This window comes from Caulobacter sp. FWC2 (assembly GCF_002742625.1).
Classification (GTDB): Bacteria; Pseudomonadota; Alphaproteobacteria; order Caulobacterales; family Caulobacteraceae; genus Caulobacter.
In genome coordinates, this window is sequence record NZ_PEBF01000001.1 from 5,167,663 (window position 1) to 5,222,896 (window position 55,234).

The following is a 55,234-nucleotide window of genomic DNA, read 5'->3' on the forward strand; positions in this document are numbered from 1 at the left end:
CGGTGTTTCCACGTGAAACACGGCGACCTCGTTCTGGTTCACGCGGCGGCCGGCGGCGTCGGCCAGATCCTGGTGCAGTGGTGCAAGGCCCTGGGCGCGACGGTGATCGCCACCGCCGGCGGCGAGGCCAAGCTCGCCCTCGCCCGCCAACTCGGCGCGGACCACGTGATCGACTACGGCCAAGAAGATGTCGCCGCTCGGGTCGCCGAGATCACCGGCGGCAAGGGCGTGGCCGTCGTCTATGACGGCGTCGGCAAGGACACCTGGGACGCCAGCTTCAAGAGCCTGGCCAAACGCGGGATGCTCGTGACCTTCGGCAACGCCTCGGGTCCCGCGCCCCCCTTCGCGCCGCTGGAGCTGTCGGGCAAGTCGCTGTTCGTGACCCGTCCCCGGCTGTTCGACTATATCGCCACGACCGAGGAACTGGATGAAAGCGCTCAGGCGCTGTTCGACATCATCGGTTCCGGCGCGGTGAAGATCGACATCGGCCAGACCTTCCCGCTGTCGGAAGCCAAGGCGGCGCACGAAGCCCTGGAGGGCCGCCGTACGACTGGCGCCACCCTGCTCATACCGTAGGGCCGACCCCGGCCCGACCAACCTAGTACGGCCAATAAAAAAGGCCCCGGGTAACACCGGGGCCTTTCTCGTATCTGTACTGAGTCTGTTTGGACTCAGGTGTTCATCGACTGGAAGAAGTCGCCATTGGTCTTCGACTGACGCAGCTTGTCGAGCAGGAACTCGATCGCGTCCGACGCGCCCATCGGGTTGAGGATCCGGCGCAGGACATAGGTCTTCTGCAGCTGGTCGCGCGGCGTGATGAGCTCTTCCTTGCGGGTGCCCGACTTGAGCACGTCGATGGCCGGGAAGATGCGCTTGTCGGCGACCTTGCGGTCCAGGACGATTTCCGAGTTACCGGTGCCCTTGAACTCTTCGAAGATCACTTCGTCCATGCGGCTGCCGGTGTCGATCAGGGCCGTGGCGATGATCGACAGCGAACCGCCCTCCTCCACGTTCCGCGCCGCGCCGAAGAAGCGCTTCGGGCGCTGCAGGGCGTTGGCGTCGACACCGCCGGTCAGCACCTTGCCCGACGACGGGACGGTGGTGTTGTAGGCGCGGCCCAGACGCGTGACCGAGTCCAGCAGGATAACGACGTCGCGCTTGTGCTCGACCAGGCGCTTGGCCTTTTCGATGACCATCTCGGCCACCTGCACGTGGCGGGTCGCCGGCTCGTCGAACGTCGAGGCGATGACCTCGCCCTTCACCGTACGCTGCATGTCGGTGACTTCTTCCGGGCGCTCGTCGATCAGCAGGACGATCAGGTAGCACTCGGGGTGGTTGGTCTCGATCGACTTGGCGATGTTCTGCAGCATGACCGTCTTACCCACGCGCGGCGGGGCGACGATCAGGCAGCGCTGGCCCTTGCCGAGCGGGGCGACGATGTCGATGACACGACCCGAGCGATCCTTGATGGTCGGATCGGGCAGTTCCATGTTCAGGCGCTCGTCGGGATAGAGCGGCGTCAGGTTGTCGAAGTGGATCTTGTGCTTGACGTTGTCAGGCGCTTCGAAATTGATCTTCGCCACGCTGGTCAGGGCGAAGTAACGCTCGCCTTCGCGCGGCGAGCGGATGGCGCCGTCGACGCTGTCGCCGGTACGCAGGCCATACTTCCGGATCTGCGAGGGCGAGACATAGATGTCGTCCGGACCCGGGAGGTAGTTGGCTTCCGGCGAGCGCAGGAAGCCGAAGCCGTCCTGCACCACTTCCATGGTGCCCGAGCCCGAGATCTCAACGCCTTCTTCGGCGAGGGTCTTCAGGATCGCGAACATCATGTCCTGCTTGCGCATGGAGTTGGCGTTCTCGACCTCGAAGGTCTCGGCGAACGCCAGCAGGTCGGCCGGGGATTTCTCCTTCAGCTCCTGCAAGGACATGGACTTCAGGCCCAGGGCGGCGACAGCGTCGGCGATGCCGGAGCCGTCGTCCTCGCCTTCGGCCTCGGATTCCGCATCGGCGGAGGCGGCCTCGACCGTCGTATCGATATCGACGGAAGACTCTTCAGAGGTCGCCTGATCGGCGGACTCGACGTCCGAGGCGTGCATTTCGTTTTCGGTTTCTTCGGTCATGACAAGACTCAAGAGTGGGCGCGGTCCCCAAGACGGAGTCCGGCCGGTAAGACTTCGATGGTCACACCGGTCCGCCCATGCGGAAGAACCAGGCGAGCGCGTCTGTTGACGATGACGCGGATCGTTCGGGGGACGAACCTTGGAGCGGAACCGCTCGCGGGGCGCGCCAGGACGGGCGCCGGTCCGTGAAGAAGGGTTCGGAATTTCCGAACTCAAGGGATGCAAACCACGCGGGGCGCGGCTGGTCAAGCGGCGGGCGTGAAACCGTCGTCCTTCGACCAGCTCAGGATGAGGGTTTGCAGGGTCAGGCGCTCGGCGCGATCCTCGCCCGGAACCGGTCGAACGGTCAGTGGTTCAGGAACTTCGTCGTCACCGAGATGACGATGATAATCGCCAGGACGAACGGGATCTCATTGACCATCCGCCAGAACTTTTCCGAACGGACGTTCTCGCCCCGCTCGAACTTCTTGCGCGACGCCGACAGGAAGCCGTGGAAGCCATAGAGGCCGACCAGGGCGACAAGCTTGGTCGCCATCCACGGCTCGGCCAGGAAGTTCCAGCCCCGGATCTGGGCGTCGGCCAGGATCAGTCCAACACCAAACAGCGCCGTGGCGATCGAGGCCGGATTGATGATGCCCCGCAGCAGCCGGCGCTCCATCACCTTGAAGGTCTCGTCCATCTGAGAGCCCAGCTCGGCCTGGGTGTGATAGACGAACAGGCGCGGCAGATAGAGCATCCCGGCCATGAAGGCGATGACCGACAGGATGTGAAGGCCCCGCACCGCATTGAAGTGGGCCACTAGGAAATCGGTCATGCCGAGGCCGCCTCTTTGCACGGACAGTTCGTTTCGCCACACCGCCAATCGCTACCCGGTATGACCCCGGTCTTGCCGAGCGCCTGGCGAACCATCCCGGCCAGGCCGGAGATGAACTCCGGCGCGACGCCTAGGGCCGGCACGCGGATGTAGGGAGCGACCCCGGCTTCCTGGGCCAGCTCGGCATATTCGTGGTCCAGTTCGACCAGGGTCTCGACATGCTCGGAGACGAAGGCGATCGGGGTGACGATCAAGCCCTTCCCTTCCGCGCCGGCGCGGCGGATCTCGTCGTCGGTCGAGGGGCCGATCCACTTCAGCGGTCCCACCCGGCTCTGATAGCAGACGGTCCAGTCCAGCTCGGCCGGAAGTCTGGCCGCCACCGCCGCGGCCGTGGCCTCGATCTGCTTCTGGTAGGGGTCGCCGCCCAGGATGACCTTCTCCGGCAGACCGTGGGCCGAGAACAGCAGGCGCGTATTCGCCGGCGAACCCGCCTTTTCCCAGGTGTCTCGGATCAGGCGGGCGTGCGCGTCCACGAGCTTGGCTTCGTTCGGATAGCAGCAGATCGTCGTCTGACGACCGCCGCCCGTATAGGTTTTCGTCCAGGCCTTCAGCGAGGAGCCGGTCGTGGTCTCCGAATAGTGCGGATAGAGCGGCAGCAGCACGATCTCGTCCGGCGCGAAGGCCTTGACCTGCTTGGCGGTCTCGCCGGTCAACGGGTGCCAGTAGCGCATGGCGATGAAGCACTTGGCCTCCACGCCCGGCAGGCTCGCAGCCAGTTCGGCCTCCAGAGCCTTGGCCTGCTTTTCCGTTTCCGGCAGCAAGGGCGAACCGCCGCCCATGATCGCGTAGTTGGCCTTGGCCATCTTCTCGCGCGTCGTCGAGATCAGGGCCGCCAGCGGATAGCGGATCAGGGCCGGGGCGCCGATGATCGCCGGATCGCGAAACAGGTTGAACAGGAACGGCCGCACCGCGCGCGGACCATCCGGCCCGCCGAGATTGAACAGGACGACGGCAAGCTTCTTGGTCATTGGCCCACCTTCTGGCCGGTCACCCGTTCCAGCACCAGCTCGACATTGGCGATCGGCGTGTCCGGCAGGATGCCATGGCCCAGGTTGAAGATGTAGGGACCCTGGTTCCACTGCTCCAGCAACTGGTCGACGCGACGCAGCAGCGCATCGCCGCCGGCCCGCAGCAACAACGGATCCAGCGCCCCCTGGATGGTCTTGGTCTTCTGGATCGACTGGCCCAGCTTGGCCGAAGCCGAGGTGTCCAGCGCCACGCCCTGCACAGGAACCTTGGCCGCGTAGTCCTCGACCAGGGTCCCGGCGCCGCGCGGGAAGCCAATGATCGGAACGGTCACGCCCCGCGCCCGCAGACCTTCGATGATCCGGATATGCGGCTGGGTGACCAGACGATCGAACAACGGCTCGGACAGGCCCTCGGCCCAGCTCTCGAACAGCTTCAGGGCCTGGGCCCCGGCGTCGACCTGCATGGCCAGGTAATCAACCGTCGAGTCGACCAGCACCTGGATCAGGGCGTCGAGCAACTCGGGGTTCTGGTAGGCGTAGGTCCGCGCGCCGCTGCGATCGCTGGAGCCCTTCTCGATCATGTAGGTCGCCACGGTCCAGGGCGCGCCGGCGAAGCCGATCAGGGCCTTGGACGGATCGAGCGCTGAGCGAACCCTCGTCAGCGTCTCCCCGACGAGCTTGAGGGCCTCGCCCGCAGTCCCGGCCCTTTCGGCCATGGACTCGATCGACGGCATGTCTCCCAGCTTCGGACCCTCGCCGGCCTCGAACCAGACCTTCTGGCCCAGAGCGCCCGGGATCAGCAGGATGTCGGCGAAGACGATCGAGGCGTCGTAGGGAAAACGGCGCATCGGCTGCAGGGTGACTTCGGCCGCCTTCTCCGGATCGAAGCAGAAGCTGATGAAGTCCGGAGCCGTGGCGCGAACGGCGCGATACTCGGGCAGATAGCGCCCCGCCTGGCGCATGAACCAGATCGGAGGGTTCGTGTGTTTCTCGCCGGACAGGGCGGAGAGAAATTTCGGGGTCGGAGCCTGAGACGTCATGGCTCGGGTTAAAGCCCGGCGCGCGTCCGGGCTCAAGCCCGTAAGGCCCTTAAGACCTTCCTCTCATATCTTAATAAGAATTTAAGATTGAAAGAGGGGGTTGGAGGGCAACTGCACAGTGGGGAAAACCCCTGACGGGCGAGTGACTCGCACAGCAGATTCCTCGTTACCCCCAGCCCTTCCCACATGGGGTTAAGGATCTGTTAATCATGTGGACAGACCGGCAAGCCCCTTGAAGGCCTTAACAAAATCTTAACGCGCGGAGGCGGACGAAAGTCCCTCAGCGAGACTCTGTCCCGAGCCTTGGACAGTCTGAATTCACCTATCGGGGGATGCGGGGCGAGCCTGGGGATGGTACGCGAGCAATGCGACCGTTGATCACAGCGGCGCCGTGTCACGACGGCTTGGAGGCCATTCGGCGCCCGGGCGTCCCCAGAGGCAGGCCAATTGGTTAAACAACCGTTAACGGATGATCCACAGGAGACTCTGGCTCAGGGGGAAGCGGAGAGGCTGCCGCCGCGCTTCGCCACCTACTTCCATATCCACCTGGTGTCCGACTCCACCGGCGAGACCCTCAACGCCATGGCGCGCGCGGTCTGCGCCCGGTTTACCGACATCCTGCCCATCGAACATATCTACGCGCTAGTTCGTTCGACCCGGCAGCTGGATCGGGCGCTCGAGGAGATCGGCGGAGCGCCCGGGGTGGTGATGCACACCATCGTCGATCCCGGCCTGCGCGCGGCTCTGGAAGAAGGCTGTCGCAAGCGGGAAATGCCCTGCATCGCCGCGCTGGATCCGGTGATCAGCGCCATGTCGCGCTATCTGGGCGCGCGGATCTCGACCCGGGTCGGCGCTCAGCATGCCCTGACCAACGACTATTTCGATCGCATCGAGGCGCTGGACTACGCCATCGCCCATGATGACGGCCAGGGCGGCCAGGACCTGACCCAGGCCGACGTGATCCTGGTCGGCGTGTCGCGGACCTCGAAGACCCCGACCTGCATCTATCTGGCCCACCGCGGCGTGCGGGCCGCCAATGTGCCTCTGGTTCCCGGCCGGCCACCGCCGCAGGATCTGTTCGAGCTGAAGAACACCCTGATCGTCGGCCTGATCACCTCGCCCGATCGGCTGATCCAGATCCGCCGCAACCGCCTGCTCTCTCTCAAGGAGAACAGGGAGAGCGACTATGTCGATGGCGACGCCGTTCGCCAGGAGATCATCGCCGCCCGCCGCCTGTTCGAGCGGATGAACTGGCCGGTGATCGACATCACCCGCCGCTCGGTCGAGGAGACGGCGGCGGCGGTGATCAACCTGCTGTCGGGCGGCCGCGGCAAGGTCGAGGTCCTGGGATGACCCCTATAACCCTCGCGTCCAAGAGTTCGGCGCGTCAGATGATCCTGAAGAACGCCGGCGTCGCCTTCGAGGCGGTCAGTCCCGGCGTCGACGAGGACGCGGCCAAGGCCGGCCTGCTGGCGGAGGAGGTCACCCCGCGCGACATCGCCGACGCCCTGGCCGAGATGAAGGCGGTCAAGGTCTCGGCCAGGCGCCCGGGCCTGGTGATCGGCGCGGATCAGACGCTCGATCTGAAGGGCAAGCTGTTCGACAAGGCCGAGACCCTGGCCCAGGCGCGTGATCATCTGCTGGAACTGCGCGGCCAGACCCACAAGCTTCACTCGGCCGTGGTCGTGGCGCGCGACGGCCAGCCGATCTGGCGGATCGTCGAGAGCGCCAAGCTGTCGGTGCGGCCGTTCAGCGAGGCCTGGCTCGACGCCTATATCGAGCGCCGGGGCGAGGCCCTGCTGTGGTCGGTCGGGTGCTACGAGCTGGAGAGCGAGGGCGTGCAACTGTTCGACGCCGTGGATGGCGACTATTTCACCATCCTGGGCCTGCCGCTGATCGGCCTGCTCGACTTCCTGCGTCTTCACGGAGCCCTTCCCGCATGACCTGGACGATCTCGGGAGCCGCCATCGTCGGCGGCGTCTGCGGCGCGCCGATCAAGCATTCGATGAGCCCGCTGATCCACAATGCCTGGATCCAGGCGGCGGGGCTCGACGCGGCCTATGTTCCGTTCGCGCCCGGCGTGGACAATTTCGAGGCCTTCGTGAACGGCTACCGGGGCGGCGCGATCCGGGGGCTGAACGTCACCATCCCCTTCAAGGAACGCGCCCTCGCGGTCGCCGATTACGCCAGCGACCTCGCCAGCATGGCCGGCGCGGCGAACCTGCTGATCTTCGAGGCGGACGGCTCGATCCATGCCGATAATACCGACGGGCCGGGCCTGTTGGGCGCCATTGCAGAACAGGCGTCTGGCTTCGACGTCTCGGCCGCGCCGGTCGTGATCCTCGGCGCCGGCGGCGCGGCGCGCGGCGCGACCGCCGCCCTGCTTCTGGCGGGCGCGCCCGTGGTCCGGATCGTCAATCGCACCGTCGGGAGGGCTCAAGAGCTGGCCGACGCCTTCGGCGACAAGGTCGTCGCGGCCGGCGAGCCGGACCTTCCGGCCCTGCTGGCCGATGCGGGCCTCGTCATCAACGCAACCTCGCTGGGCCTGGGCGGCGGCGAAGGCCCTGCGGCGGATCTGGCCCTGACGCCGGAGACGGCGGTGATCATGGACATGGTCTACAAACCGCTGCGCACCGAATTTCTCCGCCGCGCCCAGGCGGCTGGTCGTCGCACCGTCGATGGCCTGGAGATGCTGCTGCGCCAGGCTGTGCCGACCTTCGAGCGGATGTATGGCGTGGCGCCGCCGGCCGAAGTGGACGCGCGCGGCCTGTTGCTGCGCCTTCTTGGAGAGGCCTGACATGTTGATCCTGGGTCTCACCGGTTCCATCGGCATGGGCAAGTCAACGACTTCGACCCTGTTTCAGGCTGAGGGTGTGCCGGTGTACGACTCCGACGCCGCCGTCCATGCGCTCTATGCCAGCGGCGGCGCGGCGGTTGGGCCGGTCGAAGCGGCCTTCCCCGGCGTGGTCGTCAACGGCGCGATCGACCGGGCCAGGCTCAGCGCCCAGGTGGTCGGCGATCCGGAGGCCCTGGCCAAGCTGGAGACGATCGTTCACCCGCTGGTCGGCGCCCATCGGATCGGCTTCTTCGAGACCGCCCAGGCCGAGGGCCATGAGATCGTGGTGCTGGACATCCCGCTCCTGTTCGAGACCGGCGGCGAGAAGAAGGTCGACAAGGTGGTGGTGGTCTCGGCCCCGGCCGACGTCCAGCGCGCCCGCGTCCTGGCCCGACCCGAGATGACGCCGGAAAAGTTCGAGGCGATCCTGGCCCGCCAGACGCCCGACGCCGAAAAGCGCGCCCGCGCCGACTTCGTCATCGACACCAGCCAGGGCGTCGAGCACGCCCACGCCCAGGTCCGCGACCTTCTGACTCTGTTGAGAACTCCCGGCTCCGCTTGAAGCCCATCACGAACGGCGGCATTGAAGGGTCATGGCCCGGGAAATCATCCTCGACACCGAAACCACCGGCTTCGATCCGAAGACGGGCGACCGCCTGGTCGAAATCGGCTGCATCGAGGTCCTCGACTTCATGCCGACCGGCCGCTCGTTCCATGAATATTGCGACCCGCTGCGCGACATGCCGGCCGAGGCCGAGAAGGTCCACGGCCTGTCGTCGGCGTTCCTGACCGGCAAGCCGAAGTTCCACGAGATCGCCGACAAGTTCATCGACTTCGTCGGCGACAGCGTCGTGGTCGCCCACAACGCCGCCTTCGACCGCTCGTTCGTCAATTTCGAGCTGGAGAAGTGCGGCCGCGCGCCAATCCACGAGGAGCGCTGGATCGACACCCTGGCCATGGCCAAGAAGCGCTTTCCGGGCATGTACAACTCGCTCGACGCGCTGTGTAAGCGGTTCAAGATCAGCCTCGACAGTCGCGACAAGCACGGGGCGCTGATCGACTCGCACCTGCTGGCCGAGGTCTATCTGGAACTGCAGGGCGGCAAGGAACGCGCCCTGGAGCTGACCCACGTCGAGGCCCTGTCGGTCTCGGCCGCGATCCAGGGGTCATACGGCGCCCGGCCCCGTCCGCTGGCGCCGCGCTCGACCGACGCAGAGCGCGAGGTCCACGCCGCCTGGATCCGCAAGAACCTCAAGGACTCGGCGCTCTGGATCAAGCAGGGCTTCGTGGCGGCCGAGGGCTGAAGCCCGATCTCTTCTAACGCCCTAAGTGCCTCGGCTCGCTCGTGCAGGCGAGCGCCGGCCGGCTGCCTGTGGTCCTCAATCTCGCCGGGTGAGACGCGACCTCTGCATCTGAAGTCGATTACACAAGTAGGATCAGTCAAGATCAATAAATAACGAGGTTACGCCAATATCGGCAGGTCCTCGCAGGCATCTCTTCAGAGCAAACGGCTCCGATAGGTCATATTGTCGCGGATAGTGATGTATTAATCACGAATTCACCGGCAGAGACGATCCAATTCGCCCAACAATTCCAGTTTTCTCGCGAAACGGGGCGAACCTATATGCGAAAAATCTTCTCACTGACCCTGCTCGCGGCCTCGATGATGGCCAGCGTCGCCGCCGCGCAGGATGCGCCCAAGACCGACGTCACGCTCGATGAGCTCAAGGCGCAGATCCTGGTCATGCAGCAACGGCTTCAAAGCCTTGAGGCCAAGGCCAGCGCGCCGCCGGTCGCCGCGCCGGCGCCAGCCAAAACCCCGGCCCCGGCCACCACTCAGATCAAGTGGGAGAACTCCCCGCGCTTCACGGACTCCAGCGGCGCCACATTCAAGCTGCGGGGCCGCCTGTCGATCGACGGCGTCAACGTCAATGTCGATCGAAAGACCACCGCCTCCTACAAGTCCCGCCAGTTCAGGGCTCGGCAGCTGTTCCTTGGCGCCGAGGGTCAGGTCGGCGCGTGGGCCTATCGCATCGAGGGCGGCGCGGCGAACGGCTCCAGCTGGGGCTGGGACGACGCGGTCATCGAATACAAGACCAAGAGCGGCATGCTCTTGACCCTGGGCAACCAGAAGGTTGGCGGTCTGGAGAGCCTGACCTCGATCAAGACCATCACCTTCATGGAGCGTGGCCCGTTCGGCGACCTGACCGACACCGGCTTCGTCCTGGCGGCCCAGGCCACCAAGATCGGCGCCAACTGGTCGCTGCGCGGCGCTCTGCAAGGCGACTCGATCAACAAGGCCGACGTTTCGGCCGGCGCCTATGACGCCAACAACGCCAAGGAACGCTCGGGCTTCATGGTCCGTGGCACCTGGGCGCCGATCATGACGGCGACCGACACCGTCCACGTGGGCGCCTCGGCGCGCTATCGCAGCACGGGCGGCGAGACGGGCTTCACCTATTCGGCCGCGGCCAACACCGCCTATCGTCCTCAGACCTCAGCGGGCGGCGTGCTGCTGTCCAGCGGCGCCGTGGGTAAGAGCGATACGACCGTGGGCGTCGAAGGCGCCTGGACGCACAAGGCCGTCTCGCTGCAGGGCGAAGTCGCGCAGATCAAGGTCAACCGCGTCACGACGGCCCAGAGCGCGGCCAATGGCGGCAAAGACTTCAACATCGTCACCGGCTACGCCCTGGCCAGCTGGTTCCCCACCGGCGAGACCCGCCCGTACAACCCCGGCGGCCAGTTTGGTCGCATCAAGGTTCTGCATCCGATCGATAAGGGCGGCATGGGCGCCTATGAACTGGCGGCGCGCTACGACTATGCCGATCTCAGCAAGATGAGCCCGAACAGCGTGGCCACGCTGGCCAGCCAGACAGGCCTGGCGACGGCCGGGACCTACAAGGGCCTCACCGTCGGCGTGAACTGGTATCCCTACAGCAACGTCCGCCTGATGGCGAACCTCACGAAGGCGAAGATCAACAATCGCCTGATCGGCGCTGTTCAGAACGACGCCAATGTGACTGTTCTCCAAGCCCGCATGCAGATCGAATTCTAATTAGCTGCAAAACAAATCTTCCCGTCGGTCAGGAGTCGCCGGATGTCTTGCGTGAAGAACATCTCGATCCGTAAAAAAATCATGCTGTCGTTCGGCCTGCTGCTGGCTGCGGCCGTGGCGATGATCGTCAGCGTCTTCCTGCAGCTCACGAGCATGCAGGCGGCCATCCGACTGAACGATGAGAGCAAGTTGATCATCGAACAGACCCATACTGCCGAGAAGGGGGCCCTGCGCGTGAACTCCCAGATGCGCGGGATCCTGCTGACGGGCAGCGCCAAGTACATGAAGTCCTACGACGAGGGCCTGAAGGGCTTCGACGACGCGATCGCCAAGCTCGAGACCCTTAACCTGACAGATCAGGAAGCGGCTGACTTTAAGAAGGTGAAGGCTGACTGGCGGACCTGGATGGACACCTATGGCAAGCCGCTGACCCTCGCGGGCCTCGACCCCGCTCGCCAAGAAGAGGGTCGTCAGACCCTCATCATGGCCGGCGACAAGGCCCGGGTGACCCATATCATCAAGCGCATGGGCGAGATCCGCTCGGCCGAGCAGGCCCGGATGGCCGTGCGTGAAGCCGCCCAACACAAGGCGATCTTCTCGTCGGTCGCCATGCTGGTCGGCGGGGGCGTTGGCCTGCTGGTCATTGCTCTGGGCATGGGCTGGCAGCTGACGATCCTGGTCGCCGCACCCGTCGGCCGCATGACCGAGTCGATGATGCGCCTGGCCGATGGTGACTTCGAGGTGGAGACGCCCGACCGCGATCGGGCCGACGAGGTCGGTTCGCTGTCGCGCGCTTTCGAAACCTTCAAGGAAAATAGCCTCAAGGCCATCCGTCTTGAGCGCGAGACCAGCGCCATGCGCGAGGCGGGCGAGGCCGAGCGCGCCAAGGCCGAAGTCCAGAAGGCCCGCGAGGCCGCCGAGGACCGGGCGGTGATCGAGGCCCTTGGGCGGGGGCTGCATGCCCTGTCGACGGGCGACCTGACCCATCGCATCACCGATCACATGGCGCCGAAGTCCGAGCAGTTGAAGGAGGACTTCAACGCCTCCATCGCCAAGCTGGAGATGGTCATCACGGGGGTTCGCCATGCCGTCATGACCATCAGCGGCGGCTCCCGCGAAATCTGCGTGGCCTCCGACGACCTGGCCCGCCGCACCGAGCAACAGGCCGCCAGCCTGGAAGAGACCGCCGCGGCGCTTGAAGAGATCACCGCCACCGTCAACAAGACGGCGGAAGGCGCGGGTCACGCCCGCACCGCGGTCAGCGGCGCCAAGACCGACGCCGAGAACGGCGGTCAGATCGCCGGGCGCGCCGTTGTCGCCATGAACGAGATCGAGCAGAGCTCGCGCCAGATCACCCAGATCATCGGGGTGATCGACGAGATCGCCTTCCAGACCAATCTTCTGGCCCTGAACGCCGGCGTTGAGGCGGCGCGGGCCGGTGAGGCCGGTCGCGGCTTCGCGGTGGTCGCGCAGGAGGTTCGGGCCCTAGCCCAGCGCTCAGCTGACGCGGCCAAGGAGATCAAGTCCCTGATCAACCTGTCGACCAACCAGGTCACCGTCGGCGTCGACCTCGTTGGACAAACCGGCAAGGCGCTGGAGAGCATCGTCGCTCAGGTTCTCGATGTCAGCACCATCGTGCGCGAGATCGCCGCCTCGGCTCAGGAACAGGCTAGCGGGCTCCAAGAGGTTAATGTCGCCGTCAACATGATGGACCAGGTGACGCAGCAGAACGCGGCCATGGTCGAACAGTCCACCGCCGCCAGTCACGGACTGGCGACCGAGGCCGACGAGTTGGCGACTCTGATGAGCCAGTTCAAGGTCAGCGAGATGATGAACCGCAGCGTCCAGGCTCGGGCGGCTTAGAGCGATACGCTAGAGCTTCAAGTCCGCCGTTACCGGGGCGTGGTCGCTGGGACGTTCCCATTCCCGGACGGTGTCGTGGACGCGCGAGGAGACCTTGCCGTCCACGATCGCCGCGTCGCGCAGGCCGGGGCTCGCCAGGATATGGTCCAGGCGCAGGCCGCGGTTGGATTTACGGAAGTCGGCGGCGCGATAGCTCCACCAGGAAAACAGCTTTTCCGGCTCCGGCGTCGCCAGGCGCGGCAGGTCCAGCAGATTCATCGACTTCATCATCGCGTCGAAGGCCTCGAGCTCGGCCGGCGTGTGGCTGACGACCTTCAGCATCTGGCGGTGACTCCAGACGTCGTTTTCGCCCGGCGCGATATTGAGGTCGCCGGTGACGATCAGCGGGGCCTTGGGGTCGCGCTTCTTCAGGGCGGCGGTCAGGGTCTCGTAGAAGTCGAGCTTGTGGTCGAACTTCGGATTGCCGATGCGGTCGGGCGTGTCGCCGCCCGCCGGGATGTAGAAGTTCTGGATGTCGACCCCGGCCACCTTGACCGCGACGCAGCGCGCGTGGCCCTCGCGGCAGTTCATCAGGGTCGGGACATCCTCGAACGGCAGGCGCGAGGCGATGGCCACGCCGTGCCAGCCCTTCTGGCCGGCGATCTTCAGGTGCTTCAGGCCCATGGCCTCGAAGGCCTCGCGCGGGAACTCGCCCTCCTGGCACTTGATCTCCTGCATGCACAGGACATCCGGGGCCTGCTCGTCGACGAAGCGGGCGGCCTGTTCGGCGCGGAGGCGGACGGAATTGACGTTCCAGGTGGCGATACGGAGGCGCATGGCTTGCCTCTATCGCGGTTTAACGAGCCCGGAAAGAAAAACGCCCCAACGCAGGGGCGCCAGCCGGCCACCGGCCGGCATCCTTAAAGAAAAACGCCCCAACGCAGGGGCGTTGGGGCGAAAGTCTAGTCTCTCATGCCGCCGCCGGGAGGGGATAGGATCCGGCACGGTTTGCGAAGAGCGGGTCGGTCGCTCAGCGCCATGCGTGTTAAATATGCCACTTCGAAACTTTAAGTCAAGCCCGCAAGCGGTTGATTCTTGCATGTTGTCGTAATGTCACATTCAGGGCGCGCGAGCGTCCTGAACAAGAAAGGCTCTATTTGCCGACCTTGCGGCGGGGATCCGTCAAGACGAAGAGCTTGGGATCCAGGTCGGAGGTCTCAGCGAAATCGATCAGGCGCACCCGGATCTGGCCGCCCTTGATGTCCGTGACCGTCCAGCCCATCAGGCCGACGGGCGAATTGGAGAAGTCCATCGAGATGCGGCCCAGCGCCTGGCGCTTGGCGTCCTGGGCCACGATGGTGAAGCCGTCGGCCAGCGGCCGGACGTCGGTGATGGTCACGCCGCGATCCAGGCGGACCTCGCGCGCCAGCAGCAGGTTCAGCGGCGTCTTGCTGAGCGGATAGCTCTCATAGGTCTTCAGCCGGCTGTCGAAGATGTTGACGTTATTACCGTTGCTGACGACCAGAAGGCCCGCCGGCGGATCGTAGGCGAACCGCGCCTTGCCCGGGCGCTGCATGTAGAAGGCGCCTTGCGTCTGGGTCCCGCGCGCGTCGGTCTGCACGAAGCGGCCCTTGGCCGAGCCCAGGCCCTGGATATAGGCGGTGGCCTTGTCCAGCAGGGCCTTCTGCTCGGCGGTCAGGGCGGCCGGGACGGGCTTGGCGTCTTGCGCCAGCACCGGAGAAGCGATGGCGGCGGCCAGGCCGGCCGCCAGAAGAATACGGCGAGTGGTCATGCGATCTCCTTAGCCGCAACCTTGGCCTGCGCGAAGGCCGCCGCAAGGCCATTTTCCGGCGCTCCGATGAAGCGCCGTTCAGGTTGGGATGCTGGGAACGCGTCCAAACGGTCAAGGTTTCCCCTCATCCCGCTCTCTCCGGCGAAAGCCGGGACCCAGACTCATCCTGAGCGTCAGATATTAAGGCGCCCTCCGCCGAGGATCGACGAAGGACGCCCTGGGTTCGATCTGGACCCCGGCTTTCGCCGGGGAGAGCGGATCAGAAATTACATGGGCGGTGGCGGCGGGGCCAGGATCTCGCGCTTGCCGGCGTGGTTGGCGGCGCCGACGACGCCTTCCTTCTCCATCCGCTCCATCAGCGAGGCGGCGCGGTTGTAGCCGATCTGCAGGCGGCGCTGGATGTAGCTGGTCGAGGCCTTGCGGTCGCGGGTGACCACGGCCACGGCGTGGTCGTAGAGATCGTTGGACCCGCCCTCGCCTGCGAACGCGCCCTCGATGGCCTCTTCCTGCTCTTCGTCGCCGCCGGCGGTGACCTCTTCCAGGTACTGCGGGATGCCCTGGTCGCGCAGGAACTTGGCGACCTGCTCGACTTCGCCGTCGGAGACGAACGGACCATGCAGGCGGGTGATGCGGCCGCCGCCGGCCATGTAGAGCATGTCGCCCTGGCCCAGCAGCTGCTCGGCGCCCTGCTCGCCCAGGATGGTGCGGGCGTCGATCTTGCTGGTGACCTGGAAGCTGATCCGGGTCGGGAAGTTGGCCTTGATGGTGCCGGTGATGACGTCGACCGACGGTCGCTGGGTGGCCATGATCAGGTGGATGCCGGCGGCGCGGGCCATCTGGGCCAGACGCTGGACGGCGCCTTCGATGTCCTTGCCGGCCACCATCATCAGGTCGGCGACCTCGTCGATGACCACGACCAAGTAGGGCATGGCCTCGGGACGGATCTGTTCGGTCTCGTAGATCGGACGGCCGGCGTCGTCGAAGCCGGTCTGGACGGTGCGCTCGAAGTGCTCGCCCTTGTCCAGGGCCTCGTTGGCCTTCTCGTTATAGCCGCCGATGTTGCGCACGCCGATCTTCGACATGCGGCGATAGCGGTCCTCCATCTCGCGGACGGTCCACTTCAGGGCGACGACGGCCTTCTTCGGGTCGGTCACGACGGGCGCCAGCAGGTGCGGGATGCCGTCATAGACCGACAGTTCCAGCATCTTGGGGTCGATCATGATGAAGCGGCACTTCTCGGGCGGCAGCTTGTACAGGATCGACAGGATCATGGCGTTGACGCCGACCGACTTGCCCGAGCCGGTGGTGCCGGCGATCAGCAGGTGGGGCATCTTGGCCAGGTCGGCGATATAGGGCTCGCCACCGATGGTCTCGCCCAGCGCCATGGGCAGGATCTGGCTGGCCTTCTCGTAGTCGGCGCTGGACAGCAGGTCGCGCAGATAGACCGTCTCGCGCTTGGAGTTCGGCATTTCGATGCCGATGGCGTTACGGCCCTGGGCCACGGCCACGCGGCACGAGATCACGCTCATCGAGCGGGCGATGTCGTCGGCCAGGGCCACGACCCGCGCGGTCTTGACGCCCGGGGCCGGCACCAGCTCGTACATGGTGACCACGGGGCCGGGGCGGATCTGGTCGATCTGGCCCTTGACGCCAAACTCGGCCAGAACGCTTTCCAGCAGCCGGGCGTTCTGGCGCAGGGCGCCGGCGTCGACTTCCGACGAGCGTGGCTTGGCCTTGGCCAGCATGGCCAGTTCGGGCAGTTGGAAGCCGGCGTCCTCTTCGAAGGCGAAGGCCTTCTGCTGCTCGCGCGCTTCGCGGCCCGACTCCTTGGGCACGGTCTTGGGCTTGGCGATCGCCATCGGGCGGGCGTCCAGCGAGTCTTCGAAGTCGTCCTCGTCGTCCTGCGGCGGCGGGGTGTAGGCCCGCTCCTGTGCGCGCTGCGACACGGGGGTCGGCGCAGCGGCGACCACGGCCTCGTCGTCATCGGCGTCAATCGGCGGCAGGCGGCCCGGCCGTTCGCGCTTGGGCGCGGCCTCGGCCTTTTCCCGCTTGGCGCGGGCGGGCTTGGGGGCCGGTTCGGTCACGGGCTCGGGCTCGGCGCGGACGCGGGGCTGCAGGGCGTTGCTGACGGCGTTGTGGATGGCGTCGGGATCGACCTCGCGCACGCCGATGGCGAAGCCCAGGGCGACGAGGGCCGCGACCGCGAACAGGATGGCGGCGACGATCGTCGCGCCGGGAATGTGGGCGAAGCGCAGAACGCCGGCCACCATGTGCAGCAGGGCGTCGCCCCAGAAGCCGCCCAGGCCCTTTTCCAGCTGCCAGATCGCGGGCGGCGGAGGCGCGGCCAGGGTAGCGGAGAGCGCCAGCAGACCCAGGACGCCGACACCGGCGCGCTGGCGCAGGTCCTTGCGCTCGGCGTCCGGGTCGGCCTGGGCCACGCGGGTGACGCCGAAGACCAGCATGAACAGGGCCACGCCCCAGCCGGACAGGCCCAGAGACTGCATCAACAGGTCGGCGATCGCCGCACCGGGCGCGCCCAGGGCGTTGCGGGCCGGCTCGCCGGTGGCGGCGTTCAGGCTGGGATCGGTGGCGTTGTAGGTGGCGATGGCCAGCAGCAGCACGGCCCCGATCACGGTGATGATCCCGCCTCGGAACCGGGCGGTCCAGGGCTGGACCCAGCCGTAACGGATCGCATCCCACAGGAGCTCCGTCGTGGATCGCCGCGCGGCTCGCGCCATGAAAGTCTCCGAACTCAACTCGTCGCGTGGACCCGTGGAAGGGGTCGAACCGCGATGTTGTGCCCGAAGAGCGTTAAGAGGCGTTTACGGCGTTCGTCAGGAAATGATTCATGAGGGCGCGGATTAGTCGCGTTGAGAGTACCGGACCTTCGCTAGCCAGCGCCCGCCAAAATACGTCGCCCAGAAAAGCGCTGTACCGGCGATGAAAAACCAATTGGATTCGGAAAAGGCCGGCGGTGCGAAGAAGGTCGAGTAGACAATGAAGCCCGCCATGGCGACCCAGCAGACGACCGGGATACTTCTGATCCAGGCCCAGATCATGCTTGTTCGAACGTCACCGGCCCACCCCAGAACCCCTGCACCAGGCCGTTCTGCGGACCAGGCGTCCCCGTGGTCAGGAACGCTCGGCCACCACCAGTTCCGGTGACGTAGTCCGGATGGCGTTCCAGATAGAGCTCCAGCGCGTCGGCGGTGGCCTCGGGCTGCTGGATCAGCGGGGTGCCGGCCGGCAGGGCGGCGCGAAACAGGTCGGCGATGATCTCATAGTGGGTGCAGCCCAGCACCACGCGGTGCGGATAGCGGCCGATGCGGGTCTTCAGCGCTTCGACATGGCTCTCGACCGCCTTGGCCAGTTCGACCACCGAGGCGTCGCCTTCGATCAACGGCACCAGCTCCGGGCAGGCCTCGGAGAATACCGCCAGGTCCTGCTTCCGCTTGTCGATCTCGATCTCGTAGACGCGCGAGCGCACCGTGGCCTGGGTGGCGAACACGCCCAGAATGTCCAGCTGCTCGACCTTCTCGCCGCGCCGCTCGGCCTCGTGCTCCCACGGCAGGCCGGTGGCCTTCTCGATGGTCGGGACGATGATGCCCAGGATGTTGACCGGCCGGCCGATCTCCTTGCGGTAGCCCGGCAGCCAGGTCTGCTGCAGGCGGCGCAGGGCGATGGCCGAGGCGGTGTTGCAGGCCAGGACGACCAGGCTGGCGCCGCGGTCGAACAGGCGGATGCAGCCGGCCTTGGTCAGCTCGACGATCTCCTCGCCGGTGCGCACGCCGTAGGGCGCATGGGCCTGGTCGGCCAGATAGGTGAAGTCCGCCTGGGGCAGACGCTGCACGAGGGCGCGGTGGACCGTAAGCCCGCCCACGCCGGAGTCGAAGACGCCGATCATGGGGCAAGCTGTAGCCGCCAAAGCCGGCCTCGTCCACGGACTGGGCGCGGATCCGAAAAAGGTTACGCGGCTGTCATGTGACACGCCCCGGAACCTTGTTAGGGTCCCTGCCAAATCTTCACCGGAGACACTCCGTGCAACGTCGTACATTCCTGGCCTCGGCCGCCGCCACCGGCGCGGTCGCCGCCCTCAATCCGAGTTTATCCATGGCCCAAGCCAATACGTCTTCGGGAAGTAATCCGATGACCCAGAAATGGGTCGGCCCCTATGGCGGCGTGCCGGCCTTCGACCAGGTCAAGGTCGCCGACTTCAAGCCGGCCCTGGAAACGGCCATGGCCAGGAACCTGGCCGAGATCGACGCGATCACCGCCAACAAGGCCGCGCCGACCTTCGACAACACCATCGGCGCGCTGGAAGACGCCGGCCGGATGCTGAACGATGTCTCGACCTATTATGGCATCTGGGGCTCGACCATGAGCACGCCGGAGTTCCAGAAGGTCGAGGAGGAGATGGATCCGAAGCTCTCGGCCCATGGCGACAAGGTCAACCAGAACGCCGCCCTCTTCGCCCGCATCGAGGCCGTCTATACTTCGCCGGACAAGGCCAAGCTGACGCCGGAGCAGCGACGCGTCCTCTGGATCTACTATACCAACTTCGTGCGTTCGGGCGCCAAGCTGAGCCCCGAGGCCAAGGCCCGGGTCGGCGCGATCAACACCGAGCTGGCCGGCCTCTACACCAAGTTCAGCCAGAACCTGCTGGCCGATGAAAGCACCTGGATCGAGCTTTCCGACGCCGACCTCGCCGGTCTGCCCCAGGGCCTGAAGGACGCCGCCGCCTCGAACGCCGCCGCGCGCAAGCTCCCGGGCAAGTTCGTCGTCGTCAACACCCGCTCCAGCGTCGACCCGTTCCTGGCCGCCTCGCCGGTCCGCTCGGCCCGCGAGAAGGTCTGGCGTGCTTTCGTCAACCGCGGCGACAACGGCGGCGCGACCGACAACAACGCCATCATCGCCAAGATCCTGAAGCTGCGCGTCGAGCGCGCCAAGCTGCTGGGCTACAAGACCCACGCCCACTGGCGCCTCGAGAATTCGATGGCCAAGACGCCCGAGAACGCCATGGCGCTGATGGAGGCGGTGTGGACCCCGGCCATCGCCCAGGTCGCCATCGACGTCGCCGACATGCAGGCGATCATCGATAAGGAGGGCGGCGGCTTCAAGCTGGAGCCGTGGGACTACCGCTTCTACGCCGAGAAGGTCCGCCTGGCGAAGTACGCCCTCGATATGAACGAGGTGAAGCCATACCTGCAGCTGGACAAGCTGCGCGAGGGCATGTTCTGGGCCTCGGGCCAGCTGTACGGCTTTGAATTCAAGAAGCTTTCCGGCATCCCCGTCTATCACGAGGACATCACCGTCTATGAGGTGACCCGCGCCGGCAAGCATGTCGGCCTGTGGTACTTCGACCCCTATGCCCGTCAGGGCAAGCGCTCGGGCGCCTGGATGAACGCCTACCGCACGCAAGAGCGGTTCAAGGGCGAGATCACCACGATCGTCTCCAACAACTCCAACTTCATCAAGGGCAAGCCGGGCGAGCCGCTGCTGATCTCGTGGGACGACGCTGTCACCCTGTTCCACGAGTTCGGCCACGCCCTGCACGGCCTGAACGCCAACGCGACCTATCCGTCGGTGTCGGGCACCAACGTGGCGCGCGACTATGTCGAGTTCCCCAGCCAGCTGAACGAGCACTGGCTGCCGACGCCGCAGGTGCTGAACCAGTTCGCCCTGCATTATCAGACCGGCAAGCCGATCCCGCAGGCCCTGGTCGACAAGATCGAGGCCGCCGGCAAGTTCGGCGAGGGCTTCGGCACGACCGAATATCTGTCCAGCGCCCTGATCGACATGAAGCTGCACCTGGCCGGCGACGTCGACATCGATCCGGACAAGTTCGAGCGCGAGGAGCTGGCCAAGCTGAACATGCCGCACGAGATCGTCATGCGTCACCGCACCCCGCAGTTCGGCCACGTGTTCTCGGGCGACGGCTATTCGGCTGGCTATTACAGCTATCTGTGGGCCGACACCCTGACCGCCGACGTCGCCGAGGCCTTCCAGGAGGCGCCGGGCGGCTTCTACGACAAGCCGACCGCCAAGCGCCTGTATGAGACGATCATGTCGAAGGGCAACGCGGTCGACCCCGTCGACCAGTTCCGCGCCTTCCGCGGCCGTGACGTGAAGATCGGAGCCCTGATGCGCAAGCGCGGCTTCCCGGTTCCGCCGGGGGCTTAGGCGTCGGGTTTCCCTCTCCCCTTGCGGGAGAGGGTGGCCCGCGTAGCGGGTCGGGTGAGGGGTTGAAGAAAGAGACCGCCGCGACAGCCTCACCGCCGTCGCGGCGTTTCTGTTTGTGCGACCCCTCATCCGTCAGCTGCGCTGACACCTTCTCCCGCAGGGGGAGAAGGGCTAAATGGGCTTCGGGGCCTAAGGAGTATTCATGGCTGCGCCCAAGCTCGTGCCTCTGGCCCTCTGTCTGGCTTTCGCCACCCCTGCCCTCGCCCAGACCGCGCCTCCCCCGCCTTCCACGGTCGAGCTCGGCCAGGCCCCGGCCCAGGACGAGAGCGCGGTGGTCGCCGAGTTGACCGTGGTGGCCAAGCCCAGGGGCCCGGCGATCTGGCTGGTCGAGAAGGATGGGGCCAAGCTCTACATCCTTGGCTCGGCCGCCCCCCTGCCCCACCAGCTGAAATGGGAAAGCCCCCGCCTGAACAAGGCCTTGGACAAGGCCAGCCTGGTGCTGGTCCCACCGCAGGCGGCGGTCGGCGTCACCCAGGCGGCGGGCTTCCTGCTCAGCTTCGGCGGCGGCCTGCGCCAGCCGATGGGCAAGGCGCTGGAGGATCAGCTGCCGCCCGACCTCAAGGCGCGCTTCGTCGAATCCCGCAACCAGGCGCGCAAGGGGGCCGGCGAGTACAAGAACTGGAAGCCGGGCGTGGCGGGCTTCCTGCTGCTGTCGGATTTCCGTCAGGCGGCCGGCCTCTCCGAAGCCAAGCCGGTCAGCACGGTCGAGCGGATGGCCAAGGCCCGCAAGCTCAAGGTCAAGGCGGTCGGCCAGTACCGGATGAGCGCGGTGACCTCGATCGTGTCGAAGCTCTCGCCAGAGGATCAACTGTACTGTCTGCGCGTGGCTCTGGACGAGATCGCCTATGACGGCGCCCATTCGACCACGATCGGCCAGGATTGGGCGGAGGGCGACCTGGGCTCGGTCCGCGCCCGCTACCGCGCCAGCGGCGCCCAGCGCTGCCTGCTGCGCGCGCCGGGCGGGCCGGCCCTGCTGGAGAAGGGCGTCGACCAGACGACGCAGGCCATGACGGACGCGCTGAAGCGTCCTGGCGTCACCGTGGCGGTGGTCGATCTAGGCTTCCTGCTGCCGGCCAACGGCGTGCTGGATCGGCTGAAGGCGGGCGGCGCGACGGTCAGTTCGCCGGTCGAGTAGCCGGCGTTGACGCCTGCCCACCCTGCCCTCAACCTCGGTCAGGGAGGGACCTCACATGAAGACGATGATCGCCGCCGCTGCCCTGGCGCTGCTGGCCGCCGGCGCCGCGCGCGCCGAAGTGGCGGACGCCCAGCCCAACGACTTCGAGGTCCGCCATCAGGTGGTGATCGCCGCACCCGCCAGCGCCGTCTGGGCGACGCTGGTGCAGCCGTCGAAATGGTGGGCCTCGGCCCACACTTGGTCGGGCTCGGCCGCCAACCTGTCGCTGGGCGCGGCTTCGGGCGGCTGCTTCTGCGAGCGCCTGCCCAACGGCGGCTCGGTATTGCACATGACCACGGTCAATGCCGCGCCGGGGCAGAAGCTGGTTCTGGTCGGCGCGCTGGGTCCCTTGCAGAACTCTGGCGCAAGCGGAGCCCTGACCTTCCTGCTCGCCGAGAAGGACGGCCAGACGACGGTGACCGTCACCTACGACGTCGGCGGCTATTTCAAGGGCGGCCTCGACAAGATCGCCGCGCCCGTCGACGGCGTCCTGGGCCAGCAGGTGGCCGGGCTCAAGGCGGCGGTCGAGGCGAAGTAGCCAAGAAAAAGCCCGCCGGACCAGAAGGTCGGCGGGCCATGGTCTCTCAGGGTTCGAGGCTCAGGCGCTTTCCGCCAGGCCCTCGTCCGAAGCGCCCAGCAGCGCCATCTGCAGGCGCGAGCGGTCGCGGCGGGCCGCTTCCAGAGCGCCTTCGGCCATGGCGTTTTCCGAGGTGAGGCGCTCGATCGTGGCCTGCAGCTCGGCGACCTTCTCCTCGTGTTCGCGACGGATCTGGTCCTGGGCTTCCTGCATGCCATCGAGGCGGGCGCGCAGTTGCTGAGCCCGTTCCTCGGCGCGCTTCATCGCCTTTTCCTGGGCGACGGCGCTCTTGGCCATCTGGTCGGCGCGCTCGATCGCGGTGGCGCGGGCGGTGTCGACGCCGGCGTGGCGCTGGCGCAGGCCTTCCGAATCCTCTTCCAGCGTGCGGATGCGTTCCAGGGCGCGTTCCAGCGCGACGTTGAGGTCGCCGGCGCGGCGCTCGACGGCCTTCTGGTGCGCGGAGGACTCGGCGAGGCGGGCCGAGATCTGGGTGTTCATCTCTTCCAGCTTGTCGGCGCGGCCGGTGGCGGTCTCCAGGCGGGTCTGCAGGGCCGAGATCTCGGCGCGAGCCGCCTCGACCTGGCTTTCCAGGCCGCGGATGGTGCGACCGCTGTCGGTCTGGTGGGCCGACAGGGCGTTCTCGATCGCCTGCACACGGGCGCGTTCGCCGGCCAGCTGGGCTTCGAGGTCGGTTTCGATGCGCGACAGGCGCGCCACGTCCAGGCCAGCCTGGTCGACGCGCTTCTTCAAGGTCGCGACTTCATCGCCCAGCAGGGCGTTGTCCTGGTTGGCGCGGGCCAGCGCCGCCTCGGCGTCGCCGCGACGGGTGTCGATGTCCTGGGCCTGGACGCGCAGGCCTTCGACGTCCTGCACCAGGTGCTCGATGCGGGCGGTCGAGTCGCGCAGGGAGGCGTCGAGGCTGGAGACCTTCAGATCCGACTGCAGCAGGGCGTTGCGCAGGCGGTCGATTTCGAGGGCGTTGTCTTCCAGCGCCGCGTCCTGGGTCTGGCGGCGGGCGTCGGATTCGCCAAGGGCGGTTTCGGCGGCGGCCAGGCGGGCGCTGACTTCGCGCTCCTCGGCCTGGATCTGGGCGACCTGGCGCTGGGCGTGCTCGTAGTTGGCGCGCAGGGCGATCAGTTCGGCGTGCTCGGCGCGGCGTGCGTCGAATTCCTGCGCCACCGGACCGCGAATCTCCGCGATCAGCGGCTCGATGGCCTTCAGGTGCTCCATCACGCGGCCGATGCTGTCGAGCCCGCCGTGAATGGTCTCGTAGCGCTGGCCGATCGCCTGGGTGGATTCGATCTGGTGCTGTACGGCCTCGACACGGGCCTCTTCACCCAGAACAGCCGGCTTGGCGTTCTTGTTATCGCGAGGATTCTTCGACAGCAGTCTCATATCGCCCACCTTCACCCCGTGCGACCCCATCGCGACCTGAAAGGCCGCCTTGCGAACGCCGCGAATCTCTTACCCAGAGGTTAACAACCTAGTTTATTGGCAAGGTGAATGTCGAGGGGCGGACACCGCGACCTGGCGTCGCGCACGCGCCTCAGAAGCCCGAAAACTGGGGACGATCTGGCGTCTCGACCGCCAGCACCCGGCCGACCGCGTTAACCACTGCGGCGATGCGTAGGGCGGCCTGGATCTGGACGGGCTCCACGCCGCGTTTGCGCAGCTCGGCCTCATGGCTGTCGAGGCAAGCGCCGCAGCCGTTGATCGCCGACACCGCCACGCACCAGAGTTCGTACTCGACCGCCGACACGCCGGAAGGGGCCAGTCGGTTCATCCGCAGGTGCGAGGGCAAGGCGCCGTAGTCGGGCGCTGTCATCAGGTGAACGGCGCGGAAATAGACGTTGGTCATGGCCATCATCGCCGCAGCGGTCTTGGCCGCCGTGAAAGCCTCGGACGAAACGCCCGCCTCATGGGCGGCGATGGTGATCGCCTTCAGGGTCTCGGGCTCGCCGACCGCGCAGGCGCTGGCGACGAAGCAACCCCAGCGCGCCTGATCGCTCAGCACGGTCTCGCCGGCCAGGACGGTCAGGTTGGTTCCCAGGTCCTTGGCGTAGGCGGGCAGTTGGGCGCGCAGGGCGTCGATCGGCATGAGGCGCTCCGAAGGTCTGGAGCGGGCTTAGCATCGTGGGAAAGGTTCGTCCCGGTCCGCGCCGCTGGGAGGGGAGGCGCGGGCGGACCGGGTTCAACGGGCTGGGGTCCGGCGTCGGTGGGGGAGACACGCCGGAACTTCACCGCCGGACTGAGATAGGTTCCGATCGAGCAGATAGCCAATCGATAGTTTTTGGCTTTCCGATAGATGACGCCTATATCAAGGCCATGCTCCTCCCGACCCTGCGCCAGCTGCAATATCTGAAGCTCCTCTCGGAGCACGGCTCGTTCAGCCGGGCGGCCGAGAGCGCCTATGTCACCCAGCCCACCCTGTCGGCCGGCATCCAGGAACTGGAGAAGATCCTGGGCGCGCCGGTGGTCGACCGGGCTCGTTCGGGCGTGATCCTGACCGCCGCCGGCCAGGAGGCGGTGCGACGGGCGGAAGACATTCTCGCGAGAGCCGAGGACCTGGTGCAGGCCGCGCGGGGCGCGGGCCAGCCGCTGGCGGGCCGGTTCCGCCTGGGCGTGATCCCGACCGTGGCGCCCTACCTGCTGCCGCGCGCCCTGCCCGTCCTGCGCGATAGGTTCCCGAAGCTGAAGCTCTTCCTGCGCGAGGACCTGACCCAGCGGCTGATCGCGGCTCTGAAGAGCGGCGCCCTGGACGCGGCCCTGATCGCCCTGCCCTACGACATGTCCGGCCTGGACTGGGCCCATGTCGAGGATGACGAGCTCCTGGCCGCCGCCCCGGCCAACCATCCGATGGCGGCCTCGACCCGGGTCGATCCCGACAGCCTGCGGGGCGACGATCTGATCCTGCTGGAAGACGGTCACTGCCTGCGCGACCACGCCCTGGCCGCCTGCGGCCTGGAGCCGCCGCGCGGCGTCGGCGACGACGAGACCTTCGCGGCCACCTCGCTGCCGACCCTGGTGCAGATGATCGGCTCGGGTCTGGGCGTCTCTTTCCTGCCGGCCATGGCGGTCCACGCCGGCCTGACCGACAAGACCGCCCTGACCATCCGCCCGCTAGCGACCGAGCATCCCAGCCGCGAGATCGTGGTGGCCTGGCGGGCGGGCTCCAGCCGGGGCGTCGAGGGCCGGCTGCTGGCCGAGACCCTTCAGGAAACCGCTTAGAGCCTGTCCGGTTTAGATGGAACCATCTAAAGCTGAAGGGCTCTAGCGCGGCGCCAGCTTGATGCGCGCGGCCTGCTCGACCTTGTCGAGGCCCTTCAGCGTGTCGCCGGTGGCCTCGAGCGTCGTGCTGAACAGGCGCAGGTCGTGGGTGTCGATCTTGCGGATCGCCTTTTCGCGCGACCATTCCAGGCCGATCAGCTGACCCAGGCGGCAGGCCTTGGGCAGCAGGGCCGCCCTTTCGGAAGGGCCCCCCTTGATCAGCAGCTTGCCGACGATCTCGTTCCAGTTCGGCGAGCCGGGGATGCAGAACGCCAGGTGGTCGCAGGTTCCGGTCCAGAACCGCTGATACCAGCGCGCATGCTCCGACGTGTCGTAGCGTAGAGCCACGCCGCCGTTCACACCCTGACAGTCGGGACGCACGAACGATTGAGCCTGGGCGACCCCGACTTGAACCGTGGCGGCGATCAGCAGGCCTGTCGCCAGGGCGACGACCTTAAACCGCATGCGAGATCGGACCCTCGGCGCGGCCTTCGACGAACTGGCGAACATACGGATTGTCGGTGGTGGCCAGCTCGGCGGCGGGGCCGCGCCAGATGATCGTGCCCCCGTGCAGCATGGCGATCTCGTCGCCAATGGTCTGGGCCGAGGCCAGGTCATGGGTGATCGACACGGCGGTCGAGCCCAGGCGACGCACCTGATTGGAGATCAGTTCGTTGATCGCCGCCGCAGTGATCGGATCCAGACCGGTGGTCGGCTCGTCGAAGAACAGGATCTCCGGCTGGGCGACGACGGCGCGGGCCAGGCCGGCGCGCTTCTGCATGCCGCCCGACAGCTCGGACGGGAAACGGTCGGCGACGTCGGGCGCCAGGCGCACCTGTTCCAGGGCGTCGATCGCGCGCTCCTTGGCTTCCTTGCGCGGCACGCCGTCGGCGTTGATCAGGCGGAAGGCGACGTTCTCCCAGACGGTCAGGCTGTCGAACAGGGCCGCGCCCTGGAACAGCACGCCGATGCGGGAGAACAGCTTGCGGCGCGCGCCTTCGGACAGGCCGACGATATTCTTGCCGTCCAGCTCGACCTTGCCGGCGTCCGGCCGCATCAAGCCGAGCGCCGTCTTGATGGTCACGGACTTGCCCTGGCCAGAGCCGCCGATGATGACCAGCGACCGGCCCGGCGCGACCGACAGGTCGAGACCGTCCAGGACCGCGCGGCCCTCGAAGCGCTTGCTAACGCCCTTCCAGGCGAGTTTCGGGGTCGCGTCGGTCATGAGGCGTGCGTGAAAAGCGTGGTCAGAAGGTAGTCGGAGGCGAAGATCAGGATGGCCGAGGAGACCACCGCGTGGGTGGTGGCCCGTCCGACGCCGCGCGCGCCGCCAGAGGCGTTGTAGCCATGGTAGCAGCCCATCAGCGCGACGATGAAGCCGAACACGGCGGCCTTGATCAGGCCCGAACCGATGTCCCACAGCTGCAGGAAGTCGAGCGTGTTGCGGATATAGATTGTCGGGTTGAAATCCAGGATCCGTGTGGCGACCAGCCATCCGCCCGCGATGCCGATGGTGTCGGCCACGGCGGCCAGCAGCGGCATCATCAGCAGGCCGGCCAGCAAGCGCGGGCCGACCAGATAGCGGAACGGGTCGGTCGACAGGGTGCGCATGGCGTCGATCTGCTCGGTCGCGCGCATGGCCCCGATCTCGGCGGCGATGGCGGCCGAGACCCGGCCGGCCAGCATCAGCGACGCCAGCACCGGACCCAGCTCCCGGGTGATGCCCAGGGCCACGATCTGCGGCATCACCTGCTCGGCGTTGAAGCGCCCGCCGCCGGTGAAGATGTTGAGGGCCAGGGCCGCGCCGGTGAAGATGGCGGTCAGGCCCACGACCGGCAGCGAGAAGAAGCCTATGGCTACGAACTGACGCCACAGCTGGCCGAAGAACCACGGCGGGGTCAGGGCGGAGACGACGCCGCGTACGGCGAACACGCCGACAGAGCCGACCATGCGCACGGCGGCCAGGGTCGAGCGGCCCAGCGTCCGGACGGGTTTAGTGGCGACCTTCCGGGCCGCCTCGGTCGCGGTCACGCTAGTAGCTCACGGCCGGCTGCGACGCGGCCGGGGCCGGGGCGGCCGCCGCACCTGTCGATGGCGCCGCCGCGTCCGAACCGCCTTGCGGACGGATCACCGAGCCGATCAGGCCGAACAGGTCGACCGCGCCCTGAGTGTTCTCGATCTGGCCGCCCGGCTTGAGGTCGTCCATGGCCGCGCCCGGGGCGATCGACACGTGGGCGCCGCCCAGGATGCCGTCGCTGGTGATCTTGGCGGTCGAGTCCGACGGCAGCTTGACCGTCGGGTCGATGCTCAGCTTGGCCACGGCCAGGAAGGTCTTCGGCTCCAGGGTGATCTCGGAAACCGTGCCGACCTTGACGCCGGCCACGCTCACCGCCGCGCCGGGGGCCAGCGATCCGGCCTCACCGAACTTGGCCTTGATCTCATAGTCGCCGCGTTTCATGTGGACGCCGCCCACACTCAGCGAATAGGTCAGGAACCCCGCCGCCAAGGCGAGGACGACGACGCCCATGGCCGTCTCGGCCCATTGTTCGCGCAATGCCAAATCCCCTTACGTCTTGATCTCTGGTTCCGCCGCTACTTGCGACGGCCAGAAGGCGCCGAGCCGCCCTTCTGGAGTTGGTTGATCAGCACGTCGATGTTGCCGCCGGCGTTGTCGATCGTCGACACGAAGTCCTGCTGCTGGGTGATGGCCAGCCAGATGCCCTTGAACTGGACATCGACGACCTTCCAGGTCTGACCGCCGCCCAGCACGCGCCAGGAGACCGGCAGGGGCTGGGTGATCTGGCCGCCTGAAATCACGGTCTTCACCGTCACGTCGCCCGGCTTGTTGACCACCGAACCGACCACCTTCAGCTGTTCGCCGCGATAGTCGTCGATGCGGCTCTGATAGACGCTCTCCACATAGGTGCGGAACACCGGTGTGAAGCGCGCGCGCTGCTCGGGCGTGATGGTGCGAGCGTACTTGCCCAGAACGAAATTGGTGATGCGCGGCACGTCGGCCAGCTCGTCCACCGCCTGGTGGAAGACCTGGGTCTTCTGGGCGTCGCTCATGCCCTTGTTGGCCAGCACGGTGATGACGCGCTGGGCCTTGGTCTGAACGAAGGCCTCGGCGCCGGCGTCGCGGGCGCTGTTCTGGGCCATGGCCGGGGCGGCGATCGCCGCGGCCCCGAAGAAAGCCAAAAGCGCGACGTTGGCGCCGCGCCGAGTGGAGGTGGTGTTGGTCATGGTCTTACCGGTCATGGTTTGGGCGCGGCCGGTGAAGCGTCCTGGGGCGTACCTTGGGGGGGCGGAGCTTCAGGCGGCGGCGCGTCGAAATCGGGAAGCACCTCGGCCGCGCCGGTCGCTTCGCGTATGAAGGCCTCGCGATACTGGGTGTAGGCCGAGCGGGTGGTGACATACGGGTCGGCGGCGTCCTTGAGGGCATGGTACGCCGGGTCCGCCTTCGAGCGCACATCAACGATGGTCACGCCGGTCCGGGCCTTGCCGAAGTCGGTGGAGAAGCCGCCGACATAGATCGAGACGGGGTCGGTGACAATGTCCAGGGCGCGGCCGACGCCGTCGCGGACGTTCAGCGGACCCATCAGGGGCACATAGAGATAGGCGCCGGGTTTGGCGCCCCACTTGCCAAAGGTCTGGCCGAAGTCGGAGTCGCGGCGCGGCAGGTTCATGCTGGAGGCCACGTCGAACAGGCCCAGCACGCCGACGGTCGAATTGACGACGAAGCGGGTGGTCGAGCGCATGGCTTGCTTGGGCTTGCCCTGCAACACCATGTTCATGACGGTGTTCGGCTCGCCCAGATTATAGACGGCCGCGCTGACGCGGTTGCGCACCACCCGGGGGGTGACGGCCATGTAGCCGTGGGCGATCGGCGCCAGGATCACATGATCCAGGCCCATGCCGAGCTTGAAGGAACCGCGATTGAAGCCTTCCAGCGGATCGTCGGCCGCTTCGACGCCGGCCGTCGTGCCGACCGACTGGCCCTGAACGCCCTGCTGCTGCGCCATGGCTGGCGCGAACATCGCCAGGCTGGCGGCCACGGCAAGCCCCGCGGCGGCGAAAGGCCGGCCGTTCGCCGTCTGGCTGAGGCTATTATCCCGGTCGCTCAAGCTCATGCTCCTGCTTCTTACACGCGGCATGTATTCACGCCGCAATCCGTATCAAGACCGATTACGTTGTATTTCGGTCACGTTCAGCAGGGCTTGCTTCAAATCGCCCTGACTTGAACGGCCCGGCTGCAAAAGGGCGCCCTGTTGTCGCTCACAATTTTCCGACACAATTAGATATATCGAAAATAGCTCTTGACCCGGTCGCAATCCGATATATCTATCGTTTCGATATAACGAAACAGGATCTAAAACACACATGTTTGGACGACATCATCATCACCGCGGTCACTGGCGCGGTCAGGCCGACGAGCATCACGGCCGTCATCCCTTCGGATTCCACGGCGGTCACGACGGTCATCATGGGGGCCCGCGTGGCCGCGGCGGTCGCATGGGCCGGTTCTTCGACCACGGCGACCTGCGCTTCGTGGTCCTCAAGCTGATCGCCGAGAAGCCCAGCCACGGCTACGAGCTGATCAAGGCGATCGAGACCGCCGCCGGCGGGGCCTATACCCCTAGCCCGGGCGTGGTCTATCCGACCCTGACCCTGCTGGAGGAACTGGGCTACGTCACCGCCAGCGACGCCGGCGGCGGCAAGAAGCTCTATACGATCACGCCCGAGGGCGAGGCGTTCCTGGTCAGCAACGACGCCCCGGTCCGTTCGTTGTTCCAGCGCATGGCCGAGGCCGCTTCCGCCAGCGCCGCCTTCTCGCCGCAGATCCTGCGGGCCCGCGAGAACCTGAAGACCGCGCTGCGGCTCAAGCTGCACGGCGGCCAGCTGACGGCCGAGCAGATCGCGGCCATCGCCAAGGCCATGGATGACGCCGCAGCGGTCATCGAAGCCATCTAGGGAGGGCGGCCATGGAAAGCCATGCCCGGGTCGCCACCGACAAGGCGGCCCGCTACATGACCCAGCTTGCCAAGCACTGGGCCCAAAAGTTCGAGGTCACCTACGACGAGACCTCGGCCTTGTTCCCGCTGCCGCTGGGAACCTGCCGGATGGTCGCCCATCCGGACGGTCTCGACATCACCGTCGAGGCCGCCGACCTGGACGGCCTGGCCCGCCTGGAAGACGTGGTGGCCAAGCACCTGGACCGCTTCGCCTTTCGCGAAGGCGAGTTGAAGTACGGCTGGACCCGCGCGTGGGCGGCCGGCGTGGTCGATCCGAGGGCCATGCGGATCAACGCGGTCCACTAAGTGGGTGATCCTCGCCCTTCGACAAGCTCAGGGTGAGGATCAGAATAAAAGCCTGTTGGTAGTGAACCTCATCCTGAGCTTGTCGAAGGACGAGGTTCGCGGACCCGCTAGTGCAGCCCGCGCAGCAGGTCCATGCGGCGCATGGCCTTGCCGGGAATCTCGGAGATCCGACCCAAAGGCAGGGCCTCGGCCATCTGGCGGACGCCGTAGACCGCGTGGCGCACCAGGGTCGGCACCGAGGGCGAACCGAGGAAGCCGAACACCACCTTCTGCTGGGCGTTGGAGAGCTCGCGCTTGAAGCGGTAGTCGCCCGTGCCCAGGTCGAGGCGGGTATAGGGCGTCCCGTCCATGCTCTTCAGGATATCCTGGAACAGCATCAGGCCTGGCGAATAGCGCTCCAGGTCCGGATTGTGGGCGATCAGCCAGCCGTGGATCGTGTGCTCGCCGCGCAGGTGCAGGTGTACGGCGGCCAGGCGCTCGCCCAGGTGCAGGGTGTAGAGCCCGCCGCCGAAGGTTGGGCCGCGCATCGCGAAGAGTTCGTCGAGCAGCTTGTTGACCCAGGGCGTCTTGAACAGGTCGGTCTGGTGGGTCAGCAGCAGCTGCACGCGCTTCCACGCCAATAGCTGGTCGAAGGCCGCGCGGCTTTCCGACATGGCGGTGAAGCGGCACGGGCCCACCTCGCGCTCGGCCTTGCGGCGCTTCTTCTCGATGTCCTTCAACACCCCGACGCCGGCGGCCTTGCGCTCGGCGGCGTAGGCCTCGTAGCCATCTGGCGTTTCGACAACCCAGCTGTCGGCCTGGCCACGGGCGTGGCGGGCCAGGGTCACGTCGTCGGCCATCATGTGGCAGAAGTCGATGCGGTCCGCGCCCAGGGCGGCCAGCAGGTCGCGCGGATCCATGGTCACGCCGGGCGCGGTGATCAGGGCCTGATAATCGCACATCGGCGCGCCGACGGGCATGGCCACGTCCTGACGGACCCGGGCGGGCAGGAAGCCGATGGCCTCGCCCTCCGGGCCGCGCCGGATGGCGACCTTGACCTCGTGGCCCTTGTCGCCCTGGGCCTTGGCGACGGCCAAGGTCCATTGCGGCGACAGAAACGGCGAATCCAGCCGGCTCTGGCCCCGGCGCAGTTCTTCCCACCGTGCGATGTCGGCGGGCGAGAGGTCCTGAGCTTTGACGACTTGGATGGACACGGGGATGGTTCCGACAGCTTTGTCGGAGCGCATCCTGGCGCCGATAACTTTCAGTAGAGTTGACGATACGGCGTTCCGCGGAATCCGCTCACCCCCGCGTCGCGGGATGAGCGGATCGGGATCAGTCGATCAGCTTTTTCGACAGATAGACATATTCCAGCGCCTGGCGGCGCGCGGTCTCGGCCAGGTTGGCGCTAGCCGCGTGGCCGCCGTCGATGTTTTCGTAATAGAGCACCGGATAGCCCAGCTCTTCCAGCTTGGCCGCCGCCTTGCGGGCGTGGGCCGGGTGGACACGGTCGTCCTTGGTCGAGGTCTCGATGAACACCTCGGGATATTTCTGGCCGGCCTTGAGGTTGGAGTAGGGGTCGTACTTGGCGATCACCGCCCGTTCGGACGGTATGGCCGGGTCGCCATACTCGCCCACCCACGAAGCGCCGGCCCCGATCTGGCTGTAGCGGATCATGTCGAACAGCGGCACCTGCACGACGATGGCGTTGTACAGCTCAGGTCGCTGGGTCAGGGCCACGCCCATCAGCAGGCCGCCGTTGCTGCCGCCCATGATGCCCAGGCGACGCGGCGAGGTGATCTTGCGGGTGATCAGGTCCTGCGACACAGCGAAGAAGTCGTCATAGACCTTCTGGCGGTTGGCCTTGAGCCCCGCCTCGTGCCAGGCCGGGCCAAACTCGCCGCCGCCCCGGATGTTGGCCACGACGTAAGTGCCGCCGCGCTCAAGCCACAGCTTGCCCATCACGCCCGAATAGCCCGGGGTCATCGGCACCTGGAAGCCGCCATAGGCGTAGAGCAGGGTGGGCGCCTGGCCGTCGTACTTGATGCCTTTGGGCCGCACGACGAAGTAGGGAATCCTGGTCCCGTCGGTGCTGGTCGCCTCGAACTGCTCGACCACGTGGGTCGAGGCGTCGAAGCGGGCGGGCGAGGCCTTGACCTGTTCCAGCTTCAGCGAGCCGGCGTCGGCCAGCCAGTAGGTGGTAGGGGCCAGGTAGCCGGTGACCGTGACGAACAGGCGCTCGTCCGTCTCGGCGGTAGAGCCCAGGCCGATGGCGCTGTTGGCCGGCAGGTCCAGGGCCTGGGACGTCCAGCCCTTCGGGCCGTGGGTCAGCACCCGGGCCGCGCCCTTGACGTTGTCCAGCAGGCCAACAACCAGCTTGGTGCGGGTGGTGGTCACCTGCTCCACGGACTGACGGGCGGTCGGCCGCAGGACCAGGGTGGCGACAGCCTGATCCGGCGCGGCCTTTAGCTTGGCCAGGTCGAAGCTGATCAGGTCGCCGGTCTTGAAGCCCTTCCAGTCCTGCTCCATCAGCACGACCATCTGGCCGGCGACATAGCCCTGGATTGAGCTCTTCAGGGGCAGATCGAGCTTCACGGGCTTGTCGCCCTCGAGCAGGTAGGTCTCGGCTTCAAAGAAAGTGACGCCCCGGCCAGCCATCACGGCCACGACCTTGCCGTCGGGGTCGCGCAGCACGAACGGATTGACCGAGACGTCGGTCTCCGTCCCTCGGAACAGCTCCACCGCCTGGTCCAGGCTCTGGCCGCGCTTCAGGCTCTTCAGCACATAGGCATAGCCGGACTTGGTCAGCTCGCCCGGCTTCCACTCGCGCCCGACCAGCAGGGTGTCCTTGTCCAGCCAGGTGTAGTTCTGCTTGCCCTCGGGCAGCACGAAGCCGTTGGAGACGAAGGTCTTGGTGGTCGTGTCGAACTCGCGAACCGTCACGGCGTCCTTGCCGCCGTTCGACAGGGTGACCAGGCACCGCGTGTCCTCGGGCGGCAGGCAGGACGCGCCCTTGAACACCCAGTTGGCGCCCTCGGCCTTGGACAAGGCGTCGATGTCGAGGATCGTCTCCCAGGCCGGATCGGCCGTGCGGTAGCTCTCCAGGCTGGTCTTGCGCCACACGCCCCGCACGTGGTCGGCGTCCTGCCAGAAGTTGCGCAACGATCCGTCGCCGGCGAACGAGACGCCGGGCGCGCGGTCCTTGGCGTTCAGGATCGCCAGGGCCTTGGCCTCCAGGTCCGCATAGCGCTTGTCGCCCTGCAGCACCGGCAGCGTCTTGGCGTTCTGGGCCTTGGCCCAGTCCATGGCGCGCGCGCCCTCGATCTCCTCCATCCAGAGATAGGGATCGTTCTTGCCCAGCTCGGTGAGCGGGGTGCGGGCCTCTTCGGCGGCCTTGGGCTTGTCGGCCCCATTATTGGTTTCGGCGGCGGTCGCGGGGGTAAAGGTCATCAGGCTCGTGGAGGCGAGGAGAAGGGTCAGGAGCTTACGCACTTAGTGATCCATCAGCTGGCGCGACAGGTAGGTGTAGTGCAGCGCCCAGCGCTTGGCGTTCGCCTTGGGGTCGGCGCCGTTGGCGTGGCCGCCGTCGGTGTTCTCGAAATAGAGGTGGTCGACCCCCAGATCGTCCATCCTGGCCGCGAACTTGCGGGCGTGGCCAGGGTGGACGCGGTCGTCCTTGGTCGAGGTGGTGATGTAGGCCAGCGGGTATTTCACGCCCGCCTTCAGGTTCTGGTACGGGCTGTACTTCTCGATCCAGGCGCGTTCGGCCGGGATGGCCGGGTCGCCATACTCGCCGATCCACGAGGCCCCGGCAGGCAGGTAGGTGTAACGGATCATGTCGAGCAGGGGGCTTTCCACCACCACCGCGTTCCACAGGTCCGGACGCTCGGTCAGGGCCACGCCCATCAGCAGGCCGCCGTTCGAGCGGCCATAGGCGCCCAGGTGGCGCGGCGTGGTCGCCTTGTCGGCGATCATCTTTTCGGCGACGGCGAAATAGTCGTCATAGGCGCGCTGGCGGTTGGCCTTCAGCGCCGCCTCGTGCCAGCCGGGGCCGAACTCGCCGCCACCCCGGATATTGGCCACCGCATAGGCGCCGCCGCGTTCCAGCCACAGCTTGCCGATCAGCGGGTCGTAGACCGGCAGCTTCGAGAGATTGAAGCCGCCGTAGGCGTGCAGCAGGGTCGGGTTCTGGCCGTCCAGCTTCCAGCCCTGCTTGTGGACCAGGAAGTAGGGGATCGCCGTGCCGTCCTTGGACGTCGCCGACTTCTGCTCGACCATCAGGTCCTTGGTCTCGAACTGGGCGGGCAGGGCCTTGACCGTCTGGGCGGTGGTCCCGGTGGCGTCGGCCAGCTTCAGCTGGGTCGGATTGAGGAAGCCCTCGACGGTGTAGAAGACATCGTCCCCTTCGTCGGAATGCGAGCCGAGCGAGACGGCGGCGTTGTCGATGACGGGCAGGGCGGTGGCCTTGATCCCGGCCTGTCCGCGATCCTCGAGCGTGAGGACCCGCCCACGGACATTGTCATAGAGGGCGACGACGACCCGGTGGTCGGTGACGGCGATCTGGTCGATCGACTGCCGGTCTTCCGGGGCGAGCAGCAGGACGGGGTCGGCCTTGTCGACGGCGTCCGGCGACAGCAGCGTGCTCGGCGAGGCCGCCACGACCGAACCGGCCTTGAACTGGCGGGCCGAGCCCCAGCTCCACGGCTCCTCGATCTTGATCACCAGCTTGCCATTCAGCAGGCCGCGCACCCCGACCTTTTCCGGGATCGGCAGGCGCTTGGTCTCCTTGCCGTCCCACAGATAGGTCTCGTCGTGGAAGAAGTCGGTGGCGCGGGTCAGCAGCACGACCCGATTGCCAGACGCGTCGCGCAGCACGTTGGGACGGGCCGAGACGTCGGACGCCTGGCCGCGATAGACCTCGACCGCCTGGTCCAGCGCCTGGCCGCGCTTCAGCGTCTTGATCACGAAGCCATAGCCGCTCTTGGTGGTCGTGCCCTCGCCCCAGTTGCGGGTCAGGATCAGGGTGTCGGGGTCCAGCCACTCGATCGACTGCTTGCTCTCGGGCAGCACGAAGCCGCCCGCGCCAGGGTCGACGAAGCTCTTGGTGGTCAGGTCGAACTCGCGGACCGTCACGGCGTCCTTGCCGCCGTTCGACAGGTTCACCAGGCAGCGGTCGTGGGTCTTGGGGCGGCAGTCGGCGCCCTTCCAGATCCAGTTCTTGCCCTCGGCCTTGGCCAGGGCGTCCAGGTCGAGCACCGTCTCCCACTGCGGGGTGGCGGTCTTGTACGACTCCAGGCTGGTGCGCCGCCAGACGCCGCGCACGTGGGTCTCGTCCTGCCAGAAGTTGAACACCGTCTCGCCGATGAAGTTCGGCATGGCGATGCGGTCCTTGGTCGACAGGATCTTCAGCGCCTGCGCCTGCAGGCCGGCGAACCGCTTGTCGCCAGACAGGACCGGCAGGGTCTTGTCGTTCTGGGTCTTCACCCAGGCCAGGGAGTCGGGGCTCTCCACCGCCTCCAGCGCCAGGTGCGGATCAGCGTCCTGCGCGTAGGCAGAAGTGGCGAGCATGGCGGCCAGGGCCACGGCGGAACAGGTGCGGAGCAGGGTCATGGCGGGGGACGGTATCGGAAAATTTTCCCCGCGCCAGAGCCAGGCTGGGCCGATCACGCCCCGTCGTCCGGAATGTTCAGCAGGACGCCACAGGCCTTGCAGTGGACGGCGTCCGGATCGTGCCGGCGCAGGCCGCAGGCGTGGCACTGATAGATGACCTTGTGCGGCCGCAGGATCGACTGGATCAGGCCGATGAACAGCGACACCCCGCCCAGCATCACCGCCATCGACAGCAGCTTGCCCCAAACCCCTGGAAGGGTGACGTCGCCATAGCCGGTGGTCGTCAGGCTGGTGACTGTGAAATAGAGGGCGTCGACATAGCCGCCGATGCCTTCGTGGCGGCCGGCGAAGCTAGAATAGACAAAGCCGGTGACCACGAAGACGAAGGTCGCCAGCGAGCTGGCCGCCCGGGTGATGTCCTCGACCCGCGTGTCGTCATAGCGCCGTCCGACCGTGCGCCAGAAGAACTCGCTGTGGATCAGGGTCCACAGGCGCAGCACCCGCAGGAAGCCGAAGTTGAACAGCCAGGCCGGGAACAGCAGGGTGGCCAGCACGAAAAGGTCCAGCCAGCTGATCGGCTTCTTCAGCCAGGACCTGATGTCTCCGTGGGCGATGGCGCGCGCGACAAGGTCCAGCACCAGGAAGGCCGCCACCCCATAGTCGATCAGGTAGAAGGTCAGGCCATGCCGCTGCATCAGCGGGGCGGCGATGAAGAAGGCGATGATCGCCAGGTCGATCAGGATGATCGCATAGCGGAACCGCACCGACGCCGGAGAGGCGCCGTGATAGAGGGCCCGCAGTCGGGCGCGCAGGCGAAGGCCGCCCTGGTCCTGTTCGTCGCGGTGCATTTCGCTCGGCTTTCCACTATATAGCCCGGCTATGAGCCGCACCTTCCTGAAGATGAACGGGCTGGGCAACGACTTCGTCGTCATCGAGACCCAGACCCAGACCTTTGAACCGACCCCCGAGGCGATCCGCGCGATCGCCAAACGAGGAGACGGCGGGATTGGCTGCGACCAGGTGATCGCCATCGATCCGCCCAAGGCGCCGGGCGCCTCGGCCTATGTGCGGTTCTGGAATGCCGACGGCGAGGAGACCGGGGCCTGCGGTAACGGCACCCGCTGCGTGGCGTGGCTGCTGATGCAGTCCGCCGGCAAGGACGCCGTGGCCTTCGACACGGTCGCGGGCCGCCTCTCGGGTGTCGCAGCCGGCGACAAGCTGGTCACGGTCGATATGGGCCAGCCCGGTCTCGACTGGACCCAGATCCCGCTGTCGGAGGAAATGAACACCGAGCGGGTCGAGCTGCAGGTCGGTCCGATCGACGCGCCGCTGGTCCACACGCCGGTCTGCGTCTCGATGGGCAATCCGCACGTGGTGTTCTTCGTCGACGCCCCGGTCACCGACGCCTTCGCCAAAGGCGCGGGCAGCCTGGTCGAGCACCACCCGCTGTTTCCCGAGGGCGTCAATGTCGGCTTCGCGCACGTCGCGGCCCGGGATCACATCCAGCTGAAGGTCTGGGAGCGCGGAGCGGGCCTGACCGCCGCCTGCGGCACCGGCGCCTGCGCCGCCCAGGTCGCCGCCGTGCGTCGCGGCCTGACCGACCGCAAGGCCCGCGTCGAATTCGAGACCGGCTCGCTGATCATCGAATGGCGCGAGAGCGACGGCCACGTGATCATGACCGGCCCCATAACCATGGACTATGCCGGCAAGCTGCCGGAGACGGTCGCGGCCTGAGGTCATGACCACCTACACCGTCATCAAGGCGACGCCGAAGCCCAAGCCCGAAGCGGGAGAAGAGGGCGGTCCGGCGACGACGATGTCCGGGCCCGACGGCGTCGACGTGGTCACCTTCGGCTGCCGCCTGAACGCCTATGAGAGCGAGGCCATGAGGGCCCGCGCCGCCGCCGACGGTCTGTCGGACGCGGTGGTGTTCAACACCTGCGCCGTGACCAACGAGGCGGTGCGCCAGGCCCGCCAGGCGATCCGCAAGGCGCGCCGCGAGCGGCCGGGCGCCAGGATCATCGTCACCGGCTGCGCCGCTCAGGTCGATCCGGCCGCCTTCGCCGCCATGCCCGAGGTCGACCTCGTGCTGGGCAATGCCGAGAAGGCCGCGCCCGGCGCGCTGACGGACACTTCGACCCGCGTTCGGGTCAACGACATCATGTCCATCAAGGAGACCGCCGGTCACCTGATCGACGGCCTGAAGGACCGCGCCCGGGCCTATGTCGAGGTCCAGAACGGCTGCGACCACCGCTGCACCTTCTGCATCATTCCCTACGGCCGGGGAAACTCGCGCTCGGCCCCGGCCGGCGAGGTCGTCGAGCAGGTCCGCAAGCTGGCCGCCGAAGGCTATCGCGAGGTCGTGCTGACCGGCGTCGACGTCACCTCGTGGGGGACTGACCTTCCGGGCGCGCCGACCCTGGGCCAGCTGGTCGGCCGCATCCTGCGCATGGTTCCCGACCTGCCCCGCCTGCGCCTGTCGTCGATCGACGCGGCCGAGATCGATCCCGACCTGTTCAAGCTGCTCGAGACCGAGCCGCGCCTGATGCCCTATCTGCACCTGTCCTTGCAGGCCGGCGACAACCTGATCCTCAAGCGCATGAAGCGTCGCCACAGCCGCGAGGACGCGCTGAAACTGGTCGCCGAGGTGCGCCGCGTGCGTCCCGACACCGCCTTCGGCGCCGACCTGATCGCCGGCTTCCCCACCGAGACCGAAGAGGCGTTCCAGAACACGCTGAACCTGGTCGAGGAGGCGGGCCTGGCCTTCCTGCACGTCTTCCCCTACAGCGCCCGTCCGGGCACCCCGGCCGCGCGCATGCCGCCGGTGAAGGGGCCGCTGATCAAGGAGCGGGCCCGGCGCCTGCGTGAAGCCGGCCAACGCGGCCTGGAGCGCCACCTGCAGCGTCAGGTCGGCCGCACCCTGCCGGGTCTGGTCGAGCGCGACGGCGTCGCCCGCGCCGACGACTTCACCGAGATCCGCTTCACGGGGGAAGCACCGCTGGGCGAGATTGTAACCTTCACGGTCACCGGCCATGACGGGGCCCACGTCATAGCGGAGCGTGCAAACTGATCCGGACAGCCTGGGCGCTAGTGGCTTTAGCCCTGATCTCGGCGTCGCCGGCGCGCGCCTATGACACCCCGTCTGTCCAGGGCCAGTCTGCGGCGTCCAACGCCGTTGCGCCAAGCGCCGTGACGCTGAGCGTCATGACCTACAATATCGAGGGCCTGCCCTGGCCGGTGCGTCGGCATCGCGGCGGAGCCCTGAAGCGGATCGGCCATGAGCTGGCCGCGATGCGCGCCAAGGGTGTCGAGCCCGACGTGGTCCTGATCCAGGAAGGCTTTCGCGACACCGTCTGGGCGATGGTCGACGAGAGCGGCTATCCCTATGTCGCCCGGGGTCCGCGCAAGGGCCAGCGCGACGGCAATGTCGTGCCGGCGGACAAGCGGCCCGACTTCCGGCGCGTGAAGTACCGCCAGAAGGGCGAAGGCCTGGGCAAGTGGGGCTCCAGCGGGCTCTGGGTGCTCAGCAACTATCCGATCGAGGAAGTCAGCTCTCACGCCTATCGCTATTGCGCCGGCCTGGACTGCCTGGCCAACAAGGGGGTGATGCTGGCCTCCATCCAAGTGCCGGGCCTGCCGGTTCCGGTCGAGATCGCCAACACCCATCTCAATTCCCGGGGCGCCTCGGGCGTGCCGCGCAGCCGCGCCACCCAGGCCCACCATCTGCAGGTCGACGAGCTGAAGCAGTTCATGCAGGCCGACCGCACGCCAGGCGCGCCGCTGATCGTCGGCGGTGATTTCAACGTCATGCACTCGGCCGACCGGTTCGACTACGTGATGAGCGAATACCCGTTTGAGGTGGTCAGCCGCTGGTGTCACCAGCGGCCCAAGGCCTGCGCCACCCAGATCTCGTACGACGGCGACGCTCCGTGGTTGGGCACGCAGGATCTGATCGGCTTCCTCGAGGGTGACGCGGTCAAGATCAGGCCGGTGGCGGTGGAGGCCACATTCGACGGCGCCGACGAGCCGGTGCTGTCGGACCACGACGGCTACAAGGTAACGTTCACCCTGACGCCCAGAGGGTAGGCTGAGGCTTGTTCCTTATTTGGGAACATGCTACCTGTGCCTCGTGAACGTCGTCACCAAGAGAGTCTTGCAAGCGTTCTGGGCGGCACATCCAAACGCCAAGGGGCCGCTGATCGCTTGGTACGATCATGCAAGAGCGGCCGAGTGGCTTACGCCGCAAGACATCAAGAACGACTTTCGAAGCGTCGATTTCGTCGGTGACAATCGCGTTATCTTCGACATTGGCGGCAACAACTATCGTTTGGTTGTACGCGTTTCCTACGTCTTCAAGCAGGTGCTGGTGAAGTTCGTCGGCACGCACGCCGACTATGACAAGATCGATCCGGAGACAGTGTGATGGCGACTGATATCAGGATCATTCGCGACGAGGCCGGTTACATGGCGGCCATGGCGGAGTTCGAAGCCTTTTTCGACAATGAGCCCGAGGTGGGCAGCGACGGCGCCGATCGCTTCGAGCTGCTGGGCCTGCTGTTGGCCAAGTATGAGGAAGAGCATTTTCCCATGCCGGAGGGTGGTCCAGCCGAGGCGATCCGCTTCGCCATGGACCGCCAAGGTCTGGGTCAATCGGACCTGGCCGAGCTTCTGGGGTCAAGGTCCCGGGCGTCGGAGATCCTGAGGGGGCATCGGGGCCCGACCTTGTCCCAGATCCGACTGCTTTCGAAGGCCTGGAACATTCCGGTTCAAGTCCTGATCCATGAAGTCGATGCCGCGTGAGCCCGGAGCCTAAACGTCCAACGTTTCGTCTTCCCCGATAAAGCCCGGCAGGCTCCAGCCAAACTTGATTGCGCAGGCCCGCAGGCCGAACGCCGCTGCGAATCCCGCGATGCCCGCCGGCCAGAACGGCGCGCCCAGCAGCTGCAGCACCGCGAACACGCTGGCCCCCAGCAAGGCGGCGGTGATGTAGATCTCCCGGCGCAGCAGCAGGTTCGGCTCCTCGGCCAGCACGTCGCGGATCACGCCGCCGAAGGCGGTGGTCAGCACGCCCATGACCACGGCGCTGAACGGGTGGACGCCCAGGCTGAGCGCCTTGGCGGTGCCGACCACGGCATAGGCGGCCATGCCCAGGGCGTCGAGCCAGAGCAAGGCGCGGAACCGCCAGCCGCGCTTGCCCAGCAGCCACACCACGGTGGCCGCCGCCAGGCAGGCGATGATGTAGCCCGGTCGCTGCACCCAGAAGACCGGCGCCCCGATCAGCAGGTCGCGCAGCGTCCCGCCGCCGACGCCGGTGATCGCGGCGAAGAATCCGAAGGTGATGATGTCATGCTTGCGTCGAGCGGCCGCGAGGGCGCCCGTTGCCCCGAAAACGGCCACGGCGGCATAGTCGAGCCAGAAAAGGGCGGTTCCAAGCGGGTCAAGGTGCACGTCCATGCCCGTACATCGCATGCGTCTCGCGACCACGCTAACCCTGCGCCGGTAATATCCGATTTACACTTTCGCCCGTTCGCCTAAAGGAGCGCGGATGAGCGATAAGCCCGAGCAGAAAAAAGGCTGGTTCCAGCGCCTCACGTCAGGCCTGACCCGGTCTTCGCAAGCGATGACCGACCAGGTCACGGGGGTCTTCACCAAGAAGCCCCTGGACCAGGAACAGCTGGACGCGCTGGAGGAGATGCTGATCGAGGCCGATCTTGGCCCGCAGATCGCCGCCCGCATCACCGAAGCCTTCGGCAAGGCGCGCTTTGGCAAGTCGTCCAGCGACGACGAGGTCAAGGAAGCCCTGGCCGAGCTGATCGCCGCCGAGCTGGGCGACCGGCAGGGCAGTTTCGACCCGCTGGCCGGTCCGCGCCCCTATGTGGTGCTGTTCATCGGCGTCAACGGCTCGGGCAAGACCACGACCCTGGGCAAGATCGCCGCCGACCTGACCGAAAAGGGCGCCCGCGTCCTGATCGCCGCCGGCGACACCTTCCGCGCCGCCGCCGTCGAGCAGCTGAAGGTCTGGGCCGACCGGGCGGGGGCGGACTTCATGTCCAAGCCCACCGGCTCCGACGCCGCCGCCCTGGCCTATGAGGCCGTCGAGCGCGCCAAGGCCGAACACTATGACGTCGTGCTGATCGATACCGCCGGCCGCCTGCAGAACAAGCAGGGCCTGATGGACGAACTGCTCAAGGTCATCCGTGTGGTGAAGAAGGTGGATCCGGACTATCCGCACGAGACCCTGCTGGTGCTGGACGCCACGGTTGGCCGCAACGCCCTGGCCCAGGAGAAGATCTTCGGCAACCAGGTCGGCGTGTCCGGAATTGTCATGACCAAGCTGGACGGCACCGCGCGCGGCGGGGTGCTGGTGCCGGTGGCCCGCGCCTCCGACAGCCCGATCAAGCTGATCGGCGTCGGCGAGGGTGTCGAAGACCTGCAACCGTTCGACGCCCGCGCCTTCTCGCGCTCCCTCGTCGGCCTGAAGGACTGATCCGTGAGCGAAGCGTCCGCAGAGTCTCCGAAGAAGAGCAACGGCTGGGTCCGGACGGTCGTCGACTACGGCGCGGCCATCGCCTTCGGCGTCGCCTATTTCGTCACCAAGGATTTTCAGAAGGCCACCTGGGTGCTGGTCGCCGCCTCGGCCGCGGCCTTGGCCATCGGCTTCGCGGTCGAGCGGCGCCTGGCCCTGCTGCCGCTGTTTTTCGGCGGCATGGCGCTGATTTTCGGCGCGCTTGGCCTGATCTTCCATTCCGACGTCTTCGTGAAGATCAAGGTCACGGTGATCAACCTGGCCCTGGCCGGCTTCCTGTTCGGCGGCGTCTTCAGCGGCCGCCAGCCGCTGAAGCTGATCATGGGCGAGGCCCTGCACCTGTCCGACGCGGCCTGGCGCACCCTGACCCTGCGCTATGGCGGCTATTTCGGCGTCGTCGCCCTGCTGAACGAGATCGTCCGCAACACCCAGGACACCGACACCTGGGTGAAGTTCCGTCTGGGCCTCCTGCCCTTGGCGCTCGTGTTCGTGGCCACCCAGGCGCCGTTCATGATGAAGCACATGGCCAAGGGCGACGAACCGGCGGCGGCCGAGCCCCCGGACGCAGGCTTCTAGAGAGGCTGCTTTCGAGCAAGGCGGGTCGGGCGGTATCCACCGTCCACGGACCGTTGTCGTCAAATCGACGTGTAATGATGCTAGCGTTCGTCCGTCGGCCGAGTACGGCCTGCGGGAACGGGGGCGCGAGCATGGCCAAGAGCAAGGGCGAAAAGACGGTTGGCGGTCTCCTGGAGCGCTCGCCCAGCCACCTGCTGCACCGGGTCCTGCAACTGGCCCTCGACATCTATGCCGAAGAGTGCGGCGAGGCCGGCGTCACCCAGCGCCAGTTCGCCGTGCTGGCCGCCGTCGCCGAGAACGAGGGCGTCACCCAGACGGCCCTGGTCCGCGCCACCGGTATCGACCGCTCGACCCTCGCCGACATGGTCGCTCGCATGATCACCAAGGGCCACCTGGAGCGTCAGCGCTCCAGCGAGGACGCCCGCGCCAACAGCGTCCGCCTGACGGACGCCGGCCGTGAGGCCCTGGACGCCATCCGCCCGATGGTCGGCATGGCCGACGCCCGCATCCTGGCCCTGCTGAAGCCCGGCAAGCGCGAGGGCTTCCTCGACCTCCTGTCCGACATGGCCGGCGCCGATCTGCACCCGGCCGAAGCCGAGCCCAAGGCCAAGAAGGCCAAGGCGGCCAAGGTCGAAAAGCCGAAAAAGGATAAGAAACCCAAGAAGGACAAGGCCGCCAAGAAGGCGGCTTAGTTCCCTTCTCCCCTTGCGGGAGAAGGTGGCCCGAAGGGCCGGATGAGGGGTCGATGGGCGTGTCGGGTCAGCGCGACCCCTCACCCGACCCACTTCGTGGGCCACCCTCTCCCGCAGGGGGAGAGGGAAACTCTCAAACGACGATATTCAGCAGCGAGCCCGGGCGCAGGATCCTGGTGGGCTGCGCGTCCGGCTGCACGAAGGGCTTGGCCGGCGCCTGGCGCTGCTGGGGCTGAGCCATGGTCTGCGTCTGCACCGTCGACGGCGCGACCGCCGGGCGGGTCGGGGCCGCGTCGCCCAGGGCCTGCTGGAAGAACGCCGCGCGTGTCTGGGCGGCCGGACCCGCGCCACCTACACTATTAGAAGTGGCGGAAGCGGGCTTCGACGGGACGGACGGCCAGCCGGCCGGGCGAACGTTGCTCATGACGCGGACTGTAACATGGTTAACAGAGGTTCGGCGAGTATGGTCAACGCCGCGTTAACGCGATAGCTCCGCGACCTGAGAGCGCACCCTCATTGTGACTGGGCGCGCGCGACTTTGAAGGTTGGAGACCCCGTGAACCGGCAGAAGATAATCTTCCTGATCGTCCTGGTCGTGGTCGGGCTGTTCATCGCCTCGATGGTCGGTTCGATGATTCCGAGCAAGCAGGTCCTGCCCAACGGCTACCAGGTCACGGTCGGTGGGAAGGGCGAGACCTGGGTCCGTTCGCCCGACCGCCAGATCCTGGTGACCGACGTCAGCTCGGTCTGGACCTCCGCCGGCCAGATGCTGGTCGAGCGCCACACGACCGATGAAAAGCCGCCGTTCCAGCTTCTCGACTGTGACTATCAGGTCGCTGAAGGGCGCGGCGCCTTGCATCCGGTCGCCAAGGCCGAGGCGCTGGCCATGCTCGCCGACATGGAGCGCCAGACCGTGTCGCCCAAAACCTGCGTGAAGTAGCGGGCTCTAGCGCGCCTTCTTCAGCAGGTCCTCGGCCGCGTCGGGCGTCAGAGGACCGGTGTGCTTGGCGATGATCACGCCGTCCGAGCCGACCAGATAGGTCTCCGGCACGCCGGTGACGCCAAACTCGAGGCCCGCGCGGCCGTCGCGATCGACCAGGCGTTCGGCGAAGGGGTCGCCCAGGCGGCCCAGGAAGGCCTGGGTGTTGGCCGGGGCGTCCTTGTAGGCGATGCCGACCACCTTCACGCCCTGGGCCTTCAGCGCCATCAGCTGCGGGTGCTCGACCTCACAGGGGGCGCACCATGAGGCGAAGAAGTTGACCAGGATCGGGCCGTCCGTCGCGGCGCGGATCGGAGCCGGGCGGCCGCTATCGAGCTCTGGCAGGCTCAAGGCCGGCATCGGCTTGCCGACCAGGGCGTGGGGCTGGACGTGGGGGTCGCGCTTGAGGGCGAAGCCGGCGAACAGGGCCGCCAGGGCGATCAGCACGATCAGCGGCGCAAAGGCCAGCCCGCGCTTCACGAGGCCTGCTCGTCGAGTTCGGCCTGCAGGCGCTGGGCCTCGCGCTTCCAGCGGCGGGCGTTGAGCAGGCTGTCGCTGATCATCCAGGCGAAGGCCAGCGCCGAGATGGCGAAGGCGGGCCACAGATAGACGGCGTACTTGCCGGCGTCGAAATCGAAGCTCATCGCTCGCCCTCCGCCAGCTTCATGGAGAGGCTGCGGGCCTTGCGCCGCCAGACCAGGGCGCGGATGCGGACCAGCCACAGGGCGCCGAACGCGCCGAGATAGGCCAGGCCCATCAGCACGGCCGGCCAGGCATAGATGGCCGGCAGGCCATCGCCGTCCTTGGCCATGAAGGTCGACGAGCCCTGGTGCAGGGTGTTCCACCATTCGACCGAGAACTTGACGATTGGCAGGTTGATCAGGCCGACCAGGGCCAGGATCGCGGCGGCGCGCGCGGCCTTCTGTTCGTCCTCGAGCGCCCCGCGCAGGGCCATGTAGCCGAGATAGAACAGCAGCAGCACCAGCACCGAGGTCAGGCGCGCGTCCCACACCCACCAGGTCCCCCACATCGGCTTGCCCCACAGCGAGCCGGTGATCAGGGCCAGGGCGGTATAGACGGCGCCGATCGGGGCGCAGGCCTGGGCGGCGAGGTCGGCGAGCGCCTGGCGGAAGACCAAGGCCAGGAAGCTGGCCACGCCCAGGCAGACATAGATGAAGATGGCCAGGGAGGCGGCCGGGATGTGGATGAACATCATCCGCACCGTATCGCCCTGCTGATAGTCCTCGGGGACCAGGAAGGTCATGACCAGGCCGGCGAGCCCGGCGAGAGCCGACAGCGCGCCGAGCCACGGCGCGGCCCACCGCGAGAAGGCCATGAACCGCTCGGGATTGGTCAGGAAGTCGAACGTGTGGCGCGCGTCCATATCGGCTGCTTAGAGCGCGGCGAGAGCGCGGGCAATGGTCGTATCGCTACTGAAGGGGAGAAGGCGCGACGGTTGCAGGCCCGCCGCGCCTTCGTGCTCGGTCGGGGTCAGCCGACCTTGCGCTCAATGATCACCTTGCGTTGGCCGCCTTTGAACACGGCCGGCCCGCCGCCGGTCTCGAAGCGGCGGACGAAGACATGCTGGTCGCCTTCACCCTCGCCCATGCCCAGGATGTCGAAGGTCTTCTGCTGGGCCGGGGTCAGGGCCGTGTAGAAGGCGCGGGTGGCCTCGGCGCGCTTCTTCATGGCGTCGGCGGCCTTGGTCATGCGGTCCAGGCGCTCCAGCGTGGTCGGCGGGGCGCGTTCGGCGCGCTCCATTCTGTCGCCGTCCTTGTCGCCCTTGGAGACTTCGCGCTTCTCGACGACGATCTTGGGCGTGGTGGCTTCGACATAGGCCTTCAGGGCGCCGTCCTGGTCGCCGCGCAGCTGCAGGATGTCGCGCAGGCGCTGGGCGCGCTTTTCAGGATCGGCGTGCCGGCCCTGGTGCATGAACATCGCGTCCGGCCCCATGGCCATCATCATCTCCATCGGGGGCAGTGGCGGAAGCGGCGGCAAGGGCGCCTCGGGCGGCGGCGGCGGGGCGGGCGGCGCCGGGGGCGGCGGAACCTGGGCCAGGGCCGCGCCGGCCAGAAGGGTGGTGGCGGCGCCCGCGAGCGCCAGGCGGGTAAGGGTTTTACGCATGGTTGTGAGCTCCCTGTCGTATGATGACGAGAGCTTGGCCATCGCCATATGGCGCGAAAATGTCCGAAAACATGAACAATGTTCCATGTTTGACGAACGCCGAAAAAGGTTCCGCGCTTGCCCTCCAGCGGGCGTGCTTTATGTCAGCTGCCAGTTCCGGGATCGCCATGATCTAGAGGACGCCGGTCCCGCCGTGCGTCAGCGCCGGTCTGCCCGTGTTTCCGGCCCGGAGTCCTTGCATGAAGTCGATCGCTTTTGTCGCCCTGGCGCTGGCGGGGCTCTGCTGGGGTCTCGGCTTTCCCACCGGCAAGCTGATCCTGACGCAGATGGACGCGGCCCACATGGTGCTGCTGCGCTTCGGGGTCGCAGCCCTGGCCGCCGCGCCGTTCGCCCTGCGCTCGCCCGAGGTCCGCGCCCTGTTCAAATCGCCGGTCGTGTTGCTGGCGGGCGTGCTCTACGGCGTGGCCTTCATGGTCCAGTTCGAGGGCCTGGCCCATGTCAGCGTCACGGTGGCGGCGCTGCTGGTGGGCGCCATGCCGGCCCTGATCGCGGTCAGCGCCAAGGTGCTGGGCGAGAAGGTCTCGCGGATGTCTTGGGCGGGCGTGGCGGCGGCGACGCTGGGCGCGGTCCTGATCGCGGGCAAGCCGGACGGCGCCAGCTCGCCGTGGGGCGTGGCGCTGTCGCTGGGGGCGCTGTTCCTATTCCTGGCCTGGCTGCTGACCCTGCGCCGCGCGCCCAAGGCCCCGAACGCCATGGCCATTCCGGCGGTGTCGATCATCATCGCGGCCGTGACCGTCCTCCCGATCGCCTTCGTCATGCACGGCCCGCCGAAACTGACCCTGAGCGCCCCCGTCTGGGCCGCGATCCTGGCTCAGGGCGTCCTGGCCACCCTGCTGGCCACCGCCGCCTGGCAGTACGGCGCGGCCCGCGTCGGTGCGGCCAGCGCCGGGGTGTTCATCAATATCGAGCCGCTGATCGGCGCGTGCTGCGGCGTGCTGCTGTTCGGCGACCACCTGACCGTGGCCCTGTTCGCCGGCGGCCTGCTGATCATCGGCGGCTCGCTGGCGGTGGTGCTGGGCGAGAAGGCGGCGGCCCTGGGCGACGTGCAGGCGACGGTCGCGCCGACGGCGTGAAACTCAAATCTCTCGTCATCCCGCGACTTGTTCGCGGGACCCATTTGTCCGCCGCAAGTGCAGAGAAAGCTCAAGCTCTAACGTAGAAGCTGAACCATGGGTCCCGCGCATAAAGCGCGGGATGACGGTTGAGGTGTAAGGTCTCTAATCCAGCGCGTTCCTACCAGCCGCGCCCATGGCCAGCGGCGACAGGGCGATCGCGCCGACGCAGTAGGCCAGCAGCAGCAGCAGCCCGCCGGTCCACGGCAGGCCGGCCGAGTAGCCGTCCAGCGCCCCGGCCCCGAAGATCACCGGCGGGGCGAACAGCGGCAGGACGATCACCGCCACCAGCAGGCCGCCGCGCTTGCTGCCCAGGGCGAGAGACGCGCCGAGACCGCCGAGGAAGGCGAAGGCGAGACCCCCGGCCAGGGCGCACAGCACCAGCAGCGGCATGACCTTGAGGTCCGCGCCCAGCATCAGGGCCGCGACAGGGGCGGCCAGGGCCAGCGGCGCGCCGGTGGCCAGCCATTGGGCCAGGCACTTGGCGACCGCGACGGCCTCCAGCGGGGCGGGGCCCAGCGCCAGCAGGTCAAGGGTCCCGTCCTCGTAGTCGCGCTCGAACAGGCGCTCCAGCGACAACAGCGCCGCCAGGGCCAGGGCCAGCCAGGCGATGCCGGGGGCGATCGCCGCCAACCGCTCGGGCGCGCGGCCCGAGGCCATCGGCAGCAGCACGACGACGCAGGCATAGAAGGTCAGGGCCAGCAGCGGCCCGCCGCCCTTGCCCCAGGCCAGGGCCAGCTCCCGCCGCAGGAGGACGCCGAACGCCTTCATGCCCCGACCTCCACGCTACGCGCCGGGATCGGCAGCGGATCGTGAACCGAGGCCAGGATCATGCCGCCGCCGGCCAGGTGCTCAGCCATCACCGACCCGAACGCCGCGCGCTGGCCGGCGTCCAGCGGGGCCATGGGTTCGTCCAGCAGCCACAGCGCGCGCGGACTGGCCGCCAGCCGCGCCAGGGCCAGACGGCGGCGCTGGCCGGCCGACAGGCGGCGGACTTCCAGGTCGAGCAGGCGATTAAGGTCAAAGCGCTTGGCCGCGGCGCGGGCGCTGTCCTCGGTCCCGCCGGTCCACAGGGTCTGGAAGCGCAGTTCCTCCCAGGCCGTGCGGCTGGATTTGAGCCCGTCCTGGTGACCCAGCAGGTGCAGGTGTTCGGCGCGCGCGGCGTCGGCCTCGATCGGTCCGGCCTCGCCCTCGAAGGCGATGGCGCCCTCGACCGGCCGCAGCAGGCCCGCCACGGCCCGCAGCAGGCTGGTCTTGCCCGCCCCGTTGCGGCCCACCAGCACCGCCGCCTCGCCGGCGCCAAGGGTCAGATTCATGCCGGAAAACAGCGTGCGTTCGCCCCGCGCGATCGCCAGTTCCTTAATGAGAACAACTCTCAACATGCCAAGACCCCGCGCGCGACATGGACGTTCGGCGGAGGTGGCGCTAAGAAGCGCGCGGTCGTCCCCCTCCAGTCGTTTTGGGTGGTACGCGGCGCGGAGGCGGAACCTGTGTGTCCCCTTCGATCAGCGCGTGATCCCGGGAGCGGTTTTCGGACGGCCGTGGACAGAGAAGGATCCTTGAGCATGGCGTCTGTTGACAGCCTGAAAGCCCGCCGCGAACTGAAGGTCGGCAACAAGTCTTACGTCTATTACAGCCTTCGCGCCGCTGAGGAAGCCGGTCTGACCGGAACTTCGTCGCTGCCGGTGTCGATGAAGGTGCTGCTGGAGAACCTGCTCCGCAACGAAGACAGCGTTTCGGTGTCGGAAGACGACCTGAAGGCCGTCGCCGCCTGGCTGCAGAACAAGGGCTCGGTCGAGCACGAGATCAGCTTCCGCCCGGCCCGCGTGCTGATGCAGGACTTCACCGGCGTTCCCGCCGTCGTCGACCTGGCCGCCATGCGCGACGCCATGGTCGCCCTGGGCGCCAACCCGGCCAAGATCAACCCGCTGAACCCGGTCGACCTGGTCATCGACCACTCGGTCATGGTCGACAACTTCGGTAATCCCAAAGCTTACGACGACAACGTCAAGCGCGAGTACGAGCGCAACATCGAGCGCTATCGCTTCCTGCGTTGGGGTTCGTCGGCGTTCAACAATTTCCGCGTGGTGCCGCCCGGCACCGGCATCTGCCACCAGGTGAACCTGGAATACCTGGCCCAGACCGTGTGGACCAACGAAGTCGATGGCGATGAAGTCGCCTATCCCGACACCGTCGTCGGCACCGACAGCCACACGACCATGGTCAACGGCCTGGCCGTGCTGGGCTGGGGCGTAGGCGGCATCGAGGCTGAAGCCGCGATGCTGGGCCAGCCGATCCCGATGCTGATCCCGGAAGTCATCGGCTTCAAGCTGACCGGCGCCATGCCGGAAGGCGCGACCGCGACCGACCTGGTGCTGACCGTCACCCAGATGCTGCGCAAGAAGGGCGTGGTCGGCAAGTTCGTCGAGTTCTACGGCGACGCCCTGGCCAACCTGACCCTGGAAGACCAGGCGACCATCGCCAACATGGCGCCGGAATACGGCGCCACCTGCGGCTTCTTCCCGATCTCGGCCTCGACCATCGCCTATCTGAAGGGCACCGGCCGCACGGCCGAGCGCGTCGCCCTGGTCGAAGCCTACGCCAAGGAACAGGGTCTGTGGTGGGAGCCGGGCACGGCCGAGCCGACCTTCACCGACACGCTGGAGCTGGACCTGTCGTCGGTGCTCCCGTCGTTGGCCGGTCCCAAGCGTCCGCAAGACCGCGTCCTGCTGTCGGAAGCCTCGTACAAGTTCCATGAATCGCTGGTCGGCGAGTTCGGCAAGAGCGACCAGCCCGACCTGCGCGCGCCGGTCGAGGGTGAGAGCTTCGACGTCGGCCACGGCGACGTGGTCATCGCCGCCATCACCTCGTGCACCAACACGTCGAACCCCTCGGTCCTGATCGCCGCCGGCCTGGTGGCCAAGAACGCGGTGGCCAAGGGCCTGAAGGTCAAGCCGTGGGTGAAGACCTCGCTGGCCCCCGGCTCGCAAGTCGTCACCGACTATCTGGCCAAGGCCGGCCTGACCAAGCACCTCGATGCTCTCGGCTTCAACCTGGTCGGCTACGGCTGCACCACCTGCATCGGCAATTCGGGCCCGCTGCCGGAAGCCATCAGCAAGACGATCAACGACGCCGACCTGGTCGCGTGTTCGGTGCTGTCGGGCAACCGCAACTTCGAAGGCCGGGTGAACCCGGACGTGCGCGCCAACTACCTGGCCTCGCCGCCGCTGGTGGTGGCCTACGCCCTGGCCGGTACGATGAAGATCGACCTGGCCACCCAGCCGATCGGCCAGGACAAGAAGGGCAACGACGTCTTCCTGAAGGACATCTGGCCTTCGAACGAAGACATCGCGACCCTGCAGCGCAAGGCCATCAACGAGAAGATGTTCGCCACCCGTTACGGCGACGTCTTCAAGGGTGACAAGAACTGGCAGGGCATCAAGGTGACCGGCGGCCAGACCTACGCGTGGGAAGGCGACTCGACCTACGTCCAGAACCCGCCGTACTTCCCCAACATCTCGATGACCCCGACCCCGGTCACCGACATCGTGGAAGCCCGCATCCTGGCCGTGTTCGGCGACTCGATCACCACCGACCACATCAGCCCGGCCGGTTCGATCAAGACCTCCAGCCCGGCCGGTCAGTACCTGATCGACAACGGCGTCCAGCCGGTGGACTTCAACGGCTACGGCGCCCGTCGCGGCAACCACCAGGTCATGATGCGCGGCACGTTCGCCAACATCCGCATCCGCAACAAGATCACTCCGGAGATCGAGGGCGGCGTGACCAAGCACTTCCCGACCGGTGAAGTGATGCCGATCTACGACGCGGCCATGAAGTATCAGGCCGAAGGTCGTCCGGCGGTCGTGTTCGGCGGCAAGGAATACGGCACCGGCTCGTCGCGTGACTGGGCCGCCAAGGGCACCAAGCTCCTGGGCGTCCGCGCGGTGATCTGCGAAAGCTTCGAGCGCATCCACCGCTCGAACCTGGTCGGCATGGGCGTGCTGCCGCTGCAGTTCGTCCAGGACGGCTGGCAGAAGCTGGAGCTGACCGGCGAGGAGATCGTCTCGATCCGTGGTCTGACGGATCTGGCGCCGCGCAAGCAGCTGATCGTCGAGCTTTACCGCCCGACCGACGGCCGCATCGCCCGCTTCCCGGTCCGCTGCCGCATCGATACGCCGACCGAGCTCGAATACTTCAAGAACGGCGGCGTCCTGAACTACGTGCTGCGCAACCTGGCCAAGTCGGCCAGCTAAGCGAAGCGCGTTCAGGCGCACGGAAAAAGGCGGCCGGCTCCCTAGGGGGTCGGCCGTTTTCGTTGGCGGAGCGCGTGACAACGATGTCTCCACCTTTTCTCCCCATGGACCGATGCTATTCACGGCCTCGTGAACGGCTATCTCGGGCGTTCTTGGCTTAAGTGACCCGCAATGCGTAAGGCCGCCCTCTCCCTGTTCGCCCTGGCCCTGTCCGGCGTCGCCATCTCCCTGTCTTGGGGGCCTGCCGCCTGGGCCGCGAAGGCTCCGGTGGTGGTCGAGCTGTTCACGGCCCAGGGTTGCTCGTCCTGCGGCAAGGCCAACCAGCTGGCTGCGGATCTGTCCAAGCAGGACGGCGTGCTGGCCCTGACCTATGCGGTCGACTACTGGGACTATCTCGGCTGGAAGGACACCTTCGCCAAGCCGGGCTTCGCCGAACGCCAGCGCGCCTACGCCAAGAAGTTCGCCCTGCGCGACGTGCCCACGCCCCAGATGGTGGTCGGCGGCCGCGTCCAGGTCTCGGGCGCCAAGGCCGAGGCGGTCGAGGACCTGGTCAAGACCGCCCGGCGTTCGCCCATCGATCCGCCGGACATGCAGTTCGTCGGCAAGGCGCGCGTCGCCGTGGGTTCAGGTCCGGCCCCGCGCGGCGGCGCCGATGTCTGGCTGGTCCGCTACGACCCGCGTGAGCAGGACATCGTCGTCAAGCGCGGCGACAACAAGGGCCAGACCCTGGTTCACCGCAACGTGGTGCGCGAGCTGGTCAAGCTGGGCCCTTGGGCCGGCCGGCCCAAGCTCTATCGCCTGCCGGCCACGGCCGACGACGGGCTGGAGAGCGTGATCCTGGTGCAGGGCGCCAAGGGCGGCCGCATCCTGGGCGTGCTGGAAGCCGCTCCCCCCGAACACTGAGGTCTCCGGACTTCAGCCAAAAGAAAACCCGCGTGGCCGGAGGGGACGGGCCACGCGGGTTCCTTTGCATGCCGACGAGAAGCGTCTCGTGACCGGGCGGGCTGGGGGGGCTGGACAGGAGCCCGGTCCGCTCTTCGTCGACCCATCCCTTATCGCGGCTCAAACGGGCGAGGGCTGGACCAAAGAAAGGTCGTTTCGGGGCGACGCATGTCAGGGCTGATACAGGCGCCAACGCAAAAAAGCCCGCGCGGTGGGGGGGACCCGCGCGGGCTCATTAGGGGGAGGGGATATAGAGTTTGTCGGCTGACCGGCCCGCGATCTGGGGGGCTGGGGGGGCTGTTCAGGATCCTGGACCACAGGGTGTCCGATCAGCCGACAATCACTTTATCGACCCGCAAACAGGCGGGCGAAGGACCGAAATAAGGTCATATCGGGGCGCGGCGTGGCGGCAGCGTGTCTTTTTGGCCGAGCGTGACCGGCGTGACACGAACCTTCGGCTTTCGGGGCGCATGGCTGTTCCAATCGTCCGGTTTGGGATTAGATTCCGCCGATGGCCTTGGACTCTCAATCCGCGCCCCCCTCTGGTTCCGGCAGCGGCGGCGTCGTGTTCTTCGAGCGGCGCGAGCTGGACCAGCTGATGCGCCTCTACGGCCGCATGGTGGCGGCCGGCGAGTGGCGCGACTACGGTATCGCCGGCCTGTCCGACCACGCCGTCTTCTCGATCTTCCGCCATGCGGCCGAGGCGCCGCTCTATCGGGTCGAAAAGCGTCCGGCCCTGGCGCGCAAGCAGGGCGCCTGGGCGGTGACCGGCCAGGGCGGCCAGATCCTCAAGCGCGGCCACGAACTGGCCCAGGTGCTGCGGGTGTTCGAGAAGGGCAAGTTCTCGGTCGTCGACTGAAGCGTGGCAGCCGAAAGTGTGAGCGGTTTCGGCGCCCGCCACGCGTCAAACGTAAAAGTCTGATCGCTAGAACGAGAAGCCCAGCTTGGCGCCGACGAAGCGGCCGTCGTTGTCGTAGCCGCGGGCCGTGCCGATCCCGCTGGTGTCGGCGCTGGGCTGGATGCCGCACAGAACCCCGATCCCGCCCGAGACGCCGCCCTCCCGGTGCTCGATCGCCGTCCGGGCTACGCCGCGCGGCAAGGGCGGGCGCGCCTGGGCGTAGCGCAGCTCGACGGGACCGACGGGCTTGAGGTTCAGCGGCGTGGAGAGGTTGGGCGCCTTGGCGACCGGCGGATAGGCCGGGATCACCGTCTCGGCATGGGCGCCGCTGGCGATCATCAGGGCCGTGGTCAGGGCGAGCGCTCGGATCATCGTCG

At 67.2% G+C, this 55,234-nt stretch carries 56 protein-coding genes and 1 pseudogene (1 of these 57 cut by a window edge); 27 read left to right on the forward strand and 30 right to left on the reverse strand.

Annotation, left to right across the window (positions count from 1 at the left end):
• Window positions 1-576, forward strand: the 3' portion of a protein-coding gene (locus tag CSW62_RS24375) for a quinone oxidoreductase (protein WP_099582050.1). Its footprint begins 390 nt before the window's first position; 576 of the gene's 966 nt are visible here — the last part of the coding sequence; its start codon lies off the left edge, out of view; its stop codon occupies window positions 574-576.
• Window positions 577-671: 95 nt separating this feature from the next.
• On the opposite strand, the gene rho is transcribed toward CSW62_RS24375, so the two are convergent.
• From rho to hemE, 4 genes are all read right to left on the reverse strand, one after another.
• On the reverse strand, window positions 672-2,120 hold the full coding sequence (gene rho / locus CSW62_RS24380; protein WP_099582051.1) for a transcription termination factor Rho: 1,449 nt from the start codon (window positions 2,118-2,120) through the stop codon (window positions 672-674).
• A gap of 346 nt (window positions 2,121-2,466) precedes the next feature.
• Window positions 2,467-2,934: a CopD family protein gene (locus CSW62_RS24385; protein ID WP_099582052.1), complete on the reverse strand. Its 468-nt coding sequence runs from the start codon at window positions 2,932-2,934 to the stop codon at window positions 2,467-2,469.
• Complete coding sequence (hemH, locus tag CSW62_RS24390; RefSeq protein ID WP_099582053.1) at window positions 2,931-3,962, reverse strand: ferrochelatase; 1,032 nt, start codon at window positions 3,960-3,962, stop codon at window positions 2,931-2,933. The genes CSW62_RS24385 and hemH overlap by 4 nt, the downstream gene beginning before the upstream one ends.
• Window positions 3,959-5,002 carry a uroporphyrinogen decarboxylase gene (hemE, locus tag CSW62_RS24395; RefSeq protein WP_099582054.1) on the reverse strand — a complete coding sequence of 348 codons (1,044 nt, stop codon included), beginning with the start codon at window positions 5,000-5,002 and terminating at the stop codon, window positions 3,959-3,961. The genes hemH and hemE overlap by 4 nt, the downstream gene beginning before the upstream one ends.
• A gap of 447 nt (window positions 5,003-5,449) precedes the next feature.
• Here hemE and CSW62_RS24400 point away from each other — a divergent pair, with 447 nt between their 5' ends.
• The 7 genes from CSW62_RS24400 to CSW62_RS24430 all read left to right on the forward strand — a co-directional run bounded on the left by CSW62_RS24400 (window position 5,450) and on the right by CSW62_RS24430 (window position 12,756).
• Complete coding sequence (locus CSW62_RS24400) at window positions 5,450-6,355, forward strand: pyruvate, water dikinase regulatory protein (protein WP_099582055.1); 906 nt, start codon at window positions 5,450-5,452, stop codon at window positions 6,353-6,355.
• Window positions 6,352-6,945: a Maf family protein gene (locus CSW62_RS24405; RefSeq protein WP_099582056.1), complete on the forward strand. Its 594-nt coding sequence runs from the start codon at window positions 6,352-6,354 to the stop codon at window positions 6,943-6,945. The genes CSW62_RS24400 and CSW62_RS24405 overlap by 4 nt, the downstream gene beginning before the upstream one ends.
• Window positions 6,942-7,799, forward strand: coding sequence for a shikimate dehydrogenase (aroE, locus tag CSW62_RS24410; protein WP_099582057.1), 858 nt, complete (start codon window positions 6,942-6,944; stop codon window positions 7,797-7,799). The genes CSW62_RS24405 and aroE overlap by 4 nt, the downstream gene beginning before the upstream one ends.
• A gap of 1 nt (window position 7,800) precedes the next feature.
• Complete coding sequence (coaE, locus tag CSW62_RS24415) at window positions 7,801-8,400, forward strand: dephospho-CoA kinase (protein ID WP_099582058.1); 600 nt, start codon at window positions 7,801-7,803, stop codon at window positions 8,398-8,400.
• A 31-nt stretch (window positions 8,401-8,431) separates the two neighbouring features.
• Window positions 8,432-9,142 (forward strand): DNA polymerase III subunit epsilon, encoded by a 711-nt coding sequence (dnaQ, locus tag CSW62_RS24420; RefSeq protein WP_099582059.1) that lies wholly within the window; start codon window positions 8,432-8,434, stop codon window positions 9,140-9,142.
• 320 nt (window positions 9,143-9,462) lie between these two features.
• Window positions 9,463-10,893, forward strand: coding sequence for an OprO/OprP family phosphate-selective porin (locus tag CSW62_RS24425; protein ID WP_233206770.1), 1,431 nt, complete (start codon window positions 9,463-9,465; stop codon window positions 10,891-10,893).
• Between the two features lie 42 nt (window positions 10,894-10,935).
• Window positions 10,936-12,756, forward strand: a complete 1,821-nt coding sequence (locus CSW62_RS24430; protein ID WP_099582060.1) for a methyl-accepting chemotaxis protein — start codon at window positions 10,936-10,938, stop codon at window positions 12,754-12,756.
• A gap of 9 nt (window positions 12,757-12,765) precedes the next feature.
• Here the strand turns inward: CSW62_RS24430 and CSW62_RS24435 are convergent, their stop codons facing one another.
• The 4 genes from CSW62_RS24435 to CSW62_RS24455 form a co-directional block, all read right to left on the reverse strand.
• Window positions 12,766-13,572, reverse strand: coding sequence for an exodeoxyribonuclease III (locus CSW62_RS24435; protein ID WP_099582061.1), 807 nt, complete (start codon window positions 13,570-13,572; stop codon window positions 12,766-12,768).
• 316 nt (window positions 13,573-13,888) lie between these two features.
• Window positions 13,889-14,527: an outer-membrane lipoprotein carrier protein LolA gene (locus CSW62_RS24440; RefSeq protein WP_099582062.1), complete on the reverse strand. Its 639-nt coding sequence runs from the start codon at window positions 14,525-14,527 to the stop codon at window positions 13,889-13,891.
• Window positions 14,528-14,793: 266 nt separating this feature from the next.
• On the reverse strand, window positions 14,794-17,283 hold the full coding sequence (locus CSW62_RS24445; RefSeq protein WP_199170692.1) for a DNA translocase FtsK: 2,490 nt from the start codon (window positions 17,281-17,283) through the stop codon (window positions 14,794-14,796).
• A 299-nt stretch (window positions 17,284-17,582) separates the two neighbouring features.
• On the reverse strand, window positions 17,583-18,431 hold the full coding sequence (locus tag CSW62_RS24455; protein ID WP_099582065.1) for a glutamate racemase: 849 nt from the start codon (window positions 18,429-18,431) through the stop codon (window positions 17,583-17,585).
• A gap of 134 nt (window positions 18,432-18,565) precedes the next feature.
• On the opposite strand from CSW62_RS24455, the gene CSW62_RS24460 reads away from it, so the two are divergent.
• The 3 genes from CSW62_RS24460 (at window position 18,566) to CSW62_RS24470 (ending at window position 22,479) form a co-directional block, all read left to right on the forward strand.
• Window positions 18,566-20,707, forward strand: coding sequence for a M3 family metallopeptidase (locus CSW62_RS24460; protein ID WP_099582066.1), 2,142 nt, complete (start codon window positions 18,566-18,568; stop codon window positions 20,705-20,707).
• Between the two features lie 202 nt (window positions 20,708-20,909).
• On the forward strand, window positions 20,910-21,902 hold the full coding sequence (locus CSW62_RS24465) for a TraB/GumN family protein (RefSeq protein WP_099582067.1): 993 nt from the start codon (window positions 20,910-20,912) through the stop codon (window positions 21,900-21,902).
• Between the two features lie 55 nt (window positions 21,903-21,957).
• The gene (locus CSW62_RS24470) at window positions 21,958-22,479 is read left to right on the forward strand and encodes an SRPBCC domain-containing protein (protein WP_099582068.1); all 522 of its coding nucleotides are present in this window, start codon (window positions 21,958-21,960) and stop codon (window positions 22,477-22,479) included.
• 60 nt (window positions 22,480-22,539) lie between these two features.
• Here CSW62_RS24470 and creS read toward each other — a convergent pair whose 3' ends face one another.
• Together creS and CSW62_RS24480 are read right to left on the reverse strand one after the other, a co-directional pair.
• Entirely contained in the window at window positions 22,540-23,913 is a 1,374-nt protein-coding gene (gene creS / locus CSW62_RS24475; protein WP_099582069.1) for a crescentin, read from the reverse strand.
• A gap of 151 nt (window positions 23,914-24,064) precedes the next feature.
• The gene (locus CSW62_RS24480; protein WP_099582070.1) at window positions 24,065-24,616 is read right to left on the reverse strand and encodes a carboxymuconolactone decarboxylase family protein; all 552 of its coding nucleotides are present in this window, start codon (window positions 24,614-24,616) and stop codon (window positions 24,065-24,067) included.
• 227 nt (window positions 24,617-24,843) lie between these two features.
• Between CSW62_RS24480 and CSW62_RS24485 the strand changes: the two genes are divergently transcribed.
• On the forward strand, window positions 24,844-25,746 hold the full coding sequence (locus CSW62_RS24485) for a hydrogen peroxide-inducible genes activator (RefSeq protein WP_099582071.1): 903 nt from the start codon (window positions 24,844-24,846) through the stop codon (window positions 25,744-25,746).
• Window positions 25,747-25,788: 42 nt separating this feature from the next.
• On the opposite strand, the gene CSW62_RS24490 is transcribed toward CSW62_RS24485, so the two are convergent.
• From CSW62_RS24490 to CSW62_RS24515, 6 genes are read right to left on the reverse strand one after another with little or no spacing between them, the layout of a single operon-like run.
• Window positions 25,789-26,250: a hypothetical protein gene (locus CSW62_RS24490; RefSeq protein WP_099582072.1), complete on the reverse strand. Its 462-nt coding sequence runs from the start codon at window positions 26,248-26,250 to the stop codon at window positions 25,789-25,791.
• Window positions 26,240-27,010 carry an ABC transporter ATP-binding protein gene (locus tag CSW62_RS24495; protein ID WP_099582073.1) on the reverse strand — a complete coding sequence of 257 codons (771 nt, stop codon included), beginning with the start codon at window positions 27,008-27,010 and terminating at the stop codon, window positions 26,240-26,242. Before CSW62_RS24495 ends, CSW62_RS24490 begins: the two co-directional genes overlap by 11 nt.
• Window positions 27,007-27,816 carry an ABC transporter permease gene (locus CSW62_RS24500; protein WP_099582074.1) on the reverse strand — a complete coding sequence of 270 codons (810 nt, stop codon included), beginning with the start codon at window positions 27,814-27,816 and terminating at the stop codon, window positions 27,007-27,009. The genes CSW62_RS24495 and CSW62_RS24500 overlap by 4 nt, the downstream gene beginning before the upstream one ends.
• Window position 27,817: 1 nt before the next feature.
• On the reverse strand, window positions 27,818-28,345 hold the full coding sequence (mlaD, locus tag CSW62_RS24505; RefSeq protein WP_099582075.1) for an outer membrane lipid asymmetry maintenance protein MlaD: 528 nt from the start codon (window positions 28,343-28,345) through the stop codon (window positions 27,818-27,820).
• A gap of 32 nt (window positions 28,346-28,377) precedes the next feature.
• Complete coding sequence (locus tag CSW62_RS24510) at window positions 28,378-29,043, reverse strand: phospholipid-binding protein MlaC (protein WP_099582076.1); 666 nt, start codon at window positions 29,041-29,043, stop codon at window positions 28,378-28,380.
• Window positions 29,040-29,915: a VacJ family lipoprotein gene (locus CSW62_RS24515; RefSeq protein ID WP_233206771.1), complete on the reverse strand. Its 876-nt coding sequence runs from the start codon at window positions 29,913-29,915 to the stop codon at window positions 29,040-29,042. Before CSW62_RS24515 ends, CSW62_RS24510 begins: the two co-directional genes overlap by 4 nt.
• A gap of 250 nt (window positions 29,916-30,165) precedes the next feature.
• Here CSW62_RS24515 and CSW62_RS24520 point away from each other — a divergent pair, with 250 nt between their 5' ends.
• Together CSW62_RS24520 and CSW62_RS24525 are read left to right on the forward strand one after the other, a co-directional pair.
• Complete coding sequence (locus CSW62_RS24520; protein WP_199170693.1) at window positions 30,166-30,756, forward strand: PadR family transcriptional regulator; 591 nt, start codon at window positions 30,166-30,168, stop codon at window positions 30,754-30,756.
• A gap of 11 nt (window positions 30,757-30,767) precedes the next feature.
• Window positions 30,768-31,103, forward strand: coding sequence for a DUF2218 domain-containing protein (locus tag CSW62_RS24525; protein WP_099582079.1), 336 nt, complete (start codon window positions 30,768-30,770; stop codon window positions 31,101-31,103).
• An 8-nt stretch (window positions 31,104-31,111) separates the two neighbouring features.
• Here the strand turns inward: CSW62_RS24525 and CSW62_RS27560 are convergent.
• From CSW62_RS27560 to CSW62_RS24545, 5 genes and pseudogenes are all read right to left on the reverse strand, one after another.
• Window positions 31,112-31,197: pseudogene (locus tag CSW62_RS27560) on the reverse strand (hypothetical protein); the annotation flags it as partial.
• Window positions 31,198-31,210: 13 nt separating this feature from the next.
• Window positions 31,211-32,296: a GNAT family N-acetyltransferase gene (locus CSW62_RS24530; protein WP_099582452.1), complete on the reverse strand. Its 1,086-nt coding sequence runs from the start codon at window positions 32,294-32,296 to the stop codon at window positions 31,211-31,213.
• Window positions 32,297-32,417: 121 nt separating this feature from the next.
• Window positions 32,418-34,574: a prolyl oligopeptidase family protein gene (locus CSW62_RS24535; protein ID WP_199170694.1), complete on the reverse strand. Its 2,157-nt coding sequence runs from the start codon at window positions 34,572-34,574 to the stop codon at window positions 32,418-32,420.
• A complete protein-coding gene (locus CSW62_RS24540) occupies window positions 34,575-36,692 on the reverse strand; it encodes a prolyl oligopeptidase family protein (RefSeq protein WP_099582080.1) in 2,118 nt (705 codons plus the stop codon).
• Between the two features lie 53 nt (window positions 36,693-36,745).
• Complete coding sequence (locus CSW62_RS24545) at window positions 36,746-37,540, reverse strand: potassium channel family protein (RefSeq protein WP_099582081.1); 795 nt, start codon at window positions 37,538-37,540, stop codon at window positions 36,746-36,748.
• Window positions 37,541-37,571: 31 nt separating this feature from the next.
• Here CSW62_RS24545 and dapF point away from each other — a divergent pair, with 31 nt between their 5' ends.
• The 5 genes from dapF to CSW62_RS24570 are packed head-to-tail and all read left to right on the forward strand — an operon-like array spanning window position 37,572 to window position 41,492.
• Window positions 37,572-38,426, forward strand: a complete 855-nt coding sequence (dapF, locus tag CSW62_RS24550) for a diaminopimelate epimerase (protein ID WP_099582082.1) — start codon at window positions 37,572-37,574, stop codon at window positions 38,424-38,426.
• A gap of 4 nt (window positions 38,427-38,430) precedes the next feature.
• Window positions 38,431-39,762 carry a tRNA (N(6)-L-threonylcarbamoyladenosine(37)-C(2))-methylthiotransferase MtaB gene (mtaB, locus tag CSW62_RS24555; protein WP_099582083.1) on the forward strand — a complete coding sequence of 444 codons (1,332 nt, stop codon included), beginning with the start codon at window positions 38,431-38,433 and terminating at the stop codon, window positions 39,760-39,762.
• A 20-nt stretch (window positions 39,763-39,782) separates the two neighbouring features.
• Window positions 39,783-40,778: an endonuclease/exonuclease/phosphatase family protein gene (locus CSW62_RS24560; protein WP_233206772.1), complete on the forward strand. Its 996-nt coding sequence runs from the start codon at window positions 39,783-39,785 to the stop codon at window positions 40,776-40,778.
• 43 nt (window positions 40,779-40,821) lie between these two features.
• Entirely contained in the window at window positions 40,822-41,115 is a 294-nt protein-coding gene (locus CSW62_RS24565) for a type II toxin-antitoxin system HigB family toxin (protein ID WP_099582084.1), read from the forward strand.
• Window positions 41,115-41,492, forward strand: a complete 378-nt coding sequence (locus tag CSW62_RS24570) for a type II toxin-antitoxin system HigA family antitoxin (protein ID WP_099582085.1) — start codon at window positions 41,115-41,117, stop codon at window positions 41,490-41,492. The genes CSW62_RS24565 and CSW62_RS24570 overlap by 1 nt, the downstream gene beginning before the upstream one ends.
• 9 nt (window positions 41,493-41,501) lie before the next feature.
• Here the strand turns inward: CSW62_RS24570 and CSW62_RS24575 are convergent, their stop codons facing one another.
• Window positions 41,502-42,146 (reverse strand): trimeric intracellular cation channel family protein, encoded by a 645-nt coding sequence (locus tag CSW62_RS24575; RefSeq protein ID WP_099582086.1) that lies wholly within the window; start codon window positions 42,144-42,146, stop codon window positions 41,502-41,504.
• A 91-nt stretch (window positions 42,147-42,237) separates the two neighbouring features.
• Here CSW62_RS24575 and ftsY point away from each other — a divergent pair, with 91 nt between their 5' ends.
• The 3 genes from ftsY to CSW62_RS24590 all read left to right on the forward strand — a co-directional run bounded on the left by ftsY (window position 42,238) and on the right by CSW62_RS24590 (window position 44,486).
• Window positions 42,238-43,179, forward strand: a complete 942-nt coding sequence (ftsY, locus tag CSW62_RS24580) for a signal recognition particle-docking protein FtsY (protein WP_099582087.1) — start codon at window positions 42,238-42,240, stop codon at window positions 43,177-43,179.
• A 3-nt stretch (window positions 43,180-43,182) separates the two neighbouring features.
• Window positions 43,183-43,794 (forward strand): inner membrane-spanning protein YciB, encoded by a 612-nt coding sequence (locus CSW62_RS24585; protein ID WP_099582088.1) that lies wholly within the window; start codon window positions 43,183-43,185, stop codon window positions 43,792-43,794.
• Window positions 43,795-43,925: 131 nt separating this feature from the next.
• A complete protein-coding gene (locus CSW62_RS24590; RefSeq protein WP_099582089.1) occupies window positions 43,926-44,486 on the forward strand; it encodes a MarR family winged helix-turn-helix transcriptional regulator in 561 nt (186 codons plus the stop codon).
• Between the two features lie 133 nt (window positions 44,487-44,619).
• Here CSW62_RS24590 and CSW62_RS24595 read toward each other — a convergent pair whose 3' ends face one another.
• A complete protein-coding gene (locus tag CSW62_RS24595; RefSeq protein WP_099582090.1) occupies window positions 44,620-44,910 on the reverse strand; it encodes a hypothetical protein in 291 nt (96 codons plus the stop codon).
• Window positions 44,911-45,042: 132 nt separating this feature from the next.
• On the opposite strand from CSW62_RS24595, the gene CSW62_RS24600 reads away from it, so the two are divergent.
• A complete protein-coding gene (locus tag CSW62_RS24600) occupies window positions 45,043-45,426 on the forward strand; it encodes a hypothetical protein (RefSeq protein ID WP_099582091.1) in 384 nt (127 codons plus the stop codon).
• Window positions 45,427-45,432: 6 nt separating this feature from the next.
• Here CSW62_RS24600 and CSW62_RS24605 read toward each other — a convergent pair whose 3' ends face one another.
• The 4 genes from CSW62_RS24605 to CSW62_RS24620 form a co-directional block, all read right to left on the reverse strand.
• Window positions 45,433-45,945, reverse strand: a complete 513-nt coding sequence (locus CSW62_RS24605; RefSeq protein ID WP_099582092.1) for a DsbE family thiol:disulfide interchange protein — start codon at window positions 45,943-45,945, stop codon at window positions 45,433-45,435.
• A complete protein-coding gene (gene ccmD, locus CSW62_RS24610) occupies window positions 45,942-46,109 on the reverse strand; it encodes a heme exporter protein CcmD (protein ID WP_099582093.1) in 168 nt (55 codons plus the stop codon). The genes CSW62_RS24605 and ccmD overlap by 4 nt, the downstream gene beginning before the upstream one ends.
• Entirely contained in the window at window positions 46,106-46,849 is a 744-nt protein-coding gene (ccmC, locus tag CSW62_RS24615; protein WP_099582094.1) for a heme ABC transporter permease CcmC, read from the reverse strand. Before ccmC ends, ccmD begins: the two co-directional genes overlap by 4 nt.
• 107 nt (window positions 46,850-46,956) lie before the next feature.
• Window positions 46,957-47,589, reverse strand: a complete 633-nt coding sequence (locus CSW62_RS24620; RefSeq protein WP_099582095.1) for a Spy/CpxP family protein refolding chaperone — start codon at window positions 47,587-47,589, stop codon at window positions 46,957-46,959.
• A gap of 239 nt (window positions 47,590-47,828) precedes the next feature.
• Here CSW62_RS24620 and CSW62_RS24625 point away from each other — a divergent pair, with 239 nt between their 5' ends.
• A complete protein-coding gene (locus CSW62_RS24625) occupies window positions 47,829-48,722 on the forward strand; it encodes a DMT family transporter (protein WP_099582096.1) in 894 nt (297 codons plus the stop codon).
• Window positions 48,723-48,866: 144 nt separating this feature from the next.
• On the opposite strand, the gene ccmB is transcribed toward CSW62_RS24625, so the two are convergent.
• Together ccmB and ccmA are read right to left on the reverse strand one after the other, a co-directional pair.
• Window positions 48,867-49,532: a heme exporter protein CcmB gene (gene ccmB, locus CSW62_RS24630; protein ID WP_099582097.1), complete on the reverse strand. Its 666-nt coding sequence runs from the start codon at window positions 49,530-49,532 to the stop codon at window positions 48,867-48,869.
• Complete coding sequence (gene ccmA / locus CSW62_RS24635) at window positions 49,529-50,143, reverse strand: heme ABC exporter ATP-binding protein CcmA (protein ID WP_099582098.1); 615 nt, start codon at window positions 50,141-50,143, stop codon at window positions 49,529-49,531. Before ccmA ends, ccmB begins: the two co-directional genes overlap by 4 nt.
• 183 nt (window positions 50,144-50,326) lie before the next feature.
• Here ccmA and acnA point away from each other — a divergent pair, with 183 nt between their 5' ends.
• The 3 genes from acnA to CSW62_RS24655 all read left to right on the forward strand — a co-directional run bounded on the left by acnA (window position 50,327) and on the right by CSW62_RS24655 (window position 54,818).
• Window positions 50,327-53,017 (forward strand): aconitate hydratase AcnA, encoded by a 2,691-nt coding sequence (gene acnA, locus CSW62_RS24640; RefSeq protein WP_099582099.1) that lies wholly within the window; start codon window positions 50,327-50,329, stop codon window positions 53,015-53,017.
• A 171-nt stretch (window positions 53,018-53,188) separates the two neighbouring features.
• Complete coding sequence (locus CSW62_RS24645; RefSeq protein WP_099582100.1) at window positions 53,189-53,920, forward strand: thioredoxin family protein; 732 nt, start codon at window positions 53,189-53,191, stop codon at window positions 53,918-53,920.
• Window positions 53,921-54,470: 550 nt separating this feature from the next.
• On the forward strand, window positions 54,471-54,818 hold the full coding sequence (locus tag CSW62_RS24655) for a DUF2794 domain-containing protein (RefSeq protein WP_099582101.1): 348 nt from the start codon (window positions 54,471-54,473) through the stop codon (window positions 54,816-54,818).
• Between the two features lie 66 nt (window positions 54,819-54,884).
• Here CSW62_RS24655 and CSW62_RS24660 read toward each other — a convergent pair whose 3' ends face one another.
• Window positions 54,885-55,229 carry a hypothetical protein gene (locus CSW62_RS24660; protein WP_233206773.1) on the reverse strand — a complete coding sequence of 115 codons (345 nt, stop codon included), beginning with the start codon at window positions 55,227-55,229 and terminating at the stop codon, window positions 54,885-54,887.
• Between the last annotated feature and the right edge of the window lie 5 nt (window positions 55,230-55,234).

Coding starts and splice junctions, on each gene's coding strand:
- rho (WP_099582051.1), bottom strand. CDS start 2,120: ATGACCGAAGAAACCGAAAACGAAATGCACGCCTCGGACGTCGAGTCC.
- CSW62_RS24385 (WP_099582052.1), bottom strand. CDS start 2,934: ATGACCGATTTCCTAGTGGCCCACTTCAATGCGGTGCGGGGCCTTCAC.
- hemH (WP_099582053.1), bottom strand. CDS start 3,962: ATGACCAAGAAGCTTGCCGTCGTCCTGTTCAATCTCGGCGGGCCGGAT.
- hemE (WP_099582054.1), bottom strand. CDS start 5,002: ATGACGTCTCAGGCTCCGACCCCGAAATTTCTCTCCGCCCTGTCCGGC.
- CSW62_RS24405 (WP_099582056.1), top strand. CDS start 6,352: ATGACCCCTATAACCCTCGCGTCCAAGAGTTCGGCGCGTCAGATGATC.
- aroE (WP_099582057.1), top strand. CDS start 6,942: ATGACCTGGACGATCTCGGGAGCCGCCATCGTCGGCGGCGTCTGCGGC.
- coaE (WP_099582058.1), top strand. CDS start 7,801: ATGTTGATCCTGGGTCTCACCGGTTCCATCGGCATGGGCAAGTCAACG.
- dnaQ (WP_099582059.1), top strand. CDS start 8,432: ATGGCCCGGGAAATCATCCTCGACACCGAAACCACCGGCTTCGATCCG.
- CSW62_RS24425 (WP_233206770.1), top strand. CDS start 9,463: ATGCGAAAAATCTTCTCACTGACCCTGCTCGCGGCCTCGATGATGGCC.
- CSW62_RS24430 (WP_099582060.1), top strand. CDS start 10,936: ATGTCTTGCGTGAAGAACATCTCGATCCGTAAAAAAATCATGCTGTCG.
- CSW62_RS24435 (WP_099582061.1), bottom strand. CDS start 13,572: ATGCGCCTCCGTATCGCCACCTGGAACGTCAATTCCGTCCGCCTCCGC.
- CSW62_RS24440 (WP_099582062.1), bottom strand. CDS start 14,527: ATGACCACTCGCCGTATTCTTCTGGCGGCCGGCCTGGCCGCCGCCATC.
- CSW62_RS24455 (WP_099582065.1), bottom strand. CDS start 18,431: ATGATCGGCGTCTTCGACTCCGGCGTGGGCGGGCTTACGGTCCACCGC.
- CSW62_RS24465 (WP_099582067.1), top strand. CDS start 20,910: ATGGCTGCGCCCAAGCTCGTGCCTCTGGCCCTCTGTCTGGCTTTCGCC.
- CSW62_RS24470 (WP_099582068.1), top strand. CDS start 21,958: ATGAAGACGATGATCGCCGCCGCTGCCCTGGCGCTGCTGGCCGCCGGC.
- creS (WP_099582069.1), bottom strand. CDS start 23,913: ATGAGACTGCTGTCGAAGAATCCTCGCGATAACAAGAACGCCAAGCCG.
- CSW62_RS24480 (WP_099582070.1), bottom strand. CDS start 24,616: ATGCCGATCGACGCCCTGCGCGCCCAACTGCCCGCCTACGCCAAGGAC.
- CSW62_RS24485 (WP_099582071.1), top strand. CDS start 24,844: ATGCTCCTCCCGACCCTGCGCCAGCTGCAATATCTGAAGCTCCTCTCG.
- CSW62_RS24490 (WP_099582072.1), bottom strand. CDS start 26,250: ATGCGGTTTAAGGTCGTCGCCCTGGCGACAGGCCTGCTGATCGCCGCC.
- CSW62_RS24495 (WP_099582073.1), bottom strand. CDS start 27,010: ATGACCGACGCGACCCCGAAACTCGCCTGGAAGGGCGTTAGCAAGCGC.
- CSW62_RS24510 (WP_099582076.1), bottom strand. CDS start 29,043: ATGACCGGTAAGACCATGACCAACACCACCTCCACTCGGCGCGGCGCC.
- CSW62_RS24515 (WP_233206771.1), bottom strand. CDS start 29,915: ATGAGCTTGAGCGACCGGGATAATAGCCTCAGCCAGACGGCGAACGGC.
- CSW62_RS24520 (WP_199170693.1), top strand. CDS start 30,166: ATGTTTGGACGACATCATCATCACCGCGGTCACTGGCGCGGTCAGGCC.
- CSW62_RS24525 (WP_099582079.1), top strand. CDS start 30,768: ATGGAAAGCCATGCCCGGGTCGCCACCGACAAGGCGGCCCGCTACATG.
- CSW62_RS24540 (WP_099582080.1), bottom strand. CDS start 36,692: ATGACCCTGCTCCGCACCTGTTCCGCCGTGGCCCTGGCCGCCATGCTC.
- CSW62_RS24545 (WP_099582081.1), bottom strand. CDS start 37,540: ATGCACCGCGACGAACAGGACCAGGGCGGCCTTCGCCTGCGCGCCCGA.
- dapF (WP_099582082.1), top strand. CDS start 37,572: ATGAGCCGCACCTTCCTGAAGATGAACGGGCTGGGCAACGACTTCGTC.
- mtaB (WP_099582083.1), top strand. CDS start 38,431: ATGACCACCTACACCGTCATCAAGGCGACGCCGAAGCCCAAGCCCGAA.
- CSW62_RS24570 (WP_099582085.1), top strand. CDS start 41,115: ATGGCGACTGATATCAGGATCATTCGCGACGAGGCCGGTTACATGGCG.
- CSW62_RS24575 (WP_099582086.1), bottom strand. CDS start 42,146: ATGGACGTGCACCTTGACCCGCTTGGAACCGCCCTTTTCTGGCTCGAC.
- ftsY (WP_099582087.1), top strand. CDS start 42,238: ATGAGCGATAAGCCCGAGCAGAAAAAAGGCTGGTTCCAGCGCCTCACG.
- CSW62_RS24590 (WP_099582089.1), top strand. CDS start 43,926: ATGGCCAAGAGCAAGGGCGAAAAGACGGTTGGCGGTCTCCTGGAGCGC.
- CSW62_RS24595 (WP_099582090.1), bottom strand. CDS start 44,910: ATGAGCAACGTTCGCCCGGCCGGCTGGCCGTCCGTCCCGTCGAAGCCC.
- ccmD (WP_099582093.1), bottom strand. CDS start 46,109: ATGAGCTTCGATTTCGACGCCGGCAAGTACGCCGTCTATCTGTGGCCC.
- ccmC (WP_099582094.1), bottom strand. CDS start 46,849: ATGGACGCGCGCCACACGTTCGACTTCCTGACCAATCCCGAGCGGTTC.
- CSW62_RS24620 (WP_099582095.1), bottom strand. CDS start 47,589: ATGCGTAAAACCCTTACCCGCCTGGCGCTCGCGGGCGCCGCCACCACC.
- CSW62_RS24625 (WP_099582096.1), top strand. CDS start 47,829: ATGAAGTCGATCGCTTTTGTCGCCCTGGCGCTGGCGGGGCTCTGCTGG.
- ccmB (WP_099582097.1), bottom strand. CDS start 49,532: ATGAAGGCGTTCGGCGTCCTCCTGCGGCGGGAGCTGGCCCTGGCCTGG.
- ccmA (WP_099582098.1), bottom strand. CDS start 50,143: ATGTTGAGAGTTGTTCTCATTAAGGAACTGGCGATCGCGCGGGGCGAA.
- acnA (WP_099582099.1), top strand. CDS start 50,327: ATGGCGTCTGTTGACAGCCTGAAAGCCCGCCGCGAACTGAAGGTCGGC.
- CSW62_RS24645 (WP_099582100.1), top strand. CDS start 53,189: ATGCGTAAGGCCGCCCTCTCCCTGTTCGCCCTGGCCCTGTCCGGCGTC.
- CSW62_RS24655 (WP_099582101.1), top strand. CDS start 54,471: ATGGCCTTGGACTCTCAATCCGCGCCCCCCTCTGGTTCCGGCAGCGGC.
- CSW62_RS24660 (WP_233206773.1), bottom strand. CDS start 55,229: ATGATCCGAGCGCTCGCCCTGACCACGGCCCTGATGATCGCCAGCGGC.